Annotated in this window: 65 protein-coding genes and 4 pseudogenes (1 of these 69 cut by a window edge); 33 read left to right on the top strand and 36 right to left on the bottom strand. The window is 61.9% G+C overall.

Features of this window, described 5'->3' with window-relative positions; genetic code table 11:
* The 6 genes from NF876_RS02460 to NF876_RS02435 form a co-directional block, all read right to left on the bottom strand.
* A protein-coding gene (locus NF876_RS02460; RefSeq protein ID WP_210808883.1) for a TolC family protein crosses the window boundary here: on the bottom strand, nucleotides 1-9 show its 5' end (the start). Its footprint begins 1476 nt before the window's first position; 9 of the gene's 1485 nt are visible here — the first part of the coding sequence; its start codon is at nucleotides 7-9; its stop codon lies off the left edge, out of view.
* A gap of 24 nt (nucleotides 10-33) precedes the next feature.
* A complete protein-coding gene (locus NF876_RS02455) occupies nucleotides 34-291 on the bottom strand; it encodes a hypothetical protein (RefSeq protein WP_210808885.1) in 258 nt (85 codons plus the stop codon).
* Nucleotides 292-490: 199 nt separating this feature from the next.
* Nucleotides 491-901, bottom strand: coding sequence for a hypothetical protein (locus NF876_RS02450; protein ID WP_210808887.1), 411 nt, complete (start codon nucleotides 899-901; stop codon nucleotides 491-493).
* 78 nt (nucleotides 902-979) lie between these two features.
* Nucleotides 980-1201, bottom strand: a complete 222-nt coding sequence (locus tag NF876_RS02445) for a heavy-metal-associated domain-containing protein (RefSeq protein ID WP_210808889.1) — start codon at nucleotides 1199-1201, stop codon at nucleotides 980-982.
* Nucleotides 1202-1339: 138 nt separating this feature from the next.
* On the bottom strand, nucleotides 1340-1846 hold the full coding sequence (locus NF876_RS02440; RefSeq protein WP_210808891.1) for a hypothetical protein: 507 nt from the start codon (nucleotides 1844-1846) through the stop codon (nucleotides 1340-1342).
* Between the two features lie 77 nt (nucleotides 1847-1923).
* On the bottom strand, nucleotides 1924-2340 hold the full coding sequence (locus NF876_RS02435) for a MerR family transcriptional regulator (protein ID WP_210808893.1): 417 nt from the start codon (nucleotides 2338-2340) through the stop codon (nucleotides 1924-1926).
* A gap of 135 nt (nucleotides 2341-2475) precedes the next feature.
* On the opposite strand from NF876_RS02435, the gene NF876_RS02430 reads away from it, so the two are divergent.
* Both NF876_RS02430 and NF876_RS02425 read left to right on the top strand, forming a co-directional pair.
* Entirely contained in the window at nucleotides 2476-4749 is a 2274-nt protein-coding gene (locus tag NF876_RS02430; RefSeq protein ID WP_210808894.1) for a heavy metal translocating P-type ATPase, read from the top strand.
* 188 nt (nucleotides 4750-4937) lie between these two features.
* Complete coding sequence (locus NF876_RS02425; RefSeq protein WP_210808896.1) at nucleotides 4938-5954, top strand: L,D-transpeptidase family protein; 1017 nt, start codon at nucleotides 4938-4940, stop codon at nucleotides 5952-5954.
* Between the two features lie 68 nt (nucleotides 5955-6022).
* On the opposite strand, the gene NF876_RS02420 is transcribed toward NF876_RS02425, so the two are convergent.
* Complete coding sequence (locus NF876_RS02420) at nucleotides 6023-6688, bottom strand: transglutaminase-like cysteine peptidase (RefSeq protein WP_210808898.1); 666 nt, start codon at nucleotides 6686-6688, stop codon at nucleotides 6023-6025.
* A gap of 179 nt (nucleotides 6689-6867) precedes the next feature.
* Complete coding sequence (locus NF876_RS02415) at nucleotides 6868-8148, bottom strand: M20/M25/M40 family metallo-hydrolase (RefSeq protein ID WP_210808900.1); 1281 nt, start codon at nucleotides 8146-8148, stop codon at nucleotides 6868-6870.
* A 368-nt stretch (nucleotides 8149-8516) separates the two neighbouring features.
* On the opposite strand from NF876_RS02415, the gene NF876_RS02410 reads away from it, so the two are divergent.
* The gene (locus tag NF876_RS02410; protein WP_210808902.1) at nucleotides 8517-9113 is read left to right on the top strand and encodes a hypothetical protein; all 597 of its coding nucleotides are present in this window, start codon (nucleotides 8517-8519) and stop codon (nucleotides 9111-9113) included.
* A gap of 57 nt (nucleotides 9114-9170) precedes the next feature.
* On the opposite strand, the gene NF876_RS02405 is transcribed toward NF876_RS02410, so the two are convergent.
* Together NF876_RS02405 and NF876_RS02400 are read right to left on the bottom strand one after the other, a co-directional pair.
* Entirely contained in the window at nucleotides 9171-10184 is a 1014-nt protein-coding gene (locus NF876_RS02405) for an MBL fold metallo-hydrolase (protein ID WP_210808904.1), read from the bottom strand.
* 163 nt (nucleotides 10185-10347) lie between these two features.
* Nucleotides 10348-10779 carry a Fur family transcriptional regulator gene (locus tag NF876_RS02400; protein ID WP_210808906.1) on the bottom strand — a complete coding sequence of 144 codons (432 nt, stop codon included), beginning with the start codon at nucleotides 10777-10779 and terminating at the stop codon, nucleotides 10348-10350.
* A gap of 166 nt (nucleotides 10780-10945) precedes the next feature.
* Between NF876_RS02400 and NF876_RS02395 the strand changes: the two genes are divergently transcribed.
* Nucleotides 10946-12289 carry an Nramp family divalent metal transporter gene (locus NF876_RS02395; RefSeq protein ID WP_210808908.1) on the top strand — a complete coding sequence of 448 codons (1344 nt, stop codon included), beginning with the start codon at nucleotides 10946-10948 and terminating at the stop codon, nucleotides 12287-12289.
* A 274-nt stretch (nucleotides 12290-12563) separates the two neighbouring features.
* On the opposite strand, the gene NF876_RS02390 is transcribed toward NF876_RS02395, so the two are convergent.
* Both NF876_RS02390 and NF876_RS02385 read right to left on the bottom strand, forming a co-directional pair.
* On the bottom strand, nucleotides 12564-13706 hold the full coding sequence (locus NF876_RS02390; RefSeq protein ID WP_210808910.1) for a HoxN/HupN/NixA family nickel/cobalt transporter: 1143 nt from the start codon (nucleotides 13704-13706) through the stop codon (nucleotides 12564-12566).
* Nucleotides 13707-13765: 59 nt separating this feature from the next.
* Nucleotides 13766-14044, bottom strand: coding sequence for a metal/formaldehyde-sensitive transcriptional repressor (locus NF876_RS02385; protein WP_210808912.1), 279 nt, complete (start codon nucleotides 14042-14044; stop codon nucleotides 13766-13768).
* A gap of 87 nt (nucleotides 14045-14131) precedes the next feature.
* On the opposite strand from NF876_RS02385, the gene NF876_RS02380 reads away from it, so the two are divergent.
* Both NF876_RS02380 and NF876_RS02375 read left to right on the top strand, forming a co-directional pair.
* The gene (locus tag NF876_RS02380; protein ID WP_210808914.1) at nucleotides 14132-14386 is read left to right on the top strand and encodes a DUF1289 domain-containing protein; all 255 of its coding nucleotides are present in this window, start codon (nucleotides 14132-14134) and stop codon (nucleotides 14384-14386) included.
* A complete protein-coding gene (locus NF876_RS02375) occupies nucleotides 14386-14823 on the top strand; it encodes a YqaA family protein (RefSeq protein WP_210808916.1) in 438 nt (145 codons plus the stop codon). Before NF876_RS02380 ends, NF876_RS02375 begins: the two co-directional genes overlap by 1 nt.
* Nucleotides 14824-14855: 32 nt before the next feature.
* On the opposite strand, the gene NF876_RS02370 is transcribed toward NF876_RS02375, so the two are convergent.
* Both NF876_RS02370 and NF876_RS02365 read right to left on the bottom strand, forming a co-directional pair.
* A complete protein-coding gene (locus NF876_RS02370; RefSeq protein ID WP_210808918.1) occupies nucleotides 14856-15251 on the bottom strand; it encodes a c-type cytochrome in 396 nt (131 codons plus the stop codon).
* A 28-nt stretch (nucleotides 15252-15279) separates the two neighbouring features.
* A complete protein-coding gene (locus NF876_RS02365) occupies nucleotides 15280-16224 on the bottom strand; it encodes a Vgb family protein (protein ID WP_210808920.1) in 945 nt (314 codons plus the stop codon).
* Nucleotides 16225-16305: 81 nt separating this feature from the next.
* Here NF876_RS02365 and NF876_RS02360 point away from each other — a divergent pair, with 81 nt between their 5' ends.
* The 4 genes from NF876_RS02360 to NF876_RS43360 all read left to right on the top strand — a co-directional run bounded on the left by NF876_RS02360 (nucleotide 16306) and on the right by NF876_RS43360 (nucleotide 18669).
* Nucleotides 16306-16938 (top strand): class I SAM-dependent methyltransferase, encoded by a 633-nt coding sequence (locus NF876_RS02360; protein ID WP_210808922.1) that lies wholly within the window; start codon nucleotides 16306-16308, stop codon nucleotides 16936-16938.
* 267 nt (nucleotides 16939-17205) lie between these two features.
* Complete coding sequence (locus tag NF876_RS02355; protein ID WP_210808924.1) at nucleotides 17206-17685, top strand: DUF411 domain-containing protein; 480 nt, start codon at nucleotides 17206-17208, stop codon at nucleotides 17683-17685.
* A 42-nt stretch (nucleotides 17686-17727) separates the two neighbouring features.
* Nucleotides 17728-18342: a class I SAM-dependent methyltransferase gene (locus NF876_RS02350; protein WP_210808926.1), complete on the top strand. Its 615-nt coding sequence runs from the start codon at nucleotides 17728-17730 to the stop codon at nucleotides 18340-18342.
* A 123-nt stretch (nucleotides 18343-18465) separates the two neighbouring features.
* Nucleotides 18466-18669: a hypothetical protein gene (locus tag NF876_RS43360; RefSeq protein WP_371823183.1), complete on the top strand. Its 204-nt coding sequence runs from the start codon at nucleotides 18466-18468 to the stop codon at nucleotides 18667-18669.
* A 98-nt stretch (nucleotides 18670-18767) separates the two neighbouring features.
* On the opposite strand, the gene NF876_RS02340 is transcribed toward NF876_RS43360, so the two are convergent.
* The 4 genes from NF876_RS02340 to NF876_RS02325 form a co-directional block, all read right to left on the bottom strand.
* Nucleotides 18768-19778, bottom strand: a complete 1011-nt coding sequence (locus NF876_RS02340; protein WP_262265638.1) for a DUF6635 family protein — start codon at nucleotides 19776-19778, stop codon at nucleotides 18768-18770.
* A 96-nt stretch (nucleotides 19779-19874) separates the two neighbouring features.
* Nucleotides 19875-20138: a hypothetical protein gene (locus tag NF876_RS02335; RefSeq protein ID WP_210808931.1), complete on the bottom strand. Its 264-nt coding sequence runs from the start codon at nucleotides 20136-20138 to the stop codon at nucleotides 19875-19877.
* 190 nt (nucleotides 20139-20328) lie between these two features.
* Complete coding sequence (locus NF876_RS02330; RefSeq protein WP_210808935.1) at nucleotides 20329-20559, bottom strand: hypothetical protein; 231 nt, start codon at nucleotides 20557-20559, stop codon at nucleotides 20329-20331.
* A 120-nt stretch (nucleotides 20560-20679) separates the two neighbouring features.
* The gene (locus tag NF876_RS02325; RefSeq protein ID WP_262267368.1) at nucleotides 20680-20922 is read right to left on the bottom strand and encodes a hypothetical protein; all 243 of its coding nucleotides are present in this window, start codon (nucleotides 20920-20922) and stop codon (nucleotides 20680-20682) included.
* A gap of 326 nt (nucleotides 20923-21248) precedes the next feature.
* Between NF876_RS02325 and NF876_RS02320 the strand changes: the two genes are divergently transcribed.
* The 11 genes and pseudogenes from NF876_RS02320 to NF876_RS02270 all read left to right on the top strand — a co-directional run bounded on the left by NF876_RS02320 (nucleotide 21249) and on the right by NF876_RS02270 (nucleotide 27659).
* The gene (locus tag NF876_RS02320; RefSeq protein ID WP_262267367.1) at nucleotides 21249-21542 is read left to right on the top strand and encodes a hypothetical protein; all 294 of its coding nucleotides are present in this window, start codon (nucleotides 21249-21251) and stop codon (nucleotides 21540-21542) included.
* A gap of 91 nt (nucleotides 21543-21633) precedes the next feature.
* Nucleotides 21634-21774 carry a hypothetical protein gene (locus tag NF876_RS02315; RefSeq protein WP_210808941.1) on the top strand — a complete coding sequence of 47 codons (141 nt, stop codon included), beginning with the start codon at nucleotides 21634-21636 and terminating at the stop codon, nucleotides 21772-21774.
* 305 nt (nucleotides 21775-22079) lie between these two features.
* Nucleotides 22080-22343 (top strand): hypothetical protein, encoded by a 264-nt coding sequence (locus NF876_RS02310; protein ID WP_210808944.1) that lies wholly within the window; start codon nucleotides 22080-22082, stop codon nucleotides 22341-22343.
* Between the two features lie 57 nt (nucleotides 22344-22400).
* Nucleotides 22401-22646 (top strand): annotated as a pseudogene (locus NF876_RS02305) (magnesium transporter); the annotation flags it as partial.
* A 231-nt stretch (nucleotides 22647-22877) separates the two neighbouring features.
* Nucleotides 22878-23912, top strand: coding sequence for a patatin-like phospholipase family protein (locus NF876_RS02300; RefSeq protein ID WP_210808946.1), 1035 nt, complete (start codon nucleotides 22878-22880; stop codon nucleotides 23910-23912).
* 348 nt (nucleotides 23913-24260) lie between these two features.
* Nucleotides 24261-25207, top strand: a protein-coding gene (locus tag NF876_RS02295; protein WP_210808949.1) for an IS630 family transposase whose coding sequence is annotated in 2 segments (ribosomal slippage) — nucleotides 24261-24593 and nucleotides 24596-25207 — 945 coding nt in all. Because the reading frame shifts where the segments join, the coding sequence is not laid out codon by codon here.
* A 26-nt stretch (nucleotides 25208-25233) separates the two neighbouring features.
* Nucleotides 25234-25476, top strand: coding sequence for a hypothetical protein (locus NF876_RS02290; RefSeq protein WP_210808950.1), 243 nt, complete (start codon nucleotides 25234-25236; stop codon nucleotides 25474-25476).
* A gap of 541 nt (nucleotides 25477-26017) precedes the next feature.
* Entirely contained in the window at nucleotides 26018-26449 is a 432-nt protein-coding gene (locus tag NF876_RS02285; protein ID WP_210808953.1) for a nuclear transport factor 2 family protein, read from the top strand.
* A gap of 46 nt (nucleotides 26450-26495) precedes the next feature.
* Entirely contained in the window at nucleotides 26496-26759 is a 264-nt protein-coding gene (locus NF876_RS02280; protein ID WP_210808956.1) for a lipoyl domain-containing protein, read from the top strand.
* A 73-nt stretch (nucleotides 26760-26832) separates the two neighbouring features.
* Entirely contained in the window at nucleotides 26833-27279 is a 447-nt protein-coding gene (locus tag NF876_RS02275; protein WP_210808959.1) for a CBS domain-containing protein, read from the top strand.
* An 86-nt stretch (nucleotides 27280-27365) separates the two neighbouring features.
* Nucleotides 27366-27659: a hypothetical protein gene (locus NF876_RS02270; RefSeq protein ID WP_210808962.1), complete on the top strand. Its 294-nt coding sequence runs from the start codon at nucleotides 27366-27368 to the stop codon at nucleotides 27657-27659.
* A 12-nt stretch (nucleotides 27660-27671) separates the two neighbouring features.
* Here the strand turns inward: NF876_RS02270 and NF876_RS02265 are convergent.
* The 5 genes and pseudogenes from NF876_RS02265 to NF876_RS02245 form a co-directional block, all read right to left on the bottom strand.
* Nucleotides 27672-28169, bottom strand: a pseudogene (locus tag NF876_RS02265) (IS630 family transposase); the annotation flags it as partial.
* Nucleotides 28170-28176: 7 nt separating this feature from the next.
* The gene (locus NF876_RS02260) at nucleotides 28177-29169 is read right to left on the bottom strand and encodes a transposase (protein WP_210804862.1); all 993 of its coding nucleotides are present in this window, start codon (nucleotides 29167-29169) and stop codon (nucleotides 28177-28179) included.
* Between the two features lie 291 nt (nucleotides 29170-29460).
* Complete coding sequence (locus tag NF876_RS02255; RefSeq protein ID WP_210806785.1) at nucleotides 29461-29853, bottom strand: helix-turn-helix domain-containing protein; 393 nt, start codon at nucleotides 29851-29853, stop codon at nucleotides 29461-29463.
* A gap of 285 nt (nucleotides 29854-30138) precedes the next feature.
* Nucleotides 30139-30279, bottom strand: coding sequence for a hypothetical protein (locus NF876_RS02250; RefSeq protein WP_210806787.1), 141 nt, complete (start codon nucleotides 30277-30279; stop codon nucleotides 30139-30141).
* Between the two features lie 329 nt (nucleotides 30280-30608).
* A complete protein-coding gene (locus NF876_RS02245; protein WP_210806789.1) occupies nucleotides 30609-30821 on the bottom strand; it encodes a hypothetical protein in 213 nt (70 codons plus the stop codon).
* Between the two features lie 214 nt (nucleotides 30822-31035).
* Here NF876_RS02245 and NF876_RS02240 point away from each other — a divergent pair, with 214 nt between their 5' ends.
* From NF876_RS02240 to NF876_RS02230, 3 genes are all read left to right on the top strand, one after another.
* Nucleotides 31036-31314, top strand: a complete 279-nt coding sequence (locus NF876_RS02240; protein ID WP_210806791.1) for a hypothetical protein — start codon at nucleotides 31036-31038, stop codon at nucleotides 31312-31314.
* Between the two features lie 71 nt (nucleotides 31315-31385).
* Nucleotides 31386-31661 carry a hypothetical protein gene (locus NF876_RS02235; protein ID WP_210806793.1) on the top strand — a complete coding sequence of 92 codons (276 nt, stop codon included), beginning with the start codon at nucleotides 31386-31388 and terminating at the stop codon, nucleotides 31659-31661.
* A 951-nt stretch (nucleotides 31662-32612) separates the two neighbouring features.
* Nucleotides 32613-33359, top strand: a complete 747-nt coding sequence (locus tag NF876_RS02230) for a LuxR C-terminal-related transcriptional regulator (RefSeq protein WP_210806795.1) — start codon at nucleotides 32613-32615, stop codon at nucleotides 33357-33359.
* Between the two features lie 678 nt (nucleotides 33360-34037).
* On the opposite strand, the gene NF876_RS02225 is transcribed toward NF876_RS02230, so the two are convergent.
* A complete protein-coding gene (locus NF876_RS02225; RefSeq protein ID WP_262267366.1) occupies nucleotides 34038-34427 on the bottom strand; it encodes a hypothetical protein in 390 nt (129 codons plus the stop codon).
* Nucleotides 34428-34687: 260 nt separating this feature from the next.
* Between NF876_RS02225 and NF876_RS43355 the strand changes: the two genes are divergently transcribed.
* Nucleotides 34688-35098, top strand: coding sequence for a hypothetical protein (locus NF876_RS43355; protein WP_373696615.1), 411 nt, complete (start codon nucleotides 34688-34690; stop codon nucleotides 35096-35098).
* On the opposite strand, the gene hutG is transcribed toward NF876_RS43355, so the two are convergent.
* The 6 genes from hutG to NF876_RS02190 form a co-directional block, all read right to left on the bottom strand.
* Nucleotides 35095-36063: a formimidoylglutamase gene (gene hutG, locus NF876_RS02215; RefSeq protein WP_210806799.1), complete on the bottom strand. Its 969-nt coding sequence runs from the start codon at nucleotides 36061-36063 to the stop codon at nucleotides 35095-35097. The genes NF876_RS43355 and hutG overlap by 4 nt on opposite strands.
* A gap of 6 nt (nucleotides 36064-36069) precedes the next feature.
* Nucleotides 36070-36837 (bottom strand): amino acid ABC transporter ATP-binding protein, encoded by a 768-nt coding sequence (locus tag NF876_RS02210; RefSeq protein ID WP_210806801.1) that lies wholly within the window; start codon nucleotides 36835-36837, stop codon nucleotides 36070-36072.
* Nucleotides 36834-37502: an amino acid ABC transporter permease gene (locus tag NF876_RS02205; RefSeq protein WP_114948035.1), complete on the bottom strand. Its 669-nt coding sequence runs from the start codon at nucleotides 37500-37502 to the stop codon at nucleotides 36834-36836. Before NF876_RS02205 ends, NF876_RS02210 begins: the two co-directional genes overlap by 4 nt.
* Nucleotides 37503-37531: 29 nt before the next feature.
* The gene (locus NF876_RS02200; protein WP_210806803.1) at nucleotides 37532-38275 is read right to left on the bottom strand and encodes a glutamine ABC transporter substrate-binding protein; all 744 of its coding nucleotides are present in this window, start codon (nucleotides 38273-38275) and stop codon (nucleotides 37532-37534) included.
* A 24-nt stretch (nucleotides 38276-38299) separates the two neighbouring features.
* Nucleotides 38300-39028 (bottom strand): IclR family transcriptional regulator, encoded by a 729-nt coding sequence (locus NF876_RS02195; protein ID WP_210806805.1) that lies wholly within the window; start codon nucleotides 39026-39028, stop codon nucleotides 38300-38302.
* A 446-nt stretch (nucleotides 39029-39474) separates the two neighbouring features.
* On the bottom strand, nucleotides 39475-39705 hold the full coding sequence (locus NF876_RS02190) for an isocitrate/isopropylmalate family dehydrogenase (protein ID WP_210806807.1): 231 nt from the start codon (nucleotides 39703-39705) through the stop codon (nucleotides 39475-39477).
* 141 nt (nucleotides 39706-39846) lie between these two features.
* On the opposite strand from NF876_RS02190, the pseudogene NF876_RS02185 reads away from it, so the two are divergent.
* Nucleotides 39847-40839: pseudogene (locus NF876_RS02185) on the top strand (IS481 family transposase).
* Nucleotides 40840-41529: 690 nt separating this feature from the next.
* On the opposite strand, the pseudogene NF876_RS43350 reads toward NF876_RS02185, so the two are convergent.
* The 6 genes and pseudogenes from NF876_RS43350 to NF876_RS02160 all read right to left on the bottom strand — a co-directional run.
* Nucleotides 41530-41679: pseudogene (locus NF876_RS43350) on the bottom strand (DDE-type integrase/transposase/recombinase); the annotation flags it as partial.
* 333 nt (nucleotides 41680-42012) lie between these two features.
* Complete coding sequence (locus NF876_RS02180) at nucleotides 42013-42762, bottom strand: SDR family NAD(P)-dependent oxidoreductase (protein ID WP_210806809.1); 750 nt, start codon at nucleotides 42760-42762, stop codon at nucleotides 42013-42015.
* Nucleotides 42763-42963: 201 nt separating this feature from the next.
* Nucleotides 42964-43674 carry an NAD(P)H-dependent oxidoreductase gene (locus tag NF876_RS02175; RefSeq protein WP_210806811.1) on the bottom strand — a complete coding sequence of 237 codons (711 nt, stop codon included), beginning with the start codon at nucleotides 43672-43674 and terminating at the stop codon, nucleotides 42964-42966.
* Between the two features lie 53 nt (nucleotides 43675-43727).
* Complete coding sequence (gene kce / locus NF876_RS02170) at nucleotides 43728-44660, bottom strand: 3,5-dioxohexanoate:acetyl-CoA acetone transferase (protein WP_210806813.1); 933 nt, start codon at nucleotides 44658-44660, stop codon at nucleotides 43728-43730.
* A 101-nt stretch (nucleotides 44661-44761) separates the two neighbouring features.
* Nucleotides 44762-45706 (bottom strand): DUF6282 family protein, encoded by a 945-nt coding sequence (locus NF876_RS02165; RefSeq protein WP_210806815.1) that lies wholly within the window; start codon nucleotides 45704-45706, stop codon nucleotides 44762-44764.
* A 36-nt stretch (nucleotides 45707-45742) separates the two neighbouring features.
* Entirely contained in the window at nucleotides 45743-46531 is a 789-nt protein-coding gene (locus NF876_RS02160; RefSeq protein WP_210806817.1) for an HpcH/HpaI aldolase family protein, read from the bottom strand.
* A 159-nt stretch (nucleotides 46532-46690) separates the two neighbouring features.
* Between NF876_RS02160 and NF876_RS02155 the strand changes: the two genes are divergently transcribed.
* From NF876_RS02155 to NF876_RS02125, 7 genes are all read left to right on the top strand, one after another.
* Nucleotides 46691-47503 carry an IclR family transcriptional regulator gene (locus tag NF876_RS02155; RefSeq protein WP_210806819.1) on the top strand — a complete coding sequence of 271 codons (813 nt, stop codon included), beginning with the start codon at nucleotides 46691-46693 and terminating at the stop codon, nucleotides 47501-47503.
* 58 nt (nucleotides 47504-47561) lie between these two features.
* Nucleotides 47562-48695 carry an ABC transporter substrate-binding protein gene (locus tag NF876_RS02150; RefSeq protein ID WP_210806821.1) on the top strand — a complete coding sequence of 378 codons (1134 nt, stop codon included), beginning with the start codon at nucleotides 47562-47564 and terminating at the stop codon, nucleotides 48693-48695.
* A complete protein-coding gene (locus tag NF876_RS02145; RefSeq protein ID WP_262266466.1) occupies nucleotides 48692-49426 on the top strand; it encodes an ABC transporter ATP-binding protein in 735 nt (244 codons plus the stop codon). The genes NF876_RS02150 and NF876_RS02145 overlap by 4 nt, the downstream gene beginning before the upstream one ends.
* Nucleotides 49398-50390: a branched-chain amino acid ABC transporter permease gene (locus tag NF876_RS02140; RefSeq protein WP_210806824.1), complete on the top strand. Its 993-nt coding sequence runs from the start codon at nucleotides 49398-49400 to the stop codon at nucleotides 50388-50390. The genes NF876_RS02145 and NF876_RS02140 overlap by 29 nt, the downstream gene beginning before the upstream one ends.
* 2 nt (nucleotides 50391-50392) lie before the next feature.
* Nucleotides 50393-51166 (top strand): ABC transporter ATP-binding protein, encoded by a 774-nt coding sequence (locus NF876_RS02135; RefSeq protein ID WP_210806826.1) that lies wholly within the window; start codon nucleotides 50393-50395, stop codon nucleotides 51164-51166.
* Nucleotides 51159-52055 (top strand): branched-chain amino acid ABC transporter permease, encoded by an 897-nt coding sequence (locus tag NF876_RS02130; RefSeq protein WP_210806828.1) that lies wholly within the window; start codon nucleotides 51159-51161, stop codon nucleotides 52053-52055. Before NF876_RS02135 ends, NF876_RS02130 begins: the two co-directional genes overlap by 8 nt.
* A gap of 75 nt (nucleotides 52056-52130) precedes the next feature.
* Nucleotides 52131-53033 carry a cupin domain-containing protein gene (locus NF876_RS02125; RefSeq protein ID WP_210806830.1) on the top strand — a complete coding sequence of 301 codons (903 nt, stop codon included), beginning with the start codon at nucleotides 52131-52133 and terminating at the stop codon, nucleotides 53031-53033.
* Nucleotides 53034-53197 lie beyond the last annotated feature (164 nt).

Here is a 53197-nt window from a genome sequence, read left to right as displayed (position 1 = left end):
TTCAGTCATGATCGTGTTGTCCTTGGGCATGGATCATCGTCCCCGTCGGGCGGCGTCGTTGCTGTCGTCCCGTTCGGGGGCGGCGCCCGGCGTGACGCGTCGGTTGAGCTCGCGCCAGTCGAGGGGTTCGACGACGTCATAGGCGCGGACACCCGCGGTCACGGAGGCGTAGCCGGGGTTTCGAACGCCCACGGACGGGTCAGCGGGAGCCGCCAGATAGGCTGGAGGGGTGGTGGCGACGCAAGCGCCAAGACTCAGGGTCAGGACGGCGAGGCATATAGGTTTCAGCATGGTGTCGGTCTCGGGTCGACCACCGTCGCAGCAAGCAAAAGAACCAGCGGAACATCAGACAGACTCGGAGTCCGGGCGTTCAGATCTGTTTCGGGCTTTGAATGCGGAAAAGCGGCAGCCGGTTGAGCGTCGTCGGGCGGAACCGCTCAGGCGAGCGGACACGCCGGTTCGTGCGGGCGTCGAGCCGCCCGCGCCTGACTCAGACGGTTCGTGGCGGCCTGTCGAGGCCGCCTGCTGTGATCCCGCCGACCTGCTCGTCGCCGGGCATGGCAATGGGAAGCCGGGATGCCCCTGGAGAGTAGAGAACGGGAAGATCAGTGTCCTGGAAGGCGTGGCATGTGCCCATGCTGCAGCAGGCCGGGCCGGTGCAGTCCCGGGAGCTGCCGTCATGGTCGCTGACGTCAGCTGTCACGGTATTGCCGGGGGATGTCAGCACATCCCCGTGCTCGTGATCCCCATTGTCAGCATGCTCATGGGCGTGCCCGCGCTCGGCATCGGCTGACAGCGCGTGCTGATGTCCACCCGAGGCAGCCACCGGCGCCACGGAGATCGGGAAGATCGCCATGGTGAACGCAAGCAGAGCCACGATGAGGGTACCCAGCAGCCGCAACGGAGAATCGCTCCTGTTCGTCAGAATCGGCTGTCTCTCACGAAACAATGGCATGAACAAGGGAGGACGCATGACTGGTCACCCCCAGGGCAGGAGGACTGGTTCGGCGGGAAAGCCGGCCTGACGGAGAGCACGCAGGAGAGCGGATTCGAAGCGGCTGGAAATGATCCTCACGGTGCGGTCCAGCAGGTTGGCCTCGACGCGGACCTGCTGATCGATGTCCTGCAGCGCCCGGACAACAAAGCCCAGGCAGCCGCCACAATTCAGGGCGGGGACGTGAAAGACGTGAAGGAGGTGCATGGTCGGGTCGCCGGATTCGCGTGGATCCCTGCCTGTTTGAACCTTGCCATCATGGCAAGGTCAAGCGGGGCGGCGCTAGGGCTCCGGAACCGCCTCATCCAAGGCCTCGCGGTAAGCCAGGAGTTTGCTCTCACAGGTCTAATGTTTTGGAACAATCGTGATGACGAGAAACCCGTCAGCGCCCTGGTCGAAGGACAGTGAATAGTCGGCAAGGAGCCCGGCACCCGCACTATGTCCCGTGGTCAGGACCGTTTTGGCCCAATCTGCGAGAAGCTCGTCGCGCCGTGGGGGCTGCAGGTCGGGGTCATAACCTGCCATTGTCGCACTCAGCACGGCGAGGGCATCGCCCACGAGATCCTGCGGACTGATATGGGCCTCATCCCTGAGAAGGTCGGCAGAGATCGCGATCAGCGTGGTGCGGGGTGGCGTTGCGTGCCCCTCGACAGTGGCACTGACCGTGGGCGAGGAGAATCGGCATTCCGCTGTTCCTTTGCCCTGGCAGCCCTCAGGCTTCAGCCGAAGGGCGAGCCCGGCTTGAGCGAGGTGGCGATTGATTGATGTGCCATATCCGGCAGGAGGCCGGTCAAAAGGGTCGGCCGAGGCCGGCCCGCTTAGGCCCGCTGCCATGCCGAGAGCCGTAGCCACTGTCCTTGTCCGGTTCCACACGCAGCGGCACCCTCCATCGGGAGACTGTGGCCCCTTACTATGGCTGGAGCATGCTCCTAATGCTGGTCGTGCTGGCATTGGCCATGATCGGCCAACACCTCGATGATCCGGCACTCGGAGACTTTTCGGTGGTCGCAGGCGACCATGGCCTCGAGCTCGTCACGCAGGGCGGTGAGACGGGCGATCTTGTCCTTGACCTCGGCGAGATGGGCCTTGGTGATCTCATGCGCCTCGCCGCAGGAACGGTCAGGATGGCTGGCCAGACCCAAGAGTTGCCGGATGGCCTCGACCTCGAAACCAAGCTCGCGGGCGTGGCGGATGAAGTTGAGCAGGCGGACATCCTCGACACGGTACCGTCGCTGCTGGCCTTCCGTCCGGACGGGCTCGGCCAAGAGGCCGATCTGCTCGTAGTAGCGGATGGTCGGGATCTTCACCTGAGCCTGCCGCGACAGTTCGCCAATCGTCAGAGACATCGAAAAAAAGCCTCTTGAAGCTCTAGCCGCTAGAGGATGTAGGGTCTCCGCGAATCGAAGTGAAGCAGTTTTGTGAGCGTAGTGATGCGTGAGGCCTGCAATCTGCCCGGCGGCCACGAAGAGGAGCCCCAGACCATGTCATCGAAGGAGCAGCGCACCCGTTACCGGGTTTCCGGGATGGACTGCGCCTCGTGTGCGGCCAAGATCGATACGGCCCTCCGGCGGACGCCTGGCGTGGCCGACGTGAACGTCTCGGTCCCGGCAGGAACCGTAACGGTCGACCACGATGACACGGTTGTACCCGCCGCGCTCGCAAAGCGGATCTCAACGCTCGGGTACAAGGTCACCGGGCAGGGACCAGCGGGCCCCTCAAGAGCAAGGCAGCACGGCCACAAGGACAATCATGGACACGTGCATGGACCTGGTTGCGACCACGACCATGATCACGGCCACGATCACGATCATCATGGCGATAAGCACGCTCACGATGAGGAGGCTTCCGCCGGCCTGCACGGGCATCTGCACGATCATGGGCCCAGCGAAGGCCCGTGGTGGAAGAGCACGCGCGGGCTCCTGACCATCGCCTGTGGCTTGGCGCTCGTGGCCGCCTACGGGATTGGCCAACTCCTGCCCGAGACCGGACATTGGGCCTTCGTCCTCGCCATGGCCGTCGGTCTCGTTCCCATTGCCCGGCGCGCCATCGTGGCGGCCCGCTTCGGCACGCCGTTCTCAATCGAAATGCTGATGACCATCGCGGCCGTCGGCGCCGTGATCATCGGGGCGACGGAGGAGGCCGCCATGGTGGTCTTCCTGTTCCTTGTTGGCGAGCTTCTCGAGGGCGTGGCCGCCGGTCGGGCCCGCGCCAGCATCCAAGGCCTAACTAAGCTGGTGCCGAAGACGGCGCTGCTCGAACGCGACGGAACGACCGAGGAGGTTCAGGCCGACACCCTGATGGTTGGGTCGATCATCCTGATCCGTCCGTGTGATCGGGTTCCAGCGGACGGTCTGATCGTCTCAGGCGAGAGCGCCATCGATGAGGCCCCGGTCACGGGTGAGAGCTCCCCGAAGCGGAAGGGGACGGACGACACCGTGTTCGCCGGCACGATCAACGGCGATGGGGCGATCCGCGTCCGTGTCACTGCGGCGGCGCAGGACAACACCATCGCCCGCATCGTGCGCCTGGTCGAAGAAGCCCAGGAGAGCAAGGCTCCGACCGAGCGTTTCATCAACCGCTTTTCCCGGTATTACACGCCCGCCGTCCTCGTGGTCGGCGCCCTGGTCGCCATCGTGCCGCCGCTTCTCTTCGGCGCGTCCTGGGGCGAGTGGATCTACAAAGGCCTAGCGATCCTGCTGATCGGCTGCCCGTGTGCCCTGGTGATCTCGACCCCGGCCGCCATCGCTGCCGGCCTGTCGGCGGGCGCCCGCCGTGGCCTGCTGATGAAGGGTGGAGCCGTGCTGGAAAGCCTCGGCAAGATCACCATGGCCGCCTTCGACAAGACCGGCACGCTCACCGAAGGCAAGCCCAAGGTCACAGACGTCATCCCAGTGAGGCGTTCGGAGCGGGAGGTTCTCTCGCTCGCTGCGGCCCTCGAGACGGGTTCGAGCCATCCGCTCGCTACAGCGGTCCTGGCCAAGGCGGCGGAGGCCAAGGCCCCAGTCCCTCCGGCCGCGAATGGTGCCGCCATCGGTGGCAAGGGCGTGACCGGCAACGTCGGCGGCGTGTCGCTCTTCCTTGGTTCGGCCAAGGCGGCTGAAGAGAAGGTTCCACTTACGCCGGAGCAGACGGCCCGCATCACTGCTCTGAACGATGAGGGCAAAACGGTCTCGGTGCTTCTGGCCGGAGATCAGGTGGCCGGGCTGATTGCCATGCGTGACGAGCCGCGGCCCGATGCCAAGGAGGGACTCGACGCCCTTAACCGGGCGGGCGTGAAGGCCTTAATGGTCACTGGCGACAACCGCCGCACGGCCGAGGCCATTGCGACCGGGCTCGGCATCGAGCCAAGGGCCGAGCTGATGCCGCAGGACAAGCAGGCGATCGTGCGCGAGCTCCAGGCTAAGGGCCAAGTGGTCGCCAAGATTGGCGACGGCATCAACGATGCCCCCGGCTTGGCGGCTGCCGATGTCGGTATCGCCATGGGCGGCGGCACGGATGTGGCCCTGGAGACCGCCGACGCCGCCGTCCTGCACGGGCGCGTCCTCGACGTTGCCCGTATGGTCCGGCTGTCGCGGGACACGATGGCGAACATCCGCCAGAACATCACCATCGCGCTCGGCCTCAAGGCCGTGTTCCTGGTGACGACCATCCTCGGCATCACGGGCCTGTGGCCCGCGATCCTGGCCGATACGGGCGCGACGGTGCTCGTCACCGCCAACGCCATGCGGCTGCTCGTGGCCGGCGGACGGACCTGATGCCGTCGCTCCGTCGGTGTGGATCACGGGGAATGAGCGCCGCATGCCTCAATCCTGCCGGACTTGACCGCAAGCTTTGGTGTGACTGGCCGGCGCTGCGGCAAGCAGCCTTGAAGCCGAAAAATTAAGAGAAATCGGGGACTGTCCGGCCTCACTACCCGGGCAGATCACAACGCGGGGTCCCCATCATGAAGCGTATCGCATTGGCTGCGAGCCTCGTGCTCGCGCTTGCCGCCTGCCAGGGTGACAATCGGTCCACGCGCCATCTTGTGCCGATTCCGCAGTCCACCATGGCGCTGATGGACAGCAAGGGCATGTCCAAGAGCGACCCCATCCTGATTCGGGCGTTCAAGAAAGAGTCGGAGATGGAGGTCTGGAAGCGGGGAGCCAACGGCAAGTACGCCCTGCTGAAGACGTATCCCATCTGCCGCTGGTCGGGCCAGCTCGGCCCCAAGATCCAGACGGGTGACCGCCAGGCGCCGGAGGGCTTCTACACGGTCAGCCCCGGGCAGATGAACCCGAACTCGAACTATCACCTGTCCTTCGACACCGGCTTCCCGAATGCCTATGACCAGCAGATGGGCCGCACGGGCAGCCTGCTGATGGTCCATGGCTCGTGCTCGTCCGCCGGCTGCTTTGCCATGACGGATGAGAGCATTGCAGAGATCTATGCCATCGCTCGGGAGGCTTTTGCCGGTGGTCAACGTGGCTTCCAGTTCCAGTCCTATCCGTTCCGGATGACGGCCGAGAACCTGGCTAAGCATCGCCTCGACCCGAACATCGCGTTCTGGAACAACCTGAAGGAAGGCAACGACACCTTCGAGGTCACCCGCGAGGAGCCGCAGGTCGGGGTCGGCAGCGGGCGCTATGTCTTCGATGCGGGTGATCCGTCCGTGGCCGCTGCCGTGGCCCAGAAACAGCAGAGGGACGAGCAGCAGGTGGCCGCTCTGGTGGCCAGGGGCGTGCAGCCCGTCAGAGTGGTCTATGCCGACGGTGGGCAGAACCGGGTCTTCCGCGAAGCCCTGTCGCCTGGCGAGGACGGCTCGCTGGCGGTAGACGCCAGTACCCGGAATCGTTTGGGTGATGTCAGCCGCCCGGAAGCCCTGGCGGCCGGGCCGCGTGAAATCCTCCTGAACGCAAATGGGAGCCCGCGGCAAGGATCCCCGACCAGTACGTCGTACGCGTCACAGAGGGCATCCCAATAGAACCGGCACGGCGGGGCAGGGCCGATCAACCTACCCTGCCTTCTGCGATGCCTGACTGGAAAGAGGCGTTAGCGGCCGGCCGTGACGGTCGGTGAGACAAACGCTCCACCGAGCGAGGCCCAAGCCGAGCCGGTATCGCCCTCACGCTTGACGTAGGTGTAGCCGGTCTGGTGCCACGGCAGGACGGCGTTCTTCTTGTTATCGAGCACGAAGTCACCGCGATCGGTGCGGACCATCATCACGGCGTGCCCGGCGCCTTCCTCGTCGATGACCACGGTCATCCGCAGGGCGCGACGGGGAAAACCGGCCTCAACCAAGCGCTTGCGCTTGACGAGCTGGTAGTCCTCGCAATCGCCGTAGCCGTCCTCGGCGAAGTCCCAGCGGTCCTCGACACCCCAGTGGTCCTTATCGGTCTTGGCCTTGATCGCACCGTTCACCTGACGGTTGACCTGGACGATGGTCTTCCAAGCTTGGGGTGTGAGAGCGATGGTGGCCGGTTCGGAAGCGTCGACGGCACATTCCTCCGGCCTCTGCTGGCAGAAGCGGGTCCAGGCGGCGATCGGCTTGGCGGTGCCTACCTTCGCGACGGATTGTGATGAGGCTGGTGGGGCTGCCACGGTTTGCGCCTGAACAGCGGCAGCAATGACGGTGAACGACAGAGACACGGTGGCAAGGCGGAGCGTGTTCTGGGAAAAAGGCCGAACGTTCAGAAGCCCAAGAAGAGAGTGCCGCATTGCCCCCGCCGACGTGTCGTTAAGGAAGTGTTCATCTTCATGACACGGCGGGAATGGCGGATTCAAGGCAGAAGTTAAACAGAAGTTAACGGTCGGTCGTTAGCGTTCGTTCCCACCCTTCATTAGCAGGACTGGGAACGCGCCATGGCAGTACTCGTCATGGCGCGTCAGAAAGTCCCTTACCTCACCTTGTCCTGTGAGACGTCCATGATCAGCCGCGTGGTCAGATAGAGGCGTGGGGCAATGCTGCCGATCTGGATGTACTCGGCGTCATTGGAGTGGGACCCGAAGCCGCTCAGACCGAAGCCCTCGACAACCGCGCCCTTGGTCTTCAGTGCCGCGAAGGCCGCGTCGGTGCCGCCGCCGTTGGGAGCATCCAGCACCTTCATCGGCACGCCGATCTCGTCGTAGATCGACTTGGCGTGTGACGACAGCTTGCGGGAGGCGTCGGTGGCTTCCAGCGGCGGCCGACGCACCTCGAACTTGAGCTGCACCTTCGCCTCCGGCAGTAGCTGGTTCTTGATCCGCTCCTGCAGCGTCGCCTGGAGCTGGTCGAAATCAGAGACCTTCAGCGCCCGGGCATCAGCCTGCGCCGTTGCCTCCGCCGGGATCACGTTGCGGTTGGTGCCGGCCTGTGACACCGTCCAGTTGAGTTTCAGCCCACGGTCGTTCTGCGACAGGTCCTTCAACTGCAGCAGCTGGTGCGAGAGTTCGTAAAGCGCGTTGACGCCACCCTCGGGCCGGGCGCCGGCGTGCGAGGATTTGCCGTGCACGGTCAGGTACGCTGCCCCGATGCCGCTGGTGGCAAGGCGCACGCTGCCGTCGGTGCCGCCGCCCTCAAATGACAGGACGACATCCTGGTCGGAGGCGATCTGGGTGATGGTGCTGCGCCCGCCAGGGGAGCTGATTTCCTCGTCACCGTTGATCAGCACAGTGAGCGTGCCGTAGTCCTTGAAGCCGAGCTTCTGCAGCAGTGCAATGGTGTGCAGGATGGTGGCGATGCCGTGCTTGTCGTCAGCAATGCCCAGGCCATAAGCCTTGTCGCCGTCGATGCGGAACGGCTGCTCCTTGAGCATGCCAGGCAGGTACACAGTGTCCATGTGGGCGATGAGCATGATCTTGGCTTTGCCGGTACCCTGGAACTCGGCCTTCACCATGGCGCCGACCTTCTCGGGCGTGTCGTCCATGCGGTAGATGTCGGCCGGCTGGATCAGCTCGACCTTGCCCCCGAGCTGCTTCAGGCGATCGGCGATCAGGTCGGCGATCTTGGCCAAGCCTTCCAGATCCTTGCTGCCCGACTCGATGGAAACCAGATCGCGAAGAGTATCCAGCAGCGGCTGCTGTTCCTGCTTGGCGAGATCCTGGATGGCTGTAACCGGCTCAGCCAGGGAAGGGCCGGCGGCCATGGTCATGGCCATGGCGACAAGGGCGAAGGGCAGGCGACGGTGTTTGGAAGTCATGGATGTCAGTGGCCTTCAGACGGAGGGGAGACTCCGGACGCTCCGCCAACCTCTGAAGTCCGTTGGAACGCCCGGGAAAGGCAGCAACACGGCGGGGCGATTACCCCTTTGGGTTACCGCCTTAACAGTATGGCAGTCCTGGGAGTGGTCAAGGTGTTCGCCCGCCACCGATGGCTATCGCTGCAGGACCGACTTTTGCCATTAAGAGACCGGCAGCGGCATCGGTTCAGGCTACCCTAGCAGGATCACGAATGCGTGCAGACCTCGTGCCACGCCTTTTGCACCGTTGACGGGAAACCCTGTGAAGCGGTCGTGTAGTGTGCCGACAAGCCCGGTGCGGAGCCGGGTCTCGATCCCGGAGGCTACCCATGCGGTCACCCCTGCTTGGAGCGTTCTTCGCTCTGGTGGCAATCCCCGCCCACGCCCAAGCTCCCGAGGGAACACCCACCCGCATTCGCGGCACGGTCGAGAAGCTTGAGGGGCAGACCCTGACGGTCAAAACCCCGGCAGGGCAGGAGGTGCCGGTTACCATGGCGCCGAACTTCGCTGTCACCGGTGTCGAGAAGCGCAGTCTCTCCGACATCAGGACCGGCGATTACATTGCCTCGACCTCAGTCCGAGGATCTGACGGAAAGCTGCGGGCTCTTGAGGTGCACTTCCTCCCTCCGGGAGTGGGCGAGGGGCAGTTTGCCTGGGATCTCGCTCCGGATAGCCTCATGACGAACGCCACCGTCGCCGGGGTCGCGGCCGCTCCGCAGGGACAGGTGCTGCGGGTGACCTACAAGGGCCAGGAAGCGGAGATCACCGTTCCGCCCGACGTGCCGGTGGTCGCCTTTGTGCCTGGGGACGCGAGTCTGGTGAAACCTGGAGCGGCGGTTTTCATCTTTGGTCAGAAGAAGCCCGACGGATCCGTCTCGGCGACCCGTGCCACCCTGGAGAAGAATGGCGTGAAGCCACCCATGTGATCAGGACCGTTCAGCCCATCTGGAGAAGGCCATGCCTGAGCAAACCGCCCCATCCGATTAATTGGACTTGGACGCTTGTTGCAGCTTCAGTTGCGCCACCCGGGCACACTCCTCGGAGACTTTGAAGTAGCGACTAACGGCGTCAGCTCCGAGTTCAATCGGGCTGGGCTCCCCCGGCTTGCGGCCAGGGATCATCCTGATCTTGTTGACCGCGTTGTCGAACTCGGAATGGTTCGACATCACCACCGTCGCTCCGAGGCTTTTGGCCATGTCGACCATCTTGCGCTGCGAGTTGATGTAGGTCTGGAAGTTCTCGACCGTGTTGACGAAGTTGAACGCCGTCCCGCCCGAATAGGCCACCGTCAGCGGCTTGCCGTTGTCTTGCACCGGGAAGAACAGCGAGAACGTGCCCTCGGTGTGCCCAGGGGTGAAGACAAGGGTCACCGTCGTGTCACCCAAGGTGATCTTCTGCCCATCCTGGGCGACGATATCCCGCTTGGGCTTCACGCTGGTCTCGCCCTGGCCGTAGCGATTGACCGAGTTCTCGACGAAGCGCCAGTCGGGCTCACCCATCACGATGCGTGAACCAAAGCGGTCCTGCATCATCTTGGCGCCGCCGACATGGTCCCCGTGGCCGTGCGTGATGATCACGTATTTGACTTGCTTCGGATCGAGCCCGAGCTTCTGCAGGCCACCAACGATCAATTCCTCGGAATTGTAGGGATAGATCGTGTCGATCAGGATGATGCCGTCACTGGTGGTGAGCGCCCAGGCGGAGTGGATCTTGCCGCCGACGAAGTAGAGGTTGTCGAACACCTTCGCTGGGTCGGCGTACCAGGTCTCGCGGGCCGGAGGCGCACCCGGAGCGACATCAGCGCCGGGGCCGGTGGCCGGCAGGATGCAGAGCCGGCCGAGCGTGCCAAGGAAGTCCGTTCCCGCCGCCTCTTTGGCCAGCTTCAGATGGACGTCCGGGGTGTCTCCGGCTGGTGCGGTCTGAGCGTTTGCCGACGCAGCGCCGATGACCGTGGCGATGGCGAACGCGGCCAAGGATGTCTTTGAAATCGAAAACATCAAACCCTCCCTAAGTGGGCTCTGACGGGCTTCACCCAATAATCACCTCTGCTGAGGAGATCATGCATTCGCGGCAACCATCCGGCCTAAGCGAAACCCAACTTGGAGGGTAGCCAGGAGGCATTCGCCCGGACAAGCGGCCATACCTCGACATTGCCCGTTATCAATTCTTTCGAGAGCTGACGTTTGCCAAGGGGACCGCGTAGAGCTCCAGGCGGTGGCTGACGAGTTGATAGCCAAGCTCCCGGGCAACGAGTTCCTGCAACCGCTCGATCTCGGCATTCCTGAACTCGACGACCGCTCCCGTCTCGATGTCGATCAGATGGTCGTGGTGACCTTTTTTTGAGACCCCCTCGTACCGGGATCGGCCGTCCCGGAACGCCTGGCGCTCGACGATACCCTCGCTTTCCAGGCGTTTCATCGTCCGGTACACGGTAGCCAGATTGATGTGCGGATCGCGTTCGCTGACCCGGCGATGCAGTTCGTAGACGTCGGGATGGTCAGTCGCCGCGGCCAGAACCTGGGCGATCAGGCGACGCTGCCCAGTCAATCTCAGCCCATGCGCGCGGCATTGCGTTTCAATCCGGTTCGTCATGGTCGGCAGCTCCGACTGGGATTCCGCCGAACCCGAAGCCGGCTCCGTTGGGATCCGCAACCATCATATCACCACTCGACCATCACGAGAGCGGCTTGCCAATCGCCTCGAACAGGAGCAGGGTTGAAGTTGCAATTCGTTTGCAATTGCGAGAATGAGCTTGGCCATGGATACTGGTTCCGGACGCACGTTGGTGAGTTGGCGGCGCGAGCGAGGATCCCCGTCGCTCTCCGACGTCCATCGCAGCATCGCCGTGCGTTCGCATGCCTCCCCCTGGCGGAAGCTCGCGGCGTTCCTCGGCCCCGGTTACCTCGTGGCCGTCGGCTACATGGACCCCGGCAACTGGGCGACCTCGCTCGCCGGCGGGGCCAAGTTCGGCTACGCCCTCCTGGTCATCGCTCTGCTGTCCAATATCATGGCGATCATTCTCCAGCACCTGTGCGCCCGGATGGCGGTGGCGACCGAGAGGGACCTCGCCCAGGCTTGCCGGGATGCCTACCCGCGTCCGGTTTCCTACCCGCTCTGGTTCCTGGCCGAGATCGCGATCTGCGCGACCGACCTCGCCGAGGTGATCGGCACAGCCATCGGGCTGAACCTCCTGTTCGGCATTCCGCTTGAGATCGGGGTGCTGGTCACCGCCCTTGACGTGTTCCTGATCCTCTATCTCCAGAACAAGGGCTTCCGGTGGATCGAGGCCTTCGTCATCACCCTCTTGGGGGTGATCGCCGTCTGCTTCCTCGTGCAGATTGCCATGGCCGATCCCGAGTGGGGACAGGTCGTCCGAGGCTTCGCGCCGACGACCGAGATCATTTCCAACCCCGACATGCTCTATCTTTCGCTCGGGATCATCGGCGCGACGGTGATGCCGCATAACCTGTACCTGCACTCCGGCATCGTGCAGACCCGGGCTTTCGGCGAGAGCCTGCCGGAGAAACGGGAGGCGATGAAATACGCCACGATCGACAGCACCCTGGCCCTGATGTTTGCCCTGACCATCAACGCATCGATCCTCATTCTTGCGGCGGCCGCCTTTAACCGGACGGGCAACACGGGCGTCGTGGATCTGGACAAGGCGCACATGCTGTTGTCTCCGCTGCTGGGCTCGGCGATGGCGCCGACGCTGTTCGCCGTCGCGTTGATCTGCTGCGGGCTGAACTCGACCGTCACCGCCACCATGGCCGGCCAGATCGTCATGGAGGGATTCCTCGACATCCGGCTGCCGCCATGGCTGCGGCGACTGGTGACGCGGGCCGTCGCAATCGTTCCAGCAGCTCTAGTCACCATTGCGTATGGGGCCAGCGGGTCTACGAAGTTGCTGATCCTCAGCCAGGTCATCCTGAGCCTCCAACTTCCGTTTGCCATCATCCCGCTCGTGATGATCACGGCCAGCCGCAGGAAAATGGGAGAGCTCGTTGCACCACGATGGCTTACCGGGGTTGCCGGGGTGGTGGCCGGCATCGTCATCACGCTCAATGTCAAGCTGATCGTGGACTTTCTGACGGGAGCCTAGCGTCTTCAGGATCCTGACCGTGAACATTCAGGCAGGCCGCTTGGACAGGTTTAGGCAGAATGAAAGCGGTAGCCGGAGTGTAGCCGACATCCGTCACGATGGCTTGGTCAAGGGACGACGCCGGGCTCGTTGGCCGGTGCTCGCTTCGGCGGGATTCCTGCCCTGGAGATTCTGGGCCACCGCGGTTCCCTGACGGCCTTCCGCAGGAAGTATGAGAAATCCACATGGGGCGAACGTCAGCTCGCCCCATGTGTGGACCTCGATCACGGGAGTCCTATGACAGGGCGGTCGCAGGTGCTGCGAGATCAACGAAGCCCTGCACGAGCATGATGGCCCCGAGCACGCCGACGAGGCCGGCCGAGGCCAGCGGCAGGCGCCGGAGCAGGCGGTCGGAGAAGTTGATCTTTTTTGAGGCATGCTGAATGCCCCACGCGGCCGCGACGCCAATGGACACCATCGTGATCGCTAATCCGAGGCTGAAGGCGGCCACCGTGGCGGCGCCGAGGGTGAACTGGCCGAGCTGGAGGCAGATCAAGAGTACGGTGATCGAGGCCGGGCAGGGGATCAGGCCACCGGTGATGCCGAAGAGAGCGATCTGGACTGTGGTAACGTTGCCGCCGTTGGCTGCAAGCTGACGGGCGATCTGCTCAGCGTGCTCGCGCTCGTGGGCGTCCTCATCAAGGTGGGCGTGATCGTGATGATGGTCATGATCATGCTCGGCGAAGGTGACTGCGTAGGTGTGGGCATGGTCGCCGTGGGACAGCCGCATCCGGGCTGTGAACGCATGCGGCTCCGGAATCTCCTCGACGGATTCCAGATAGCTTCCCTGATCGACGAAAGCGAAGGCCTGGCGAGAGCCGTCCGGGCGCTCGGTCTCGGCGGTCACGTCCTGAGGCGCCCAGCCATGGCCGCTCAGGGTCCGCAGACGCCAGCGGGGCGGCACGCCGTCCTCAAACACCGACAGCTCGACGATGCCATGTCCGGTATCGATGGTCCGGACCTCGTCATGGTGGTGGCCGTCATGATCATGGTTGTGATGGTGATGATGGCCATGGTGATGGCGCCGGAACCAGCCGATGCTCTGGCCGGTGCGCCAGAACATCCAGGCGGCGATGCCGATGATGATCACGCCCGAGGTGATCAGCAGCCAAGCCTCGAAATGCGAGTTCAGGATCTCTCGGCCGAACGACAGGCCAGCCATCGCCACGATCCAGACCACGAGCGAGTGGGAGAGGGCAGCGCAGACGCCGAGTAGGATGGCTTGGCCGATGGTGCCGCGGATCGCCACGATGTAGGCGGCCATCATCGTCTTGGAGTGGCCGGGCTCCAGCCCGTGCAGGGCGCCGAGCAGCACGGCAAAGGGAAGATGCAGCCAGCGGTTGCCGCCGGACTGAAGGAGTTGAGCAATATCAGGCATTGGTTATCCAGAGATGTCTTCTGGCGACAATCAGGATGTTCGGCCGCTGCAAAATGGGTTCATTTCAGGTAGGTGCGGACCACCTCGATGAGCTCGGCGGCACCCTTGGCCCGTTCCGGGTCCGGCTCATGCGCCGGATCAACGACGTGACTGCGGATATGATCCTCCATCAGCTCGACGGTCAGGCCGTTCACAGCCCCGCGGACGGATGCGACCAGCATCAGCACGTCGGCACAGCCGAGTTCGGCCTCCAGCGCCCGCTCGATGGCTTCCACTTGACCCTTGATCCGGCGAACCCGGGCCAGAAGCTTGGTCTTCTCTTTGATCGTGTGGGACATGCGGCCTCCTCGCTGATGTCTTGCATCATATAGGGGGCTACCCTATTTGATGTCCACCCCATCGTTTGCCGCAGGCGAGGAGAAAGCGTGAAGAAGGACAATCCCTGCATCTCCGAGTGCGAGTTCGACGGGTGCACCGGCTGGTGTCTCGGCTGCGGGCGGACGATCCCGGAGATCCGGGAATGGCGGAAGTTGACGCCATACCGGCGCACGGCACTGCTGCGAGAGCTGCCCCGGCGCGTGAAGCAGGTCCGGACCGACAACGAGGCATCCACAGATCGGGTTGCCCGGCAGGTACGCCGCACGTTCCGGGTTCTGTCCGGGAGCGGACAGCCCAACTGATGGAGCATCTTCTCGAGTATCTCGGCTTGGCCGGGACCGCGTTCCTGTCCGCGACGGTGTTCCCGTTCCAGTCGGAGGTGGTCTTGGCCGGCATGCTGCTGGCCGAGCACTACCATGTCTGGCTGCTGGTTCTAGCCGCCAGCGTCGGCAACATCCTGGGTTCCTGCGTGAACTGGTATCTGGGGCGCTTCATCACCCGGTTCCAAGGCCAGCGCTGGTTCCCGCTCACGCAGAAGCAGGTCACCAAGGCGGAGGGATGGTATCGCCGCTACGGGCGCTGGTCTCTGCTGCTGTCGTGGATGCCTGTCATCGGGGATCCGCTCACCATTGTGGCGGGCGTCCTGCGCGAGCCCTTCCCGGTGTTCCTTGCCTTTATCGTGGTGGCCAAGACCGCCCGCTATCTTGGGGTCGCGGGATTCACCCTGGGTTGGATGTAGGTGCGAAATTCCGAGCCCCGGTGTCTGGCCCCTCAGAAAGGACTGCCCTTCGAACGAAGATACGCGATCAGATCGGCGCGTTCGTCCTGCGCCTCGACGCCGGGGAAAGCCATGCTGGTCTTTGGAACCAGCTTGTAGGGAGCAGCCAGATAGCGGCCCAAGAGGGACTCGGTCCAGCGCTCCTCCTGTTGGGCGAAGGCACGCAGGGCCAGGGAATAGGAGAACCCCTCCTGCGACGCGATCCTGCGGCCGACAACCCCGTGCAGGTTTGGCCCCTGCAGGGTTGTTTCATCGGGCTGCACGGAGTGGCACGAGTAGCAGTATTGGAACACCTTCTCGCCCCTCACCGGGTCGCCACCATCTGCGTGTGCGCTGACGACGGTGACGCCCAGCAGAAGGGCTGCCGCAGGAACAAGTCGCAAGATCACTGTGACCGCCGGGCTGTGCGGATCACCATCAGCCGGTCTGCCCCCGACTCCGGGAGCCAGACCTCGCCGGGGCGCCCGAGGATTTGGCGCACGTTGGCGTCGGCCTCTGACATCGGATAGCTCGTGAACTGTTCGGTGGCCGGATCAAAGGACACGATAGCGTCGGCGCCCCAGTCGGACACCCAGACCATGTCACTCTCATCGACATAGACGGCGTAGGCTTGTGGCTTGTCACCCGGCAGCTTCCACTCCCGCCAGGCGTTCGCCTTTGGATCGTACAGCCCAATCTGACCGGCATTCCACTCCGATACCCAGATGCGCCCCTTCGAGTCGACCAGACGCGGCGGGCACCTTGGCCTTTCGTTGGCGGTTCGATCACGGTCGCCTCGCCAGTCGCCTTGTCTATGCGGGCAATGTGGTTGCCGGCGAGCGAGGCATAATAGACGTCGCCCTCCGGCGTGGCGGTGATGCCATAGGGACCGCGACCGCGTGGTGCCTTCCAGACGTTCAGCTCGCCGCTTCTCGGATCAAGTCGGCCGTAGAACCCGTTCTGCCCTGTGAACCAGTGAAGTCCGTCCTTGTCGAACACGGCGGTGTTCAGGTTGGTGTAGCCGGTCTCGTCGGGAAGCTTCCAGACCTTCACCTTCTCGGTCTGAGGATCGACCCGCACGATGGCATTCTGTCCGCCGTCGGTGAGCCAGGCCGCGCCGTCGGGTCCTTGGATCACGCCATGCGGAGCCGATTTCGGCCCAAGCTTGATCTCGCGGCTTTGGCCTGTGCTCGGATCGAAGATGCCGAGGGCGCCATTGCGCTGGGCCGAGTACCAGACCTTGCCGTCTGGGGCGGGCGCCGCGTCGTGCGCGTAGGCGCCTTCGGGCAGCGGGAAGACCTGTTGCGACTGCTGGGCGGATTCCGAGGCGCTGAATGCGAGAAGGGCCAAGAGGGTGAAGGCGGTGCGGCAACCCGGCAACATGACGGGATTCTCCTGATTTCCGAACATTGCTCCGGATTTATGTCACCATTGCGCTGGCGCCGGGTTCGATGGAGCAGCCCAATGTCTGACGCGCGGCAGGAGCACTGGAACAGCATTTTCACAACCAAGGCCGGGAACGCGGTGAGCTGGTTCCAGGCGATTCCGGAAACCTCCCTGCGCCTGATCCGGACCTGCGGCCTTCCCAAGGACGCGAGCATCCTCGACGCCGGGGCAGGGGCCTCGCACCTGCCGGACGCCCTTCTCGCCGAAGGGTTCAGCAACATCACCGTGCTCGACATTTCGGCCGCCGCCCTGGCGAAGACGAGGGCTCGCCTTGGTGACAAGGGGCAGACAGTCCGCTTCATCGTGGCCGACCTCGCCGCCTGGAAGCCCGATCTCACCGTCGACCTTTGGCACGACCGGGCGGTCTTGCACTTCCTGACGGAAAAGCGGGACCGGGCCGCCTATGCCGACGCCCTCCGGCGAGCGGTCAGACCGGGCGGCTTCGTCGTGATCTCGGGCTTCGCCCCAAGCGGGCCCGAGCGATGCAGCGGATTGCCTGTCCTTCGGGCTGACCAAAATGCCATTGCCACCCTTCTTGGCCCCGACTTCGATCGCCTCGACGCGTTTGAGGAGGACCATCAGACGCCCTCGGGCGGACGCCAGCGCTTCGTGTTCACCAGATTCCGGCGGCGTGGCAGCCAAAGTCTGTGACGTCGGAAAGCGCTTCGTTACATGCTCGTGAGGATGTGGAGCGCCTGACCGACGATGCCGAGGAGATCAGGATTGCCGCCGAGTGAAGAGAGGGGGACGCCATGATGCACGACCTGATGAGCGGAGGGAGGATGTGGAACATGGGCCTGTTCGGGCTCCTGGCCCTCGTCGTCGTGGTCCTCGTGATCGCGGTGCTCGTCAAATAGGTTTTCTTCCGATGAGGCGTATCATGTTCACCAATCCTATTCCGAAACACAGGAGAGCGCCATGCGCACCGCGTTTGCATGCACCCGGCGGGCCTTCATCGCCGGGCTGGCCGGAGCCGCCGTTGCCGGCCCGCTCCGGGCCGCCGAGGGCTTGCCGAAGGTGACGGTCACCAAGGATCCGAGCTGCGGTTGCTGTTCCGGATGGGTGGACCACCTGAAGCAGGCCGGATTCCCGGTCGCCGTGATCGAGACCCCCGAGATCAACCGTGTGAAGACGCGCCTGGGCGTCCCCAAGGCGCTCGCGTCCTGCCACACCGCCGAGGTCGGCGGCTACGTGATCGAGGGGCACGTGCCGGCCGCATCGATCAAGCGCCTGCTGACCGAGAAGCCGCAGGCAGTCGGGCTGGCCGTTCCGGGGATGCCGGTCGGATCGCCCGGCATGGAGGTCGAGGGCATGGAGCCCGACACCTACGAGGTGGTCCTGTTCGGGCCGTCGGGCCAGCGAACCTTCGCGCGGTACCGGGGCGGCCAGCAGGCCTAAGGGGTTCCGGGGCCATCACAGGGCATGATGCGGAGGCGTAAGATGGGTTTCTACAACGACGTCGTGCTGCCCCGCCTTATTGATCGTTCAATGAGGAACAAAGAGCTTGCCAAATATCGCCGACGGATTGCCGGGGCGGCTCACGGCCGAGTACTGGAGGTCGGGATCGGCTCGGGCCTGAATCTGCCGTTCTACGGTTCCACCGTGACCGAGATTATCGGCTTGGAGCCGTCACAATCTCTCATCGAGATGGCATCGCAGCGGGCGAAGGCGGGCAACAGGCCAATTTCCTTTTTGACGGCATCCGCTGAGGCGATCCCACTCGACACAGGCAGCGTGGATGCGGTCGTGACCACCTGGACCATGTGCTCGATCCCGGACGCCAAGGCCGCCCTGGCCGAGATGCGGCGGGTCCTCAGGCCTGGCGGGGATCTCCTGTTCGTCGAGCATGGCCGGGCGCCGGATCCCTGGGTCATCCGCTTCCAGGATTGGCTCACACCCGCGTGGAGGCCGCTTACTGGGGGCTGCCATCTCAACCGCCCAATAGCGGATCTCATCACGGGGGCCGGGTTCAGGATGGACGATCTGCGGACGGGCTACGCACCCGGGCCGAAGCCTTTCACCTTCCTCTACGAAGGGTGCGCGAAAAGCGCCTGAGCGGATGCTGCCGGGAGGGCTGCGCAAGACGAGGTCAAAGACCCGATCGGTTGAGGGCGAAGCCGGACCCCCGATGTCACCAACACGCTCCATTGAGCGCCTGACGCCAAAGAGGACCCCACGATGATGACCACACTGTCACGCACAGCCGCCTTGGCCATGATGATTGCCGCCGGCATGACGACAGCGGCCACCGCGCAGACCACCGCAGCCGATACACACCATTCTGGGGTGATGGCCATTCACAAACGGATCTTCGATAGGGTCGGTGCCGACAAGGACGGCAAAGCGACGCCCGAGGAAATCCAGACATTCCTGCGAGAGTAGCCCATGTTGATATTCTATTGCCTATGAGGTCGTGAGGCCAGTGGAAATCGGACAACCGTGATCAGTGTTCAGATTTCACCTTCTGGAACCTGACCTTGTCACGCCTTCGCCAACCGATAGGCGCTGCCCAGAAGATCAACGAGGTCCAGCAATCGTGCTACGTAAGGATCGCGGGCGGTAAAACCAGCTTCCGCCCGCTCAGCCTGCCATTGACGCCCCAAGGCATCGATCAGTCGGAACAGCCGACGATGATGCAGGCCAAGCTGCCGCTGGATCGGGTCGGCCACAATGCCGGCGAAGGCTGATGCGATGGAGCTGACCGCCAGGAGACCGCCCGTGACCCCGCCGATCAGCACCGGCGATACGGCCGCCGGGAAAAAGCCATACCACACACTGCCCAGGCCTGCCCCCAGAGGAAAAGACGCGATCGCCGCCTGCTGCGCCAGCGTGGTGGCGAGGACTGGCCCGAGCGTCATCACGCCAGGCGTGGCCTGCTTTACGGCAACGGCTCCAGCTCCAACTGTCATCAGTGCCGTCGTGATCTCGGCGGCCGCGGCCCGTGTTTCGGCATAGATCGCCATGGAATCCTCGAGCCGCTGCCGGAAGGCGGGATCGTCCCCGCGCCGTCCGATCGCCAGGAGCGCTTCTCTCAGCGTTTCCTGAACCTCTGGGGCGGACAAGATGATTCCAGCCAAGGCATCCTTGCGGGACTCTTGCTCACCCTGTCGGAACGGGAGCTCCAGGAGCTCAGTCATGATGAGCCACTCGATCTCCTGGCCGACAGCCGTGTCGAACAACAGTTTTCTCGAACCGAGATAGTCTGCGGCTCGCCTGGCGCCGACGGCTTGAGCGCCAGCCGCCGCAAGCCGGGTGGCCAACTGCGGCACCGCAAGCGTGATGTTGACGGGCGCTTTCAGCATGTCCCATCCCACCGCTTTGCGGTGGATCGCGGCCGAGCCGGCAAGTGAGAAGTGACGGTCGACGAACGCATCGACACGGGATCGGCGGCTATCGAAGTAGCGGCGCCCAGCATCGGCAACGATGCGGCCTGCCTGTTCGGGTGTCAGCCGGCCGTTCTCCTCAGGTTGCACGGTAAGGTCGTCTACCATCGAGCACGCTGCTTTTAGGGAAGGGTGAAGCCTGCCTGCATCAACGGTGTGGCGAGCATCAGGGTTCTCGACCGTCAGAGGGGAGGCTTCCAAACGCTATCGGTGAATGATGACCGTGTAGTCGGCGTCGATCACACCGCTTTGCGAGCGCTGCTGGGCCTGATGTACGCGACGGCGTAAGTAGACATATGACGCGATGCCGCCGATCACCATCAGCGGGAGCACGACAAAGAAGCCAACGAGGACAAGAGCCAGCAGAACAGCGCCAGCGGCTGCCAGAACGGCCAATCTGATGACGATGGCCAGCAGACGGTCTGCGGGTTTAGGGCCGGTGGTTGTCCGAAAAGCAATGTAGTCCATGGTGGATCCCCAGTTGCGGTCGCGCTCGTGGGCGCAAAGGCAAGAGAAGAAGTCCGACATCGCGAGCGGCGACCCGCTCGCCAGAGGGGCCCGGACCCTAAGGCTAGGCTGACGTGGGGATTGAGCCAGCGCGATACAAGATCGGGGGCAAGGACCCGGTGTAATCCCACTCTGCCCCGCCTCGGAATGGCTATCGGCTTCCACGCTCTGGACCGTTTCCCTGAGCAGGATGATGGCTCTCTCGATAGTAGTGAGTTCCATCGCCGATGAGGACCTTGGCCAGACTGTCGATCTCCTGCACCACACCATCGATCTGGCGGTATTCCGGACCTCCGATCTGGATGTCCGCTAACGCCCGCGTGAGGAGGTGACGGGTCGGCCGCAGGGACTCCAGCAGCCTGTCGGCGACCTCACGGGTCATGACCCGCCGGGACCGCCTCGAATAACCGTGTCGCATGGGATTGAAGCCTCAAAGTTCTCTATGTTGGTTCTCGGCCTGGGGCGGCGATGACAGAGATGGGCGAACCCGCGCTCGAAGGCATCATGATTGGATTGTTCCACAATGACCCGAGCCGGAGCGGTGCGGCGTCGCATGGATCCTTCCGCGGACATGCCCGAACGACAGAGCCGCAGCCAATCGTTCAATCCGTTGCTCCTGAATGCGCTGCTCGACGAGCAGGACTTTGATCTCGGCTCTCGGATCGCCTCCGCAAGCCTCAATCACGGCCGTGACGTCAGCTTCGACCGGATAACCGGCGCATGCCGCCAGAACCTGTTCGGTCATCGTGCTCTCCTGTGTGAGCTGTGACGCTACCGATTCGAGATCCTGCCCGCCACAGAATTGTTGACTGTTTGTTCCGACCCTGTGGAATGTGTGGACACCTCTATGAGGGACGCAGTCAGTTGTTGTCCCAGTCGGCGATTACACGCGCTCGTTGGATGGAGCCTCGTGGCCCGATCGCTATGTGTGGCAACGAATGGCGAAACGCGGTACCGTTGGTTCAAAGATGCGGAAACGTTCTGGTAGATTGCAATCCGGCGGAGGAGCATATTTGCCAACAGGCTGTTGGCAAATATCCGCGGAACAAGATGCTCCCGAAGCGTCCATCGTTGGCAGAACAGACCTACGCCAAGGAGGGTGGCCCCGAGGCTATGATCGATCCCCAAAGCCCGAATGGCGCCGCCAGGAAAGCGGACCTTCAAATCCGAAGGGATCTGCTCGATATGCTCGGTGCACCGAAGGGTGCAGCGACCGTCGCCCGCCGCCCCACACCAGAGGGCGATCTTCTTGTGGTTCGCCTGACAGCACCTGGTGTTCTGCCGGCCGACCAGAGGCCTGCGAGGTTCCGCGGATTTCCCGTCACCTACGAGGTTGTGAAGCCGGTGAAGATTGGGCGGCTTTAAAGAGACGCAGACTTGTCGGTTCTCACGGAGGCGGAGCCCTTTTGTTGGACAAGCTGTTATAGAGTGAGACCCGACATGAGGAGGGTTGGTCATGGCCACCCTCGTTGTCGCGATCCGGCGGGAGGCACGGTCGGACACCATGACGGCCGAGGAGTGGGTCTGCCAGGTGTCTGGCGTCGTTGTGAAAGCGGCAGGCAATCCAAGCTGCATTGTCATCGAGGCCTCGCCCTAAGCGGCGTCCGAGCTCGAGCGTCGCTTCGGCGACAAGCTCATCGTCGAGGCAGAGAGCCGTCACAAGCGACTGCTGTAACCTGATGGGCGCCCGCAGGCGGAGTGTGCATTGAATTGCACGCATGGGTGCATTGACAACATAGAATTCCAGAATCAACCGCTCTGTCGTCACTATCTTTCGCATCGGCGCGTTCTGGACGAGGGACGCAACGGTTCTCTGGAAAGAGGGTTTGCCCCTCTCAACTTAGGGCCGCTGGGAACAGCGGTCTTTTTCTTGACCGGGCACCACGTCAGGGCGTGAGTGGAATGGCGAACATCGGACCAGATCAGGTGGAAGCGGAAGCGCGGGCGCTGCTGAAGGAAGCCATTGAGCGCTCGGGCTGGTATCCCATCCTCTCCGGTGCGGAGCGAGACAAGCGCATCGAGCAGGATGTCGAACGCTACTGGCATCTGATGGCGCAGGAAGCGGCACGGCGCCTCCTCGACCGCTTTGAGGCGTGCTCTCGCGTTGCTTATCACACAGTGGGTTCGGCGCAGGGCATCGGTTCTGGAGCAGGTCGCGGGTCTTAGGGCAGGGGGATTAACTCCTGGTCATCGTTTAGCGGCGGATGAAAGCGCCCGTCAAAAGGCCGACGCGTGACCGACATTGCCATCGAGGAGGCAGGAGACTGGCCCACAAGCCAGGGCATGTGGTCTGGGTCGGCCTGCACAAACTTGCCATGGAGGATGCCCTGAAGGCGCATCAGCGGCCCAAGGTGGAGCAATAGGGCGAGGCGCTGTTCGTCCTTGCCCGCACCGCTCAGATGGTGGAGGGCGCGGATCGCCTTTGGCGAAACCCACCTGCTTCTCGGGCGCGGCTATGTGGTCTCCCTATGGGGTAAACGCGTAGCTTCCCAATGTGCGATCTCGGTGACGGTTCCGACTGCCAGGCTTACGAGGAGGAGGCTACTCCTGCAGTGGGTACATCGGATTGCTCAATCTGGTGCCTTGTTGAGCGAGGATTGCGGTGACGACAGACCTGGCCTGCTCACTATCCTTGGAACAGCCAGGGTAAGCCAACGTTGACGCCCGGCGCCGGCATGGTGCGCCGCACAACGAGGATCCATGAAGTTCGCCCCCGATGACTACCTCGCCTTCTTCCCGCTCCACCATGAGGTCGAGGATCATCTTCCGCTTCGCCTCCGGTCCCAGCGCAATTCTGTTGCAAGCAAACCTGCTGCAAAGAAGAGGCGCTTGTCCTTGGCCCTCCAAGGCGGCGGGTCCTTCGGGGCTTTCACCTGGGGCGTGCTCGATCGCCTGCTGGAGGACGAGAGCATCACGTTTGATGCGGTCAGCGGCGCCAGCGCCGGTGCCGTGAACGCGGTTCTGCTTGCATCCGGCTTGGCTCAGGGCGGTCCCGAGGCAGCAAAGGAAATCCTTGAACGCTTCTGGCGGCGGGCCAGCGAGGCGGCGCCCAGAGGTCATGCTCATGCCGGCCTCGCCATGGAGGTCGCAGTCCGCCACCTCTCGCCCTACCAGTTCAATCCGTTCAACCTGCACCCCCTGAAGACGCTCCTGGCAGAGGAGGTCGACTTCGAGGCGCTACGGCAGCATTCGAAACTCAAGTTGCTGGTCGCCACGACGCGGGTGCGTGATGGGCGTTTACGGATCTTCCGCGAAAAGGCCCTGACGCTCGACGTGATCCTAGCTTCGACCTGCCTGCCCGTCCTGCATCATGCGGTGACCATCGACGGTGAGGCGTACTGGGACGGCGGATACTCGGCCAATCCACCCTTGCTCCCGCTCGTTTCCGCATCACGGGCCACGGATGCATTGGTCGTGCAGATCATGCCTTCTGTTGGAGCTGAGATGCCAACCTCCGCGTCGGAGATCCGAAAGCGCATCGAGCAGATCACATTCGCCAGCTCCCTAGCGCGAGACATGGACGCGCTGGCTGCGATGAAGAAGCTTGCCGGTCCCCATGAGCAGGGCTCCCGCCTCGCCCGCAAGCTGCAGAAACTGCGGCTCCACCACCTCACGGCGGAGGTGGAGTATCCGGCCTTGAGCGAGGCCAGTGCACTCAACCTGGATTGGGACTTCCTGCTGGCCCTACGAGATGCCGGTCGTAAGGCAGCGGATCGTTTGGATCGCGGGGTTTGAAAAGGCCTCGGTTAATCCTTGCCGAAGTGCTCCGAGCTGGAAGCGAACAGGCGCAATGGGCTGCCGGGGGCTATCCTGGGGCCCGATACTGTTGTAGCGCGAGGATTGTTTCCAACCCGGAAGGGCGGCTCTTAGCACGGTCCAGAAGTTACGCTTTGGTCTGCTCAGTGAGTGACAAGCGGACGTTCTTCACGGAAGCTACATCAATCGGGTGTCAGCCATCGGCCAGCCACATCCTCCATGGATCATCAGCTATCGCAGGCTCGATCATCTAGAGCAGTTTGGAGTTGCACGGAATCGAGGTGTCTGATTCCCTAGTGCGTGGGGGCGTGAGCAGCGAGGCTCACCATGACCGCACCACTTTCTCAGGACCTTCGCCGACGCATTGCCCGGGCTGTTGAGAAGGGCAGCTCGATCCGCCAAGCCGCTGTGCGTTACGAGATCAGCCCGTCGGCAGCCGTGAAGCTGATGCAGCGGGTGCGCAAGACCGGCTCTCTTGCTCCTGACCGGGTTGGTGGGCATCGTCGCCCGGTGCTTGAGCCACATGAGGATCTGCTGCGCAGTCTGGTCGCCGCCAAGTCTGGCATCACGCTCTCCGAGATCCAGGCTGAGTTGAAAGCCCGCGGGATCGTGGTGGCGGCTCTCTCCACCATCCTGCTGACCCTGCGCCGTCTCGGCCTGCGGCACAAAAAAAGTCGCTCCGGGCGGCCGAGCAGGACCGGCCGGATGTAGCGCGCGAGCGTCAGCGCTGGCGTGTGTGGCAGCGCTACATGGACAGCACCCGCTTTGTGTTCCTGGATGAGACAGGCACCACCACCACGATGACGCGCCGCTATGGCTGGGGTCCTAAGGGCGAGCGCGTGGTCGATGCCACGCCGTGGGGGCACTGGAAGGTCACCACATTTGTAGCGGGCTTGCGCGCCAGCGGTCTCATCGCCCCGATGGTGCTCGACGGCCCGATGACCGGTGAGGTGTTCCGCGCCTATGTCGAGCAGGTGCTGATCCCGGAACTCTCGCCCGGTGATGTGGTGGTGCTCGACAACCTGGCGGCCCACAAGGTCGCGGGCATCCGGGAGATGATCCAGGCGGCAGGAGCGAGTCTGCTGTACCTGCCGCCGTACTCGCCGGACCTGAACCCGATCGAGCAGGTGTTTGCGAAACTTAAGGCACTGCTGCGCAAGGCCGCGGCGCGGACGAAAGAAGCTCTCTGGGCCACCATTGGCGCGCTGCTCGATGAGTTCTCGCCCGAGGAGTGCCAGAACTATCTCACCAACAGCGGCTATGAACCCGTGTAAGTCGAAAATGCTCTAGAGGATCCGAGATGCCTGACCTCCATGTCCTGACACCCGATCAGAAACCGATAGATCAGGACAACAACATCGTCTTGACGGAAGTGGTGCGGCCCGGGCATGGGATAGAGTACACGGTGACGGTGTTGATCGATGGGACTGCCATCGCCGTGAGTGGACCATTCCTCACCTTGGATGAAGCTGTCGATCAGGCCAACGAGCAAGCCAGGCATTATGCGCTCGACCCAGTTTACTTTAGAAGAGAGCAGGCCTGAGGAGTTGAGGGGAGGGGCTCTGTTCCCTCCAGCCAAGCATGGGTGGCAGCCTCGCGGGCGGTCTGCTCGTCCTCGAACCCTCGATCGGTGGGCTTCTCAAATCCGCAGACGTGGCACTGAACAGCGGCGGCGAAGCACCCGTCATTCGTGGCGAAGCTCAGGACAGATGCTGCATCGCAGGAACACTGTGGACAGAAGCTCTGGCCCATTTAGCTCTTCCTTTTCCCAGCGATTGCTGCGGGCTGACGTGAAGTTAACGCATCTGCCGCATTCAAGCCAGGAAAGCTGTGACAAATTTGTGCGGTGCAAAATGAATTCAGATCCGGGCAAGAGCAGGTTTCTGAAATCTTCTACCCGCGTTCAACGATCTCCTGCTGTCTGACATGCCTTGCTGCAGACGCAGAGTGTAGGGCAGCCTTAGTGGGTCGGCGACGCAGCAAACACCGATGTTTTCGTCCGCGCTTCGATCCAGGGTGTATAATCGTTAGGCCGACCCGAGATCCGCTTCGGGTCTCCGGGTCGCATAGCGAAGGAGGGTGCTATGCAGACCAATGTCGAACTGGTGCAGATGCTCTATAGGGCGTTCGGCGACGGGCGGATCGACACCATTCTGGAGCACTGCTCGGACACCATCGCATGGGACTGCGTCGGCAATCCAGCCTGGGTGCCACTGGCTGGAACCCGCAGCGGTAAGGACGCGGTCCGGCGCTTCTTCGAGGACTTGGCTCGCGGCTTTACGTTCGAGGAGTTCTCCCCCGACAGCTTCCATGACGCCGGCGATCACGTGTTCTGCTTCGGACACTCGAGCTCCCGCGCGGTTGCGACCGGGCAGACCATCGACGACCGCTTCCTGCATGCCTTCCGGATCGAGAATGGCAAGGTGGCCGCGTTCACCGAGTTCATGGACACCGCGGCAGTTGCCGTCGGATGCGGAACTCTTCGGGTGGCCGGAGAAGGGGCTAAGGCTGCCTAGGGTCAAGATGGGAATGGCGCCGAACCAAGCTTGGACGGAGGCGAGCATGCTGGATGTGAAAGTCCCTGACGATCTGTGGGCCACGGCGACCCTGCCCGAAGGCGTGCTGGAGCGGTGGCTCGTGCCCGATGGGTCCACCGTCGCCGCCGGGGATCCCGTCGCGGCCATTCGGCTCGAGGAGGCGCTGCACGAGGTCATCGCCCCGGCACCAGGCCGGCTTGCCATTGCGGCGGCTGAAGGCGCGGTGATCGAGCCGGGAACGCTGCTGGCCCGTCTGGATGCCGGAAGTATTAGCGGTGGTGGTAGTTGATCGCCCAGTAAGAGGCGAGACGATGATGAACACAACATCTGACCGGGGCGCCTGGAGATGAGAGGAGGAACTCATGAAAGTCAGTGAAGTCATGACACGGGATGTTCGGCTGATTGAGCTCACCCAGACCATCCGGGACGCGGCGAAACTGATGGCCGAGATGGATGCCGGCATCATGCCGGTGCGTGAGGGTGATCGGCTGGTCGGCATGATCACCGACCGTGATATCGCGGTTCGCGCGGTGGCCGAGGGTAAGGGCCCCGACACACCGATCCGCGAGGTGATGACCCAGGACGTGAAGTATTGTTACGAGGATGACGACACCAACGACGTCGCCCGCAATATGGCCGACATCCAGGTCAGGCGCCTGCCGGTGCTCACCAGGGACAAGCGCCTGGTCGGCATCATCTCGCTGGGTGACATGGCCATGTCGGATGGCTCCGGTCGCGTTGGTGAAGCCGTGGCCGGCATCTCGCAGCCGGGTGGCCAGCACAGCCAGACCGGTGGATCCCGGACCTGAGGTGGGATGTAGGGGAGGGGCCCGACTGTGGCCCCTCCTCCACAAGAGTTCACTTAGGTTGACGGGGTCGGGCCGGGGGACGCCTCATGATCTGGGTTCGCAGGATCATCGCCCCGGCCGAATGGAGCGAGGTTCAGGATCAGTTCGAGAGCGGGTTCGTGAAGCTCGGATGCCCGGGCCAAATGATGCTGGTGGCCACGACCGGCCCCGGTCCGATCATGCTCTTCGCCAGCCTGCCCAATCCGGGCCCTCTGCATGCTTTGGCAGGCTTTGAGCGGATCGAGGACAGCGAGTTGCCGTCGCAAGCTTCGCTTCTCGTCGGTCATCCCCAGGCCTTCGAGAAACGCTTCACGTATCCAAAGCGGAGGCCATCAGCCTAGAGCATCGGACGGTTAAACGGACGCATAGCCGGCAGCTTTGAGGTAATTCCAACATTCTTGCGGCTCAAACAAATCGCAGATGCCCCCGAGCGCTCGCCAAAGCGCATCGAACGTTCGCGCCTCGGCCTTGCGCAAGTGGGCTTTAATCTTGGCGAAGGCCTGTTCGATTGGATTAAGATCGGGCGAATAAGCCGGCAGGAACAGGAACCAGGCGCCGCGTTGCTTCAGACACTGCGCGGCCTTTTCACTCTTGTGGACCGCCAAGTTGTCGAGGATCACCACGTCACTTTCGTGCAGCGTCGGCGCGAGCTGCGTCTCGATGTAAGCCTCGAACGCCGATCGAGTGATCGGGCCGTCGATGATCCAGGGCGCGCTCAACTCGCTGCAACTCAGCCCGGCCACAAAGGTATGCGTCTTCCAGTGTCCAAAGGGAGCGCTCATCCGCAGCCGCTGGCCTTTGCGCGAGCGCCCCCGCAGGCGGGTCATCTTGGTGTTGACGTAGATACCGTCTGAGCGGTCAAGTCCGATGGGCAAGCGGAAACTGGTAAACGGTCCCGCTCCTAAGCACGCCAAAGCAGATGTGAACCAGTTTACGCATGGCGGCCCCTAAGGTCGACATCTTGGCCTTGCCTCGCTCAAGCAGCCGCTGTTGCTGGGCTTTGATGTCCGGGTTCAGCTTTGTGGCAACCACAGCTGCCATGTAAAGCGCGGCGCGCAGCCGGGAGTTGCCGGCTTTCGAGAGCCGCGGCCTTCCTCGAACGCTCTTCCCCGATTGCCGTTCAATTGGCACCAGTCCCAGAAAGGCTGCGGCTTGACGAGCAGTCTCGAATGGGTGGCTACGTAGCAGAGCAAGCATTCGCATCGCTGTCTTTGGACCCACCGCAGGAATCGTGCGCAGTCTCTCCAGATCGGCCTGCAAATCCGTGTGAGCGGCAAAGTGCTCGGCAATCGCTGCCTGCAGAAGCTTACACTGAGCTTTCAGCGCCCTGATGTTCGTGACAAAGGAACGCTTGATGGCGCCGGAGCAGCCACGAACACACGCCTGCTCATATCGGTTCTGCTCCCGGCGAAGATCGCCCTCCAGATCATCCAACCGTGCGAGAAGGGCTTGCAACTCGATCAGGGGCTCGGCGGGAGGGATCCACGCTTTCGGCCGGGTCAGGCAGCCGTAGCGTGCCAGGAGCACCGCATCGATCTGATCGGTCTTGCTCAGGACAGCCATGCCTCTGGCGAAGCTGCGGATTTGGGCAGGGTTGACGAGGGAAACCGTCATGCCTTTGCTCGCCAGCAGCCGAGCCGCGAGTTCATGATAGGCGGCCGTCGGCTCGAGAACCGCATGAATTTCCAAAATCTCAGCCTTGGAAACCTTCATCACCCAAGCGGCGGCTCTCTCAATGCCATCCAGGGTATTGGGAAAGGACTTCTGGCCAATGGGCCGCTCGCGGCCGTGAACGATAACCGCGCAATCCAGTCTCTCCTTTGCGACATCAATGCCGAAGTACACCGTCATAGAGCTTCCTCTCGTCAGGAATGCCCCTTGCGCTGATCAACCTTGTCAATGCAGGTTTATCCGTCTCGGGATGACCTTTGATACCGTCCGATCTCAGCTGGGGCGCGTGGTGAGGCCGGGCGCACCATCTACATCGCAGACTTCTGTCTTATGTCTCATTCGAGCTATCCCGGCCTCATGCTGTGGGAATGACCCGCAACGCCCATCAAATACAAGGTCTCATCAAAAAACACCAAGCGGTGCGGCTGTTGGCGCATGCGGGGCTGACGGTGAGTATGCCAGACGCGGCGCTCATCCCGCACGTCGGCGCGTGCGCACTCCGCCGCCATCAGGGCTTTTTTTATAACTGAAGCCGCACCGGCACAGGAAACGCGAGAGCATCGCCGGGGCTGCCACCACCCCATGTTCCTCCAGAAGCCGGGCCGCGAGTTCAGGCATGGTGATGGCGGGCCTTGCCTCGACGGTCTGGATCAGGAAACTCTCATAAGGCACCAGCTTGCCGCCTCCCGGCGGGCGGCCTTGCCGGGCTGGCGCCGGCGAACCGGTGTCCCGCGTTCGCCGCACCAGCTTGATGGCGAAGCTCTCGCTGACATCAAAGTGCTCAGCGGCCGCCCGGCAGGAATGACCTGCCTGGACAAAGTCGGCCACCCGCACCCGAAGATCGAGAGAATAGCAGTGACCCATGATCCACCTCCCGTCGGACGAAGTGAATCACAGATCGCACCAGCCCAAAACCCTGGGAGTCGGATTTCCAGTCCGGTGCTCTAGGGCTCTCAAAGACCTGCCGCAAGCTCGAGCTGTCGTTCTTCACCTATCTCGGGGATCGGCTCGGCCTGAACACGGATCAGCCGAAGATCTTACCGCTGGCCGATCTCATCATCCACTCAGCCTGAGGCTTGGCCCCCGAAACTGCCCCGATTATATGTTGCCCGAGCGCCGAAGGTCCAAGCGGCAACGAAGGGTAATGGATCAAGTCGCCTTCTTATGGCGAGGATCATACCTCACAAGCTCGCCTGTCAGCTTCTTTCCCTCGTCGATCAACCTCTTAGCCTTCTCGCGCAGCTTGTTCTTTTTCGCATTGCTGCGATGCTTCTCACTGCCTTTGCCCATTGTTAATCTCCCGGATCTCGATGTCTCGTTGTAACGACGCCTCGCAGACACGGTTCCAACCTCTCGCCCGCTGTTCAGATGCCAAGCTCTGACACGAAGCTGCCGTTTGCAATTTTCGTTCTGCGTTTGAGATTGGCATCGCTGGACACGTGCCCTGATGTGCGGACAAGGTCGGGGTGCGTCTCGTAAACGGCACGCAGCTGGGCCTCAGGCGGTGCGGATCCTGTCATCGAGCAGAATGGCCATCTTTCGCGCAAGCCGGCGGCGGATGACCGTGTCGCTGACTTCAAGTTGGAGGGCGCGGGCCTCGCGGGCTAGCACCTCTTCCTTCAGGCGACAAGAACGCTGAGTTCAGCATCGGTCGGCGGGCGGCGCCATTGGCGTGCCCACATCTCCTTCAGCCATTCGGTATCCGCAGCGGTGATCCAAATGACCGGCAATGACGTGCCGGTCTCCTCACCTGGGAGAAGGGCTGCATAGGCGGCAAACAGCAACCCGCCGAGGGCGAGAAAATGCAGCAGCCCTTCCTTCAGCAGCCTCATGACTCACTCCTCCGTGCCTCCAGTATTCATGGGATTGGGAGTATTGCGCAATCGGTAGGGGTCTCGGCTTGGCAACCATGGAACCGCGCCTTGCGGGGCAAATCGACTGTGATCGTTCCGACGTCGTCGGCGGCACAGGACGTCTGCTGATCTCCTCGCCAAGGGATGAGCAAGCGTCACCATCCCACCTCATTCGAGCGCTAGGATCGTGGACATGCCCAGCCTCGACCTGATGACCGAGCGGGAGCTGCTCGCGCACCTCCATCAGCTTGCCGTTGAATGTGACGGGCTCGACCACCGCATCGCGCTCGCGGCCCACCGGCAGCGGTTCGCCCAAACGTCTCGGGATGCCGAACAGGCCGCAGGAGACGAGCAGACCCTCCTGACCGAGCTGAGCCGGCTCATGGATCGGATGCGGGCGACCGAGGGCCACCTGCGGCGGGTGAGGGGCCAGCTTCGTCCCCTCCAGCCCCACGACACACTTGTCGGCTGACCCATCAGGGCCAGCCGCTTCCGGTTCATCCTGACGCGGCACCCAGGTCCACCTGCTCGGCCGGAGGACTAATGATGATCTTTGAGATTGATCCGCTCATCGCTTCGGGCGTGGTGCTGGCAACGGCCACGACCGATGCGGCTTACGTCTTCTTCAACGCGGCCGTGGTGGCCCGGCACCGGATCCGGGCGGCGAATTGGAGCGCCATCTGGTACCTGCTCTCTGCCTTTGCGGTGATCAGCTACACGGAGCAGGCAGTCTACGTTGCCTTCGCAGCCCTCGGCTCCTGGATCGGTGCCTTCGCCTCGGTTACCTGGCTGGCGCGGATCCCGCCGATGAAAGCCTGATGGGATGAGCCATCCGGGAGGCAAACCGCTATCCCCAGGTGTGAGCTATGGCTGATATCCTGGAGAGCATAAGGAATTGTGGGGCTCTCAGTCATGGGTTTGTTTCAAGAGCCACCCTTGCAACACGTTGACGCTGGCATCGAATGGGACTGCACTCCAGCGCTTCATACCTGCCCCACGAAACCTTATGCTCTCCTGAGAGGAGACTCGACCGCAGAGACCTCGCGCCCTCTGTCGGTATAAGAGCAAGGGCAGGAGACTTTCGATGGCCCTGACGGGCGTTTACGGCGGGAGGGCAGGGCAGGGCAAAGGTGAAGAGCGGACCTTGTCAAGGCCGCGCTTAACGGCCGAGGTTGACCGACGCAGACCTTCCCAGACCTTGGTTCTGTCCTGCGACTGCAGACACGTGGACCCTTTTGCGTGCAATGATCATCAGCGACGCACCGGCTTGTCAGTCATCCCGGATGATGCTGGCCCTTGCAATACGAGAGCCACCTCGGGGGCACGGGCTGTCGCCGAAGTCTAGCCCGTTGTAGACGCAACGCCCCGTTGTTCGGACGCCGTGGAGCCGCTGCCTGCGCTATGCCACGGCTGCTTTTCCCGTCCCAAAACCGAAAGCTACTCAGAAGTTTAGGCCGAGCAAGAGACGGGGTCTGGGTTCCAGGCCGAATTACAATGAGCGTCATCAGGCCTAGTCCAAGTCGCTGCAACGGAACCAGCCGGAGAGGATCGAAAAACCACTTGCGAGAGCTCTCGTCTCCAAAAGGATTAGCCCTTAGGAGGGCGTTCGCTATCGGGAACTGCCCTGGTTCAGAAAGGTTAATGCCTCGTTGAGTGTGATCTTAGGACAGCTCTCCTACACAGTTACGTCTCGTCCGAGCTCAATGGGCGAGCCGGAGCGGACGTTCACGCCTGTGTTGGACCAGAAACTATCGCAAGGGGCCAAAATCTATGGACCAAAACGTCGTCTACAAGGCGCAAATCCTTCCGCTTGCCCGTAATCCCCTCCACCATGTGACCACCTATCTTCTCTGCCGGAACAACCTTCTGCGCACCGGCATTGCCCAGCTTCTAGCAGGATCCAAGTTCAGTCTCGCAGGCGATCCGTCTGCTGGTGTGCCAGACCTGTCAGACACGAACGCCAATCCTCCCACGCTCATCCTGATCTGTGAGAGCCTCTCGGCGGAGGGTTATGGGGAACTCATCCGTGAGCTGAAGGAGCGTTGCCCGGGCGCTCGACTGGTGCTCCTGGCAGACCACCTGGAGCCGCAGGCAATCGGGCACTTGATTGAGGCCGGTCTGAACGGCTTGTGTTCAACGGGCATGTCGCAGGACGCCATGCTCAAGGCATTGGAGCTGGTGATGCTGGGAGAAACCTTCCTGCCGGCGTCAGTTGGCTTTGCCCTGCTCAGCCAAGTTGCAGCTCAGAAACCAAAGCTGATGGTGATCAGCGGCAATCCCGCCTTGGAGGCAAGCAGATTCTCTGACCGGGAGACCCAGATCCTGCGGCTGCTCACAACGGGTGCCTCAAACAAGCTGATCGCACGCGAGCTTGGCCTGGCTGAGGCGACGGTGAAGGTTCACATCAAGGCCATCCTGCGGAAAGCCAAGGCCGAGAACCGCACCCAGGCAGCCATGTGGGCCACGCAGTTCCTCCATCCAGAAACAAGCCAAGAGGATAGGCACCTCGCAACCTAAGGATGCCTGCAGCATCTGCAGCGGAAAACGAGGCGGTCATGCCGCCTTGTTTCCTTAGAACGTGCAGCGGTTGCGTGGAAGCGGCAGAGCTGATTCCATAGGGTTGGTTGTGGTCGGCGGGGAGGCGGCCCGTGGGGAAATGTTGCCGTCGGTCCTTCCTCGTCATTACCTTGGCAGTGGAGGCGTCCTGCGGATGCTTCAAGCTTTGAACCATAAAGCAAAGCCGCAGCCAAAACAGGAACGCCCCGGCTGAGGGCTGTCTGAAACCTCAACCAAGGCGTCGTGCGGCTTTTGAGGAAACCCGCGGACCAGAAGTTAGGTCAGAGCGGGGAGGTGTCAACGCCACTAAGCGTCCGGGTCCTGTGTGACCGACATCCGCAGAACCATCTGCTGGTCTGGGTTTCTAAGTGGAGTAACAAGGGGCGCTTTGCCAAGCGTGAACAGCGCCACAAGCGTGAGGAATATGTGAAGTTTGGAGAAGGGCACGAAAGCACCTGGGTACGCAAAAAACAGGAGCGGGTTTTGGCCCTAAGATCCTGAATCAAACCTTTCTGGCACAACGAAAAAATAGGCCTCTTTCACCGGAACTTTCACGCCGTTTGCGCACTGCCCAGAGCAGCGGCCGAACGCCCGGATTCTTATCCACATCCGCCCACAGACGGGGTGTTTCATGCCTCATCACTTGGGGCCCGCAAGAGATCCATTCCTCCTCCGCGGCCGGTACGTTCGCTTGGGCTTGGCATCCTTGCCCAGCAGGCGGCGAGATCCTGCAGCGCTGCCGTCCAGTGAGAGGATAGCCAGCCGGGCGAGCATGACCCCACGGTTCACAGCAGCTTCTCGAGCAAGAACGTCCACCACCATCATGTGCCGTGCCGGCATAGGTATCGTCACGCGGCGCATACCGCCGCGGCCGGCCAGCTTGATCTCTCTCTGACGGACCAGGCGGATGATCCGGCACACGTTCTGGCCGAGGCGCTCTCCGATCTCCTCAGAGGAAAAACCGTCAGCCCCCAGCTCGGGGATCTGCGCTATCAGTTTCGCCCGCTCGGCCGCCGGGGCAGGCCTCATGAGCTGTTCCACCCAATTCATTGAGCCATCCACTACTGTCTCCCTGTTATTGAACCTGCTTGGGTGCAGTTGAAATACCAGCGGTCGTGGATAGGATCGTATGGCCCAGCCAGCCTCGGGCACAGTTCAAGATCATCCAAGCCGTCTCTATAACTCGCTGTGTCATTGAGCCGGCCCTCATTGTCTTGAAAGGGTCATGGATGGCTCCAGCTTCATCAGCATGAAGCACGTGGACATGCGCAAGCTGCCGGCGGCAAGTCATTGGGCTCCGGGAGCGCGGGCTGACCTACCGGGCGATTGCGGCCCAGGTTGGGCTGTCGCCAACCGGGGTCTTGGACATCTGCCAGCAGTTTGCGGCCGAGGGCGCGCCGGGGCTGGTGAGCAAGCCACGCGGGCGCAAGCCGGATGAGCAACGGCATGACTGCTCCGGTTGCTTCCGGCTGGAGCATTTGCCGGGTGGGACTTGCACCCACGGGAAAGCGCCGCCTTGTCACGGCGCACACCCTGATCGGACGTTGAACGGCTCCTCCCTTGCCCGAGAAACAAAAAGGCCGCCTCTGGGAGACGACCTTCTCATAATCCGAGCGCATCCAGCGTCACGGCACGATCCTGCCTACAAAGGCCCAATGGTCTCCTTGCGGATCCTTAAAGCCGTCGCGCTCTCCGCCTAGCGAACGATGCCTCGCCGCCCGTGACCCAGAAGAAGCCGATAGGCTAGCCGGGCCGCAACGCGCGCCGTCTGGTCGTCCCGGTCGAGGACCGGGTTCAATTCGGCAATGTCGGCGAGCGCGAGCTTGCCGGAGGATATGACGTCGTCGATTAGGTCCTCGATGATCTCAAGCGCCACGCCTCTCGCCGCTGGAGCCGATACTCCAGGGGCAACTGCCGCGGGCAGCACATCAAGATCGATCGACAGGTAGACTTTGTCCGCTGCGATCAATCTCTGCGCCAGCCCTGCACGAAGGTCTGGGCTTTCGCTTTGCCGCATCTCTTCGTCGAGCCGGTACTCGACACCAAGCTGGCGGGCCCGATCAAATAGCGCCGTGGTGTTGGAAAGCTCGCTGATGCCGAAACAGAGATAATTGAACGCGGTGCCATGCGCCGAGCAGAACTCGGCGATCTGGCGGAACGGTGTGCCCGAGTTAGGAACGGGCGCGAGACGCAGGTCGAGATGCGCATCGAGATTGATCACAAGGATCCTTGTCGTGGCAAGCCGGTCGCTCAGATGTTTCGCCAGGCCGAGAAAGCTGCCATAGGCGACCTCGTGCCCACCGCCGAGAACAACGGGGCGCATATCGCGGTCGAGCAGCGTGGCAACAGCGTCGGCGAGACGCTCCTGTGCACTTGAAAGGTCTCCATCCGTGCAAGCGACATCTCCTGCCTCAAAGATCTCGACGGGATGATGCACCGGCAGCCGTTCCAGCATGCGACGGATGGCGGCAGGCCCTTGGGCCGCTCCGACACGGCCGAAGTTGCGGCGCACGCCTTCGTCGCTAGCAAAGCCGATGAGAGCGGATCCACCCCGGACGTCGGAAGTGAGCGGGCGTATGACATCCTCGACGCGGAAGACCGACCCGACCTCGCCCTGGTCACTCGGCAGACCCACTCGGGCCGCCGCAGATTCTTTGAATGTCATGAGATATCAGTTCCGCGTGATGACAGCCTGCAGGAACGAACCCGTGCGCGGGTTCTGCGGGGAGCTGAAAACCTGCTCGGGCGGACCGGCCTCGATGATTTGCCCGGCATCCATGACCATGACCACGTCGGCGACCTCGCGGGCGAAGCCCATCTCGTGTGTCACCACGATCATCGTCATGCCCTCCCGCGCGAGCGCCTTCATCACCTGCAGGACCTCGCCCACGAGTTCGGGATCCAGAGCCGAGGTCGGCTCGTCGAACAGCATGACACGCGGCTGCATGGCGAGTGCACGGGCGATCGCCACCCGTTGCTTCTGGCCGCCTGAGAGCGTTGACGGATAGGCGGCTGCCTTTTGGGCAAGACCGACCTTGGCGAGAAGTTCATGCGCCTGCGCGTCGGCCTGGGCCTTCGAAATTTTGCGCAGCTGACGAGGTCCGACAGTGACATTCTCCAGGACCGTCAAGTGCGGAAACAGATTGAAGGACTGGAATACCATTCCGACCTGCATGCGCAGGGCATTGAGCTCGCGATCGGGGATGAGCTGGCCGTTCTTGACCAGATCCGTTCCGCAGATCGTAATCGACCCTTCCTCGGGCACCTCGAGCGCATTGCAGCAGCGCAGGAGTGTACTCTTGCCCGAGCCGGATGGACCGATGATGACGACGACCTGCGACGGCTGAACTGACAGGGCGACATCATTCAGGACTCGGTGTGAGCCGAAGCTCTTTCCGATGCCGCGCACCGCCACGATAGGATTTGCGGTAGTGCTCATTGCACGACTCCCCCGGCGCGAAGGCGCGTTTCCATATGGCGCAGCAGAAGGCCAGTCAGGCTGGTGAGGATCAGGTAGACGAAAGCGATGGCCAAATAGACCTCGAGGGAGCGGTATGAGACCGAAATGATCTTCTGCCCCTCGTGCATGAGGTCAGCGATGGTCAAAAGCGAGACGAGCGCGGAGTTTTTGATGAGCGCGATGAACTCGTTGCCGAGCGGCGGGATCATGCGAACCACCGCCTGCGGTAGGATAATGATGCGCATCGCTTCGCGGTAGGACATGCCGAGAGAGCGCGCGGCCTCCATCTGGCCGCGGTCGATCGACTGGATGGCACCGCGGACGATCTCCGACACATAGGCGCCCGAATAGATGCCGAGGCCCAGCACACCGCAGACGAAGGCGGGCAACAGGATGTTGAACTGCGGCAGGCCGAAGAACAGCAGGAACAGCTGTACCAGAAGTGGCGTGCCCCGGATGAAGGTGACGTAGCCTGTCGCAAGGCCATAGACCAGCCTCTTGCTCGGATCGAGCCGCGCGATGCCGATGAGAAGGCCGAGTACGCAGCCGAGCAGGAGCGACGCAGCCGTTATCTCAATGGTGACGACGGCGCCGTGAACCAGCTGGGGCCAGCCCTGCCAGACGGGAGTGAAATCTAAAGTCATCCGGGACACACTCGCTAGTGATTAGGGGATCAATTGCCGGCCTCGAACCATTTCTGGACGAGCTTGTCATAACTGCCGTCGGCCTTGACCTTGGCGAGAGCGCCGTTCAGCTCCTTCGTCAGTTCGGGCAGGTCCTTGCGGACGGCCATGCCGTACTCCTCGACCGTGAGCTGCTTGTCGATCACCTTCACGCCCGGACGGCTCTGCGCGAAGAGCTTCGCGGCGGGCTTGCCGGTCACGGCGGCATCGACGCGACCGATCTCGACGAGGCTGAACATCTCCTGGTTCTTCTCGACTTCGACGCGCTCCACCTTCGGGAACCTCTCCTGCAGGTAGGCGACTGACTTGGTGCCGACCTGGACCGACACCTTCTTGCCCTCGAGATCCTCGGGCCCCTTGATCGTGGTGTTGTCCTTCTTAACGAGCATCACGAGACCGCCCGGATAGTAAGAGTCTGTGAAGTCGACGACTTTTTTCCGTTCATCGGTGATGTAAATGGCCGACACAGCCATGTCGAAGCGCTTGGCGAGCATGCCGGGAATAAGGCCCTTGAAGTCGATAGAGGTCCATTCGACCTTCTTGCCCATCTTCTCGGCCAGGGCCTCAACGAGTTCGATGTCGAAGCCCGTCAGCTTGCCGTCCTTTTGGAACTCGAACGGCATAAAGGTCGCATCGGTCGCGACGCGCAGCGTGTCAGGTGTCTGAGCCTGCGCGACGCTCACACAGGCCAGTGCTCCGACTAGGCCGAGAGCGAGCTTACGAAGTAACGTCATGTGGTACCCCTCTGTTGTTGACGTTTAGACTTGGTGGAGACACAGCGAGATGGCTTTCGCCGCCTCGATGGTTTGTTGCACGAGTTCATCGCGCCGATTGGCGACGCGCGTGCTCGGGATCATGAGGCTGATGCTGCCTTCGAGGCGTTCGCCCGGCGAAAAAATCGGCGCGCTTGCGCCCCAGACGCCGGGATCGACCTCGCCTTCACTCTCCGCATAGCCGTTCGCGCGGATCGCCTTCAACTCGCGGAGGAGGGCCGAGCGTTCGTCAGGGTTCCCGCCGAGAAGCCGGTCGCAGACTTCGTCCTGCACTGATTGAGGCAAGAAGGCCAGCAAAGCCTTCGCCGAAGCGCCGCGGCTTAGGGGCTGCGAGCGTCCTTTGCTGTACGAACACCGCAGGGACAGCGGACTCTCGATCATCTCGACGCAATAGACGTCTGTGCCCAGCGCCTTCATCAGGCCGACGCTCTCCTGCGTGCGCAGGGACAGGCGCTGCATCTCGGGCAATGCCAAGGCCAGAACATGCGAAGTCCGATCAAAATTCTGCGCGATCCGCATGCAGACCGGGCCCGGGCCGTATCCAATATCGCGCCCGAGGTCGACGATGAAGCCGCTCTCTTTGAGAGAGGTGAGATGCCGGTAGGCACTCGACAGCGGAATGCCGGCAAGTTCACTAACCCGCTTTGCGGACAAAGGCTCCTTCGCGGTCGCAACCGTTGCTAGCACATCCAAAACCCGTTCCGCACCCGACATCCGGTTCCTCAAATTCTCACTAAACGGGATTACTATTATCAAATCTTGAGAAAAACAAGCCTGTCAGTTCGTAGTATGGCGGCAACTCAGCAGTTACCTGGATCGCCTACAGGTTTTAATAGGGACGTCGCAATGCCAACGATATCCCTCTTCAACGAAGACCGTGCGGCATCGCGGTAGGCCGCCGTTGTGATCGCTCATGATCGAGGAGTGGGAACACATCGAAATGTCGCTTGTTGGCACCTCTCGGAAGTAGACCCAAAGTCTGCTCTCGCGAGGAACACCGGAGGTTCCTGGAGGTCAGGGGATCGGCAGTGCGTGACCCAATGCAGGCATTCCGGATTTGCGCTGCTAGGGGAACTCGACACTCATGATGTTGAAACTTCGCGCCTTGGAAGAAAGCTGGGCGCTAATCAACTCGCGTGGAAATCTCATCTGCTAGGCACTTACGCACGTGACAGTGTTAGCGCTTCCTCAAAATCAGCCGTCCTCAGGCTCTCATCTGAGAGTCCCCGCTCGATGGCCTTAGCGATGGCCAATTCCGCATCAGGATGACCCAGATGCTCGAGCATCATAGCCCCTGCCCAAATTTGTCCGACCGAGCTGGCGACCCCTCTGCCGGCGATGTCCGACGCAGAGCCATGGGCTGGCTCAGCTCCAAACCAATGTTGAACCAACTACTTAGATCAAGCAGTAAAATTGCTCACCAGCCTCTAATAGCTTGCATTGAGCAATGGGATTGCTCGCAGTCCCACAGCTAGATGTTTGATCCCGGGGTTTGATGGTGCGATATTATCCTCAGGATGGAGGGACGCGCTATGGGCCAAGTTCTCCATGGGAGCGCCACGACGACAGAGGCGATCCGTCGAGCAATACAAAATAGTCAAGCGAGCTTGAGGGCCCTGGCCGAGCGCCATGGCATCAACCCCAAGACCGTCGCCAAATAAAGGAAGCGGGACACCACCGCAGATCGCCCGACGGGGCCGAGAGCACCGCATTCCACGGTGCTCTCGGTCCAGGAAGAGGCGATCGTCGTCGCCTTCCGCCGGCATACCCTGCTGCCGCTGGATGACTGTCTCTACGCCCTGCAAGCCACAATCCCGCACCTGACGCGCTCATCGCTCCATCGTTGCCTGCAGCGGCATGGCATCAGCCGCCTGCCCGAGGTGACCGGCGACAAGCCCGCCAAGAAGAGGTTCAAGGCCTACCCCATCGGCTATTTCCATATCGACATCGCTGAAGTGCGCACTGAGGAGGGAAGGCTCTATCTGCTGGTCGCGATTGATCGCACCAGCAAGTTTGCCTTCGTGGAGCTGCACGAGAAGGTGACGACCGGGATCGCCGGCGACTTCCTGCGCGCGCTGATCACGGCCGTGCCGTACAAGGTGCACACGGTGCTGACCGACCATGGCATTCACTTCACCACGCCCAGTAACACGGCTTCTGCAGTCCCGCTGATTAAGAAAGCGATGAAACGCGGCGAGCTCTTCCGGGCCCATGCGTTTGAGTATGCGTGTGCCCAGAACGATGTGGACCATCGCCTGACCAAGCCGAGACATCCCTGGACCAATGGGCAGGTTGAGCGGATGAACCGCACCCTCAAAGACGCGACGGTCAAGCGCTATTACTACGACAGCCATGACCAACTCCGGCAGCATCTGGCTGACTTCGTGAACGCCTACAACTTCGCTCGAAGGCTCAAGACTCTGAAGGGCCTCACACCCTACGAGTTCATCTGCAAAACCTGGCTCAAGGAACCCAAACGCTTCAAACTTGATCCGGTCCATCAAATGCCGGGACTGAACATCTAATATTCGACTAAAGAGCGACGCCAATGTAGAGGCGGATCGCGCTAGATTACTTCGACCGAAGTATAGCCTACAGTCTTGTAGAGCTATATTGTGACCGTAACCATGTGCCAGTAGTGGCTGAGAGATACTGACATGAACAGTCGAGATAATAGTCATGAATCCCTCGAAGACCGGGCACGGCTATTTTCTCGGTGGGCCTATAATGTAAATGTGGCCTGGTTCGACATAGCCCCGCATGCCTGTGCGGACATGAACAGGGGACATCCTCAAGCGGATGAGAAACTTCGACTGATATTTTCGCTTTTGGCAGTGATCGGTATTTGCTTCACCTATCTCCTTGCCAACGAGTAGATCCGAGCCCACGAATTTCGGCATTGTTGCAGTAGCTTGGATATGACACTGTGAACGCAGGCGAACAGGTGGTTCTGGCTGTAATACCGGACAACTGCTCAACGAAACGGACCCCACCTGTCGGTCCTAGCTGCGACAGAATGCAGTGGTCCCGACGGACCATCCGCATGACGTCAAAGTCCATAGGGGTCACAGAAGCAGTTTTCATCCTCGGAAGCCGGGTTTCGGCCGGATCGCGCACTTGTGCGCGCCATGATGCTGTTTAGGTATTTTCGATGTCCGATGTACGACCTCTTTCGGCAGCAGCCCTTCGTTCTGCAGGAGCCAGATCAGTTTCGGTTAAGAAGCAAGCTTGTCGGTCGTGAGGGATGTAGGCGGGTGGTCGCTCATCGTGTCTGATGCCTTGCGCGGGAAGCGATAAACCGCTCGGGTCTTCCGGCAGTCTGCCAACATGAAGTCGTTCAGTTGCCCGTGCTTGTCGACCGCGCGGGAGAGATATTTTCAGCGGCCGCCGACGCGCACAGAGGTCTCATCCACGCGCCACGAACCGGATCGATACCCCTTGATGCTGGTGCACCCTCTTCACGATCTCAAGGGGATACTGCTGAACACAGCGAAAGATCGCGCTCTGGTTGGCCTCCACGCCGCGCTCCTGGATCATTTCGGCAAGATCGCGGAAACTGATTCCGTAACCTCGTTCCGAGTTTTTGCGCCGTCCTCTCGACTCTCAATCTGGATGAGCTCTTCAGCGATTACCATGTCGTTGCGCTCGCAGTTGTGCTCGAAGGCATCGGCCTTGCTGAGAGCAGTCGCGCCAGAGCCTCAGCTGAGGCCCCCATCAGCCAGGATCGTGCGACCGGTGATCCAGCCTGAATCTGGAGCGGCTAGGAAGGCGACGATGCCCGAGATATCGTCTGGTAGTCCGATTCGTCCCAGAGGGGTTGTGGAGCGGATAGCCTCACCCCGCTCCTGAATGATCGCTGCGGTCATATCGGTTTCGATGACGCCGGGCGCCACCGCGTTAATTGTGATACCTTTTGGTCCGAGCTCTTTGCTGAAGGCATGGACCAAGGCCGATACCGCCGCTTTTGATGCAGCGTAGACCGAACTGGTCGGGATCGGGCTGGTAGCAAGACGTGACGAGAAGTGCACGATGCGACCCCCCGGCGAAGTCATGAAGGGAACGACCGCCTGCGTCAGCAGAACCGTCCCAACCACATTGGCGTCCATGATCTCCCGAACGAAAGCCGCATCCATCGAGCCAAGCGGTCGGTAAGGAGCGATGCCCGCACTGTTGACCAGAATATCAATGCCGCCGAATTGAGTGGAGACGGCCCGTAAGAGGCTATCTATCGCAGAGCTCTGTGCAACGTCAGCTTCGAACGCGGCAGCTTTTCCTCCAGCTTTCGTAATTTCGGCTACGACGTCATCCGCCGCGTCCCGACGAGTTTTGTAAGTTACGGCAACCTGCGCTCCCATGGAGGCAAGCCTCCGAGCAACAGCAGCGCCGATGCCGCGTGATCCACCCACCACCAGCGCGGCCTTCGAGCTTAGAGAAGACGATGCATTCATGAACGAGGTTCCTGTCGAAAACGATGAACTCGACCTCTCGTGGGATCATATTCGATCGAGCAACATTCTAAGCGCCGCAAGCGTAAAGCCGAAAGTTAAGTCTCACCGCTCAAGCACCGATAGACAGCTCAGAGGGCTCTGTTGCATCAATCTTGGCAGTTTAGAAAAGGCGACGATCTGAGCGCTGCCTGATCTCCGGCTCTATCTCTGCGTCCCCCAAGCTCCGGATCCAACAGCGGCCGAAAAATTGACCTTTTCGTGACTCACTGGAATGGCCGCGGCCTTGAGGACCGTGGCTTCCCAGTTGTCAAGATAGGCCTGACGCTCGCCATCGCTGACACGCGGAGCCGCATAAGCGACGAACGGCGGCAGAACCTCGAAGCCCATATATTGCAGCAGCAATCGTTCGACCGGGTAGAGGACGGTTCCGATCTCGCCGTACACGCCCTCTTTCGTGAAACGTTGCGGTGTGCCCCCAGTGGTCACCGAGAACAAGGCCCGACGGCCTTTGAAGAGGCCAGTATCGAAGCGGGTGCCATCTACGTAGGCGAAGCCGTAGGCGAGTACCCGGTCGATCCACCCTTTCAGAATGGCGGGTGTGCCGCCCCACCATAGAGGAAACTGCAGCACCAGCAGGTCGGCCATGCTCACGCGCTCCTGTTCACGCCGGATCTCCGGCGCGAAAGTGCCATTGCGTGCCGCGTGCTCCTGTTCGGACTGATAATGAAACCGCTCTGGATTGACCACGGACGTGAAGTCGTGCCGACCGGCCACGGGATCAAAGCGTTCAGCATAAAGATCCGACACTTCTACCGTGTGGCCCGCGCGAATGAGCGCCTCAACGGCTCTGTCCTTCAAGGCTCCCGTGAAGGAGGCGGGCTCGGGATGGGCATAGACGATCAGAGCATGCATGGCATCGGGCTTTCTGCAGCGCCAGGGTGCTGCGAGTGAGGGCGGCCGGTATCCTAAAAGGCAACGCGGTCGCCACCCTTCAATTCGAGAATGTCGCGCACCTCATCGGGTGTCGCGATCTCGAGGCCCAAGCCCTCAATGATGGTACGGGCCATACGAACCTGCTGAGCATTGGATTCTGCGAGTTGGCCTGGTCCAGCCCAGAGGGAATCCTCCAGTCCCACGCGAACATTGCCGCCTATGGTGGCGGCCATGGTGATGAGCGGCATCTGGTTGCGTCCGGCAGCCAGGACTGACCAACGATAGGCATCTCCGAACAATCGGTCCGCCGTGCGCTTCATGTGCATCACATCCTCAGGATGGGCGCCGATGCCCCCGAGGATGCCGAAGACGCTTTGCACGAAGAAGGGCGGCTTCACCAATCCCCGGTCCACAAAGTGCGCGAGGGTATAGAGATGACCAATATCATAGCATTCCACCTCGAAGCGCGTGCCGTTATCGGAACCAGTAGTCAGGATATGTTCGATATCGAGAAAGGTATTTTTGAAGATCCGGTCCTTGGAGTCTTCGAGGTAGGGGCGCTCCCAATCATGCTTGAACTCCTTGAAGCGGTTTAGCATCGGGTAGAGGCCGAAATTCATGGAGCCCATATTGAGGGAGGCAACCTCCGGCTTGAACGTGGCAGCCGGACGAAGCCGCTCCTCCACGCTCATAGTCGGCGCGCCGCCCGTGGTAATGTTAATGACACAGTTCGAGCGCTGCTTGATGACCTTCAGAAAAGGCTCGAATCCTTCCGGGGACTGATCCGGCTTTCCGGTCATCGGATCTCGAGCATGGAGATGAACGATGGCTGCGCCAGCCTCGGCTGCGCCGATGGCCGCTTCCGCAATCTCCTCCGCCGTCACCGGAAGGTGCGGCGACATGGATGGGGTATGGATGGAGCCGGTGACGGCACAGGTGATGATAACCTTGCGGGGCTTTGCCATGAGATAGGTGTCTTTCTTCCCGAGCAAATGCCGACTGGCCGCTTTTATCATCTTGGCAGAGGTAGCAGTTGCCTTCGCTGAGCAAGGGTGTGCTGCGACCCTCAGCGACTGACGGATGCGGGAAGGCTGGCTTCAAGGCCCAGCGTGCGTGCCGCGTTGAGTGACACCATCTTGCGGATGTCGCCGTCGGAATATCCAAGTTCCATGCAAAGCTTGATTCCCCGGCGAATGCCCTCAATGGGATGGATGTTGCCGATCTGGCCGAGATCGGAGCACAGAATCGTGCTGTCGACGCCCGCCGCATCGATATGCTTCTTCAGATCTTCCGGCGCGCTTGTCTGGAACTTGTTGCCTTCCAAGAACATGCAGAGAGAGTGCTCGACGGCAGCACCCATAGCGGCAATGCCGCGCACATCCTCGAGTGACGCGCCGACGATATCCTCGGGATGGGTGAAGATCATGCGCTTTACGCCCCGCTTCTTCGCTTCCTCGAAGATGATCCAGGTTTCTCTGGCATGGACATGGCCGCTTGCGAGTGCGAGGTCGGTCTTGGCAATCACATCGAGGATTTCCTTCACGTCGTCGCGCACGGCTTTGTTCGCGTCCAACACGGGAATGGCGCGTGCCGGACGGATTTTCTGTGTCGATGCCGGGTGCACCCAGCCTGAGGTCTTTTCCCACTCGAAGTGGTTTTCCGCCGCAAGCGTCGGCAGCCAGACGATCTTGCCGCCCATGGCGGCCGTGTGCTCGACGGCATAGGCATTGAGGCCGCCCACCACGTTGTTGAGCGCGATGCCGGAATAGACCTTGGTGGTGAGTTCCGGATAATGTTTGCTGATCAGCGCTGCCGTCATTACGCCGGAATAGTCGTGATCCTTCGTGACGATCGCGGCAAAGCCCGCAGCCGAAGCATCGCGCGCGAGTTCGAGATGATCGACGCTGCGGGCGGCGATGGAAGGCCCGCTATGAACGTGCGGGTCAATGGCTCCAACGAGCAGGTCGTCGATCCTTTGTTCAACCGTCTTCTGAGCTGTTGCCGAATCCATGATGAAAATCCTCTACTTATTATGGACTGCTTCGGTTCAAGCCTTGGTGGCGGCGAACTCGGCCAGAACTTGGCTGGCAGCCTGGCGCATCAAGCCTTGATCAGATGAGATGATGAAGCTCGTGGCTCCATATTCCGCGAACGTGGCGGCTTCCGCCGCATTGGCCGCCATCATGCAGATGGGCTTTCCCGCCTTCCTGCCGGCAGCGCAGATGCGCCTGACTACATCGAGAATCTCGAGGGAATCCATCGCTGGTGCGCCGAGGGCTACCGTCAGATCCCCGCGCCCGATGAAGAGCCCGTGAATCCCATCGACAGAAGCGATCGCCTCGATGTCGTCGAGGGCTTCCGGATCCTCGATCATGGCGATCACCGTTACCTCGGCATCGGCCGCGTCCACATGCTGCCAGATGCCCCTGCCGCCGTAGCGGCCGGCACGGGGTGAATTGGAGAAGCCCCGTTTGCCCCCGCGATACCGGCATGCGGCTGCGATCTCCTGGGCCTTCTGGACCGACGACACGTGGGGAACAAGCACACCGGCGGCCCCATCATCGAGAACGGAAAGAAGACGCGAGGGGGTAGGTTCCGCGACCCGGACGATTCCAGCCGTGCCGCTGGCGCGAGCGGCAAGGAGCAGCATGTCGATGGTGACACGATCGAACGGTGCGTGCTCCTCGTCGATGACCACAAAGTCAAAACCGAGATCGCCGAGGATTTCGGTGGTGTGAGTGGTCGGGGTTTTCACGAAGGTGCCGATGAGGCGTTCGCCCGACGAGAGACGCCGCCGGAAGGCAGCGGCGGCAGGGCGATCCTGTGGCGTTGACATGGGGGCGGCGTCTCCCTATGGTGTTTCGTTAGGCAGAACGTGGTTTCGATAAACGTTCGCACCGTTGGGCTTGTCAGTCAAGCGTCGGCCGATCTGTTGAGCCTGCCGCCTTTCGTGACAGCGTGGGCGGATCACGTAGAACTTCTTGGGAATAAGACGATGCCACGAATTGTGGGTGAGGCGGGCGACGGGGTTCAAGCCGTCGTCCTGACATTGCGGATCCTGGAGCGGTTGGCGGAGGAGGGAAGACCCATGGGCGTCACCGCCCTTGCCCAGGCTCTCGGAACTACGAAGAGCCGGATCTACCGCCATTTGAGGACCCTGACGCAGGAGGGCTATATCCTGCAATCCTCCGATACGGAGCGTTATCAGGTAGGAGCAAGGCTCGCAGCGCTTGGCCGCTTGGCCGGGGACACATTCGACCTCACGAGCGTGGCGGCAAGCACCCTCCGCGAATTGCGGGATACGCTCGGAAATTTCTCGGTCGTATCCCAGGTGGAGCCTGAGGGGGTTCGCGTATTGGCGACCCTACCGGGAAAATCGCCGATTGAGATCGGCGTGAAACGTGGATCCTTGCTTTCATTCCATGGCTCGGCTCAAGGCAAGGTCGCTCTTGCTTTCGGGGACGAGAGCCTGCGCGCATCTGTGTTTCGGTCGCGCCTCGAGCTTCTGACGCCCAAGACCATCGTCAGTCACGCCGTCCTGCGCAAGGAAATCGAGAAGGTGCGGCGGCAGGGGTGGGCGGTCGCGGCCAACGAAGTGGTCATCGGGCTCAACGCCTTGGCGGCTCCCATCTTCAGCGCAGGCGGGGTGCTCATCGGCACTGTCAGCATCGTCGACTCCATTCAGTTCATCGAGGAGGAGCCGACCCGTGAACAGACGGAACGCATCGTCGAGGCGGGACGAAAGATCTCAGCGGCCCTTGGTTTCGTCGAAGGCGATATTCTGCCGGTTGACATGCCCAAGTCGTAACGGCATCGTAGAGAAAATAGAACGTTGTTCTGAACAACGAAACAGAGAGGAAACACCTATGAACCGTCTCGGCCTTTTGACGGCCTCACTCCTGCTCTCGGCCCTGCCATTGACAGCGTCGGCGCAAGATACGTTCAAGATCGGCTCGTCCGTAGGACTGACGGGCTATGCAGCGGTGAATGACCGCGCGTGGCGCGACAGCCTTCTGCTGGCCGCCGAGATGCTCAACGCCAAAGGGGGACTTCTCGGCAAGAAGGTCGAAGTGGTCGTCGAGGACAATCGCTCGGAGCCCCAGGAGGCGGTGGTCGGATATCGCAAGATGATGTCCAACGACGAGGTGCAAGTCTTCGACAGTGGCTGCGTCTCCGCAGGCAATTCCGCGGCAGCGGGCTCCGTGGTCCGGGCCAAGGTCCCCATGGTGCTGTGCTCGATCCTGCCCAACCGACCCGAAGAGCAGAAGTGGGCCTTCAGCGTGCTGCCGCCGCCCCGGTTCGAGGTGGAATCGCGCTATCAGTACCTCAAGGACAAGACCGAAATCCGCAAGGTCGGCATCCTGCACGATCCCACGCCTTACGCTCTTCTTACGAAGGACCTCGGCGTGAAGATGGCGAAAGACTTCGGCCTCGAGGTGGTCGCCGTCGAGACCTACAACACCAACGATGCGGATCTCAGCGTTCAGATCGGCAAGATCAACGGCGCAGGCGCTGGTGCGATCATCAAGATGGGGCAGGGCGGATCGACCGTCACGGTGGCCAAGAACATCAAGCAGCTCGGCCTCGACAAGATGCTTCTGATGGCAAGCCTGGACGACGGTGAGACCTTCACGCAGGCCGGCGAAATTCTGGGTGATCGCTTCATGTTCGTCGCGCCCGGCGTGCAGATTCCGGAATCCATTCCCGAAGGTCCTGCCCGTCAGGCGACGGAAGACTTCCTCAAGATCTGGCGCGAGAAGCACGGCAACCGCGACGCCAACGCCGCGGGCCGTGCCTGGGATTCGATGATGCTCATCGCGAAAGCGGTCGAGACGGCCAAGTCCACGGACGGCACCGCGATCCGCGACGCCTTTGAGAAGATCTCCGGCTTCCAGGGGGCATTCGCGTCGTTCAACTTCTCGCCCGAGCAGCATAACGGCATCACCGAGAATCCCTTCCGCATCGGTGTCGTCCGCGACAAGAAGCTGGCGGCCAGGTGAGCGGTCTCGCCATGGCGCCGGATCGGGCTCTGCTCGATGTGCGTGACATCTCCGCTCACTATGGCCGTGTTCACGCACTCAAACCTACCAATCTTCACGTCAAAGAGGGCGAGCTCGTCACGATCCTCGGGCCCAACGGAGCAGGGAAATCCACCCTGCTCCGGGCTCTCACCAAGCTGACTGCATCCAAGGGACAGGTTCTTTTCAAGGGTCAGGACATCAGCGCCCTGCCTACTCATGCCCTGGCTCGCCTCGGCATCATCATGGTGCAGGAAGGGCGAGGTCTCTTCGGGCAGATGTCCGTCATGGAGAACTTGATCTTGGGCGGCTACACCCTGACCGGATCCGCGCGTGACGCGGAGCAGCGTCTGGATACGGTGTTCGGGCTTTTCCCGCGCCTGCGGGAGAGAACCAATCAGGTGGCGTCCTCCCTTTCCGGCGGCGAGCAGCAGATGCTCGCCATCGGGCGGGCCCTGATGGCCGACCCGAAGCTCCTCATGCTCGACGAGCCATCGCTCGGCCTTGCGCCCCGCGTCGCCGCCGAGATCATCGAAACTCTCGGTGAGCTCAACCGGCGCGGGCTCGGCATTCTGCTTGTCGAGCAGAAAGCGCCTCTCGCGCTCAAACTGGCTAAGCGCGTCTACGTGATCTCGCTCGGTGAGATCGTTGCGGAACTTCCAGCTCACGAGATTCAATCGCACCATGACCTCGCCCGCTATTACCTCCACTGAGCAAGCGCCTCCGCGCATTCGCGGCAGCTTCGGCCTGGCGATGCCCGTCATCGTCGCGGTCGCTGCTATCCTCATCGCATTCGGGTTCAGCGGCTATCTCGTCACGGTTTTCGGCTTCGCGGCCATTTACGGGATCTTCGTGACCGGCCTGAACTTCTTCATGGGCTATACGGGCCAGGCATCCTTCGGTCAGAACGCCTTCGCGGCCTTGGGCGGATACTCCTCCGCCATTCTCACGGCAACGTATGGTTTCGAACCCATCGTCGCTCTCTTCCTGGCGATGATCCTATCCGGCGTCGTGGCGCTGGTGGTGGGCTATCCCACCCTGCGCCTGCGCGGGCATTATCTCGCCATGGCGACCTTCGCCCTCGGCCTGATCGTGTACGAAATCGCCGTGGAATGGACGAGCCTGACGCAGGGCTACATGGGCTATTCGGGCATTCCGCCCATCGGCATCTTCGGTTATGAGCTCACGACCGAGAAGACGCAGCTCATTGCTCTCGCGGCTATTCTGCTCCTGGGCGTGTGGATCTCCAGCCGCCTGCGTCATTCCCGTTTCGGCCGGGCTCTGAGGGCCATCGCGGGCAGCGAGCAGGCGGCAAGCGCTCTCGGGATCAAGGTATCGCGCTACAAGCTCGCGGCCTTCGTGGTCGCGGCTCTTTATGCTTCGGTGGCGGGATCGCTGTTCGCCCATTTCGTGGGCTTCATCAGCCCTGAGGTGTTCGGCACGAACATGGTCGTGTTGAGCTTTACGATGCTTTATCTCGGCGGCATCGGAAGCGCCTGGGGGCCGGTGATCGGCGCCGTGATCGTTTCTCTGCTCCCCGAGGCCCTGCGCGGCCTGAAAGAGCTTCAGGACGTCTTCTACTGCGCCATCCTGATCGCCATCCTCATCTTTCTGCCCAAAGGCCTGACAGGCTTGGCCGCTCTCGTGCAAGATCGTACGGGATGGGGGAGGAAGTAGGCATGTCTCTTCTTTCCATCCGCAATGTCACTAAGCGCTTCGGCGGTCTGGTCGCCAACGACTCGATCAGCATCGAGGTCCCGGAAGGCACGCTGTTCGCAGTGATCGGTCCGAACGGCGCCGGAAAGACCACGCTGTTCAACATGGTTTCCGGTACCTTCTCACCGACCTCCGGCTCCATCCACTTCGACGGGCAGCAGATCAGCAGCCTCCCTCAGGATGAAGTGGCGGGACGCGGTCTCATCCGAACCTATCAGCTCGTGCAGCTCTTCAAGGATCTCACGGTCGCCGAGAACGTGCAGGTCGGTTTCCACCGGGTGACCAAGGGCGGCATCGGTTCAGCCTTGTTTCATCCGAGGTGGATGCGCGAGCAGGAGCGCGAGATCGCGCAGGAAACGCGCAACATCCTCGCCTTCGTGGGCCTGGGCGACCGGCATGACGTTCCTGCCGATCAGCTGCCTTACGGCCAGCAGCGGCTTCTCGAAGTCGCCCGGGCGTTGGCCGCCAAGCCGCGCCTGATGCTCCTCGACGAGCCGGCCGCAGGTCTCAACGTTCAAGAGACCGAAGCGCTCGCCGAAGTGATCCGCGCTGTGCATGCCCGTGGCATTACGGTCGTGCTGATCGAGCACGATATGGGCCTCATCATGAAAGTCGCCCAGCGCATAGTCGTTCTCGACTTCGGCCGGAAGATCGCCGAAGGCACTCCGGACGAGATCCGGTCCCACCCCGATGTGATCGCCGCCTATCTTGGTGGAACGGAGTACGCCAATGTCTGATGCCACCCAAATCATTCAAAGTCTCGTCAACGGCGTCGGCGTCGGCCTGATCTACGGCCTCATCGGCATCGGCTTTTGCGTCATCTACAACGCCAGCGGCATCGTGAACTTCGCCCAGGGCGTTTTCGTGATGCTGGGCGGCATGATCTGCCACGCCCTGCTGACACGCCTCGGCCTGCCGATCTACCTGGCCGCATTGCTGGCGATCCCGATCACGGCCGGCATCGGCATTCTGATTGAGATCCTCGTCGTGCGTCCCATGTGGAACCGGGGCGCGGCCCTGTTCGCCATCGTGCTGGCGACGCTCGCGACGCAGATCATGATCGAGCGCATTACCATCCTGACCCTCGGCGACCAGCCGCGCAGCTATGATGAGTTCACCTCTGGGGGGCCGTTGAAGCTCGGTGACGTGGCAGTCGGATACCAGCTGTTCTGGATCCTGGGCGGCGGCGCTCTGATGGTGACGCTGCTTTGGCTGTTCTTCACCCGCACCCGGACTGGGCGCGCCCTGCGGGCCTGTTCCCAAAACCGCGAAGCCGCAGCTCTCCTTGGCATCCCGGTATCACGCATGCTGCTCGTTTCGTTCGCCTTGAGCGCTGCCCTTGGAGCCGTGGCGGGCATCCTGGTCACGCCAACCCAGGTGACCGCCTTCAATGTGGGCACGCCCTTCGGCGTGAGCGGCTTCATCGCCGCCATTATCGGGGGCTTCGGCAGTGCTGCGGGCGCGCTTGCGGGCGGCATCCTGCTCGGCGTGCTGCAGGCCATCGCCATCGTGCTGTTCGGTGCAGGCTTGAAGAACGTGGCCGCGCTGTCGACCCTGCTGGTGGTGCTGCTCTTCTTCCCGAGCGGGATCTTCGCAGGCCTGAAAAGTCTCAGGAAAGCGGCTTGATCCGATGCCGACATCATGATGTCGCAGGCCGCAATGGTGTCGGCCCGCGCAGGTTTTCCCATGGAGATGTGAACCATGTACGACAAATCCGATCCACGCGCCGCACTCGCGAGCGTGCCTGCTGCGGCCGGTCCGGTCTGGACCGAGTACTCGCCAGCCGATTACAGCCGTTTCTATGAGACGCAGCCGCAAGAGAGCGGCTCCTGGGGACGAACCTGGCTGGTCCGCGGTCAGAACGGCATCGTGGCCTATTCGGAGGTGGAGGCAGGTGCTCGCTTCGACCGGAAGGATCAATTGGACGAATGGGTGCTGATCCTGCCGGATCCCAGCATCACGGCAACGATCACGGCGGGCGGGGAAACCAAGACCGTCGACGGCTACTCGGTTACCTTCATCCCGCCGGGCGACAGCACCCTCGCCATCCATGAAAAGGGGCGCGTGGTCCGCCTCTTCACCACGCAATCGCAGGATCTCGCGGCGAAGTGCCCAAACGCCTCGGCCCATGAGACAAGGCATGAGAACATGCCTGAGTTCCAACCTTGGCCCGTGCCGTCGGACGGCTATCGCATCAGAACCTACAGCCTCGACGTACCCGAGGAGCCCGGACGCTTCGGTCGGATCTGGCGCTGCACCACCTTCATGGTGAACTATCTCGCGCCTCAGATCGGGCCACGGGACATCACCAAGCTCTCGCCTCACTACCATGACGAGTTCGAGCAATACTCTCTGGCCATGCAGGGTTCGTTCATTCACCACATGAGATGGCCCTGGACTCCCAACATGAAGATGTGGCGCCAGGACGAGCACGAGTTCTGCGGCACGCCGTCCGTGGCCGTCATTCCTCCGCCAGCGATCCATACCACCCGCGGCATGGACCCGGGCATCAATCAGCTCGTCGATATTTTCTCGCCCCCGCGCATGGATTTTTCCCTGAAGCCCGGATGGGTCCTGAATGCCGATGATTACCCGATGCCATGATCTGTCTGCAGGGTGGCCGGACTAGGCTGCCCTGGCATTGTCATGTCTGGATGGCGCCCGTTTGGCAATGTGCTTATTGATGATGCTTGGGCCTAGCGGGGCGGGTGCGGTCATGTCTCCGGCCTTTTAGCGCGGCATTTCACGACCGCTGGCCCTGATGTTTT

It is taken from the genome of Microvirga yunnanensis, from assembly GCF_025460875.1.
This window is presented reverse-complemented; position numbering and strand designations above follow the sequence as displayed.

Bases quoted from the DNA above. Each gene is read 5' to 3' on its own strand.
- NF876_RS02275 (WP_210808959.1), top strand. From the start codon at position 26,833: ATGAAAGTCAGTGAAGTCATGACACGGGATGTTCGGCTGATTGAGCTC.
- NF876_RS02125 (WP_210806830.1), top strand. From the start codon at position 52,131: ATGTACGACAAATCCGATCCACGCGCCGCACTCGCGAGCGTGCCTGCT.
- NF876_RS02310 (WP_210808944.1), top strand. From the start codon at position 22,080: ATGGCGAACATCGGACCAGATCAGGTGGAAGCGGAAGCGCGGGCGCTG.
- NF876_RS02235 (WP_210806793.1), top strand. From the start codon at position 31,386: ATGATGATCTTTGAGATTGATCCGCTCATCGCTTCGGGCGTGGTGCTG.
- NF876_RS02165 (WP_210806815.1), bottom strand. From the start codon at position 45,706: ATGGATTCGGCAACAGCTCAGAAGACGGTTGAACAAAGGATCGACGAC.
- NF876_RS02315 (WP_210808941.1), top strand. From the start codon at position 21,634: ATGGCCACCCTCGTTGTCGCGATCCGGCGGGAGGCACGGTCGGACACC.
- NF876_RS02130 (WP_210806828.1), top strand. From the start codon at position 51,159: ATGTCTGATGCCACCCAAATCATTCAAAGTCTCGTCAACGGCGTCGGC.
- NF876_RS02395 (WP_210808908.1), top strand. From the start codon at position 10,946: ATGGATACTGGTTCCGGACGCACGTTGGTGAGTTGGCGGCGCGAGCGA.
- NF876_RS02455 (WP_210808885.1), bottom strand. From the start codon at position 291: ATGCTGAAACCTATATGCCTCGCCGTCCTGACCCTGAGTCTTGGCGCT.
- NF876_RS02425 (WP_210808896.1), top strand. From the start codon at position 4,938: ATGAAGCGTATCGCATTGGCTGCGAGCCTCGTGCTCGCGCTTGCCGCC.
- NF876_RS02325 (WP_262267368.1), bottom strand. From the start codon at position 20,922: ATGACCGAACAGGTTCTGGCGGCATGCGCCGGTTATCCGGTCGAAGCT.
- NF876_RS02285 (WP_210808953.1), top strand. From the start codon at position 26,018: ATGCAGACCAATGTCGAACTGGTGCAGATGCTCTATAGGGCGTTCGGC.
- NF876_RS02365 (WP_210808920.1), bottom strand. From the start codon at position 16,224: ATGTTGCCGGGTTGCCGCACCGCCTTCACCCTCTTGGCCCTTCTCGCA.
- kce (WP_210806813.1), bottom strand. From the start codon at position 44,660: ATGGCAAAGCCCCGCAAGGTTATCATCACCTGTGCCGTCACCGGCTCC.
- NF876_RS02210 (WP_210806801.1), bottom strand. From the start codon at position 36,837: ATGAGCACTACCGCAAATCCTATCGTGGCGGTGCGCGGCATCGGAAAG.
- NF876_RS02420 (WP_210808898.1), bottom strand. From the start codon at position 6,688: ATGCGGCACTCTCTTCTTGGGCTTCTGAACGTTCGGCCTTTTTCCCAG.
- NF876_RS02205 (WP_114948035.1), bottom strand. From the start codon at position 37,502: ATGACTTTAGATTTCACTCCCGTCTGGCAGGGCTGGCCCCAGCTGGTT.
- NF876_RS02140 (WP_210806824.1), top strand. From the start codon at position 49,398: ATGACCTCGCCCGCTATTACCTCCACTGAGCAAGCGCCTCCGCGCATT.
- NF876_RS02405 (WP_210808904.1), bottom strand. From the start codon at position 10,184: ATGTTTTCGATTTCAAAGACATCCTTGGCCGCGTTCGCCATCGCCACG.
- NF876_RS02390 (WP_210808910.1), bottom strand. From the start codon at position 13,706: ATGCCTGATATTGCTCAACTCCTTCAGTCCGGCGGCAACCGCTGGCTG.
- NF876_RS02340 (WP_262265638.1), bottom strand. From the start codon at position 19,778: ATGGTAGACGACCTTACCGTGCAACCTGAGGAGAACGGCCGGCTGACA.
- NF876_RS02150 (WP_210806821.1), top strand. From the start codon at position 47,562: ATGAACCGTCTCGGCCTTTTGACGGCCTCACTCCTGCTCTCGGCCCTG.
- NF876_RS02360 (WP_210808922.1), top strand. From the start codon at position 16,306: ATGTCTGACGCGCGGCAGGAGCACTGGAACAGCATTTTCACAACCAAG.
- NF876_RS02225 (WP_262267366.1), bottom strand. From the start codon at position 34,427: ATGAGGCCTGCCCCGGCGGCCGAGCGGGCGAAACTGATAGCGCAGATC.
- NF876_RS02160 (WP_210806817.1), bottom strand. From the start codon at position 46,531: ATGTCAACGCCACAGGATCGCCCTGCCGCCGCTGCCTTCCGGCGGCGT.
- NF876_RS02250 (WP_210806787.1), bottom strand. From the start codon at position 30,279: ATGGGCAAAGGCAGTGAGAAGCATCGCAGCAATGCGAAAAAGAACAAG.
- NF876_RS02415 (WP_210808900.1), bottom strand. From the start codon at position 8,148: ATGACTTCCAAACACCGTCGCCTGCCCTTCGCCCTTGTCGCCATGGCC.
- NF876_RS02375 (WP_210808916.1), top strand. From the start codon at position 14,386: ATGGAGCATCTTCTCGAGTATCTCGGCTTGGCCGGGACCGCGTTCCTG.
- hutG (WP_210806799.1), bottom strand. From the start codon at position 36,063: ATGACATTCAAAGAATCTGCGGCGGCCCGAGTGGGTCTGCCGAGTGAC.
- NF876_RS02200 (WP_210806803.1), bottom strand. From the start codon at position 38,275: ATGACGTTACTTCGTAAGCTCGCTCTCGGCCTAGTCGGAGCACTGGCC.
- NF876_RS02260 (WP_210804862.1), bottom strand. From the start codon at position 29,169: ATGACGGTGTACTTCGGCATTGATGTCGCAAAGGAGAGACTGGATTGC.
- NF876_RS02155 (WP_210806819.1), top strand. From the start codon at position 46,691: ATGCCACGAATTGTGGGTGAGGCGGGCGACGGGGTTCAAGCCGTCGTC.
- NF876_RS02255 (WP_210806785.1), bottom strand. From the start codon at position 29,853: ATGGGTCACTGCTATTCTCTCGATCTTCGGGTGCGGGTGGCCGACTTT.
- NF876_RS02300 (WP_210808946.1), top strand. From the start codon at position 22,878: ATGAAGTTCGCCCCCGATGACTACCTCGCCTTCTTCCCGCTCCACCAT.
- NF876_RS02290 (WP_210808950.1), top strand. From the start codon at position 25,234: ATGCCTGACCTCCATGTCCTGACACCCGATCAGAAACCGATAGATCAG.
- NF876_RS02180 (WP_210806809.1), bottom strand. From the start codon at position 42,762: ATGAATGCATCGTCTTCTCTAAGCTCGAAGGCCGCGCTGGTGGTGGGT.
- NF876_RS02135 (WP_210806826.1), top strand. From the start codon at position 50,393: ATGTCTCTTCTTTCCATCCGCAATGTCACTAAGCGCTTCGGCGGTCTG.
- NF876_RS02435 (WP_210808893.1), bottom strand. From the start codon at position 2,340: ATGTCTCTGACGATTGGCGAACTGTCGCGGCAGGCTCAGGTGAAGATC.
- NF876_RS02355 (WP_210808924.1), top strand. From the start codon at position 17,206: ATGCGCACCGCGTTTGCATGCACCCGGCGGGCCTTCATCGCCGGGCTG.
- NF876_RS02280 (WP_210808956.1), top strand. From the start codon at position 26,496: ATGCTGGATGTGAAAGTCCCTGACGATCTGTGGGCCACGGCGACCCTG.
- NF876_RS02430 (WP_210808894.1), top strand. From the start codon at position 2,476: ATGTCATCGAAGGAGCAGCGCACCCGTTACCGGGTTTCCGGGATGGAC.
- NF876_RS02350 (WP_210808926.1), top strand. From the start codon at position 17,728: ATGGGTTTCTACAACGACGTCGTGCTGCCCCGCCTTATTGATCGTTCA.
- NF876_RS02175 (WP_210806811.1), bottom strand. From the start codon at position 43,674: ATGCATGCTCTGATCGTCTATGCCCATCCCGAGCCCGCCTCCTTCACG.
- NF876_RS02385 (WP_210808912.1), bottom strand. From the start codon at position 14,044: ATGTCCCACACGATCAAAGAGAAGACCAAGCTTCTGGCCCGGGTTCGC.
- NF876_RS43360 (WP_371823183.1), top strand. From the start codon at position 18,466: ATGATGACCACACTGTCACGCACAGCCGCCTTGGCCATGATGATTGCC.
- NF876_RS02230 (WP_210806795.1), top strand. From the start codon at position 32,613: ATGGACCAAAACGTCGTCTACAAGGCGCAAATCCTTCCGCTTGCCCGT.
- NF876_RS02240 (WP_210806791.1), top strand. From the start codon at position 31,036: ATGCCCAGCCTCGACCTGATGACCGAGCGGGAGCTGCTCGCGCACCTC.
- NF876_RS02195 (WP_210806805.1), bottom strand. From the start codon at position 39,028: ATGTCGGGTGCGGAACGGGTTTTGGATGTGCTAGCAACGGTTGCGACC.
- NF876_RS02410 (WP_210808902.1), top strand. From the start codon at position 8,517: ATGCGGTCACCCCTGCTTGGAGCGTTCTTCGCTCTGGTGGCAATCCCC.
- NF876_RS02270 (WP_210808962.1), top strand. From the start codon at position 27,366: ATGATCTGGGTTCGCAGGATCATCGCCCCGGCCGAATGGAGCGAGGTT.
- NF876_RS02335 (WP_210808931.1), bottom strand. From the start codon at position 20,138: ATGGACTACATTGCTTTTCGGACAACCACCGGCCCTAAACCCGCAGAC.
- NF876_RS02400 (WP_210808906.1), bottom strand. From the start codon at position 10,779: ATGACGAACCGGATTGAAACGCAATGCCGCGCGCATGGGCTGAGATTG.
- NF876_RS02445 (WP_210808889.1), bottom strand. From the start codon at position 1,201: ATGCACCTCCTTCACGTCTTTCACGTCCCCGCCCTGAATTGTGGCGGC.
- NF876_RS02330 (WP_210808935.1), bottom strand. From the start codon at position 20,559: ATGACCCGTGAGGTCGCCGACAGGCTGCTGGAGTCCCTGCGGCCGACC.
- NF876_RS02245 (WP_210806789.1), bottom strand. From the start codon at position 30,821: ATGAGGCTGCTGAAGGAAGGGCTGCTGCATTTTCTCGCCCTCGGCGGG.